At 45.5% G+C, this 57,671-nt stretch carries 57 protein-coding genes, 2 tRNA genes and 4 pseudogenes (1 of these 63 running past the window's edge); 21 read left to right on the top strand and 42 right to left on the bottom strand.

Annotation, left to right across the window (positions count from 1 at the left end; all coding sequences use genetic code 11):
- The 6 genes from B5D35_RS09080 to B5D35_RS09055 form a co-directional block, all read right to left on the bottom strand.
- Positions 1 to 419 carry the beginning of a hypothetical protein gene (locus B5D35_RS09080; protein ID WP_078752269.1) on the bottom strand. 586 nt of this gene lie to the left of the window's left edge, so the window shows 419 of its 1,005 coding nt (coding positions 1-419); its start codon is at positions 417 to 419; the stop codon falls past the left edge of the window.
- Between the two features lie 2 nt (positions 420 to 421).
- A complete protein-coding gene (locus B5D35_RS09075) occupies positions 422 to 883 on the bottom strand; it encodes a hypothetical protein (RefSeq protein ID WP_078752268.1) in 462 nt (153 codons plus the stop codon).
- The gene (locus B5D35_RS24015) at positions 876 to 1,121 is read right to left on the bottom strand and encodes a hypothetical protein (RefSeq protein ID WP_139367738.1); all 246 of its coding nucleotides are present in this window, start codon (positions 1,119 to 1,121) and stop codon (positions 876 to 878) included. Before B5D35_RS24015 ends, B5D35_RS09075 begins: the two co-directional genes overlap by 8 nt.
- Before the next feature lie 176 nt (positions 1,122 to 1,297).
- Positions 1,298 to 2,530 (bottom strand): HlyD family secretion protein, encoded by a 1,233-nt coding sequence (locus tag B5D35_RS09065; protein WP_078752266.1) that lies wholly within the window; start codon positions 2,528 to 2,530, stop codon positions 1,298 to 1,300.
- Entirely contained in the window at positions 2,517 to 3,839 is a 1,323-nt protein-coding gene (locus tag B5D35_RS09060; RefSeq protein WP_078752265.1) for a TolC family protein, read from the bottom strand. The genes B5D35_RS09065 and B5D35_RS09060 overlap by 14 nt, the downstream gene beginning before the upstream one ends.
- Positions 3,840 to 3,860: 21 nt before the next feature.
- A complete protein-coding gene (locus B5D35_RS09055; RefSeq protein ID WP_139367737.1) occupies positions 3,861 to 4,430 on the bottom strand; it encodes a hypothetical protein in 570 nt (189 codons plus the stop codon).
- 563 nt (positions 4,431 to 4,993) lie between these two features.
- Here B5D35_RS09055 and B5D35_RS25615 point away from each other — a divergent pair.
- The 3 genes and pseudogenes from B5D35_RS25615 to B5D35_RS09040 form a co-directional block, all read left to right on the top strand.
- A pseudogene (locus B5D35_RS25615) lies at positions 4,994 to 5,287 on the top strand (transposase); the annotation flags it as partial.
- A 62-nt stretch (positions 5,288 to 5,349) separates the two neighbouring features.
- The gene (locus B5D35_RS25480; RefSeq protein WP_078752263.1) at positions 5,350 to 5,676 is read left to right on the top strand and encodes an integrase core domain-containing protein; all 327 of its coding nucleotides are present in this window, start codon (positions 5,350 to 5,352) and stop codon (positions 5,674 to 5,676) included.
- Positions 5,669 to 6,207, top strand: a pseudogene (locus B5D35_RS09040) (IS3 family transposase); the annotation flags it as partial. The gene B5D35_RS25480 and the pseudogene B5D35_RS09040, both read left to right, overlap by 8 nt.
- 12 nt (positions 6,208 to 6,219) lie before the next feature.
- Here B5D35_RS09040 and B5D35_RS24285 read toward each other — a convergent pair.
- On the bottom strand, positions 6,220 to 6,390 hold the full coding sequence (locus tag B5D35_RS24285; RefSeq protein WP_157828334.1) for a hypothetical protein: 171 nt from the start codon (positions 6,388 to 6,390) through the stop codon (positions 6,220 to 6,222).
- A gap of 34 nt (positions 6,391 to 6,424) precedes the next feature.
- A tRNA-Ser gene (locus tag B5D35_RS09035) sits at positions 6,425 to 6,512 on the bottom strand.
- A gap of 239 nt (positions 6,513 to 6,751) precedes the next feature.
- On the opposite strand from B5D35_RS09035, the gene yhfZ reads away from it, so the two are divergent.
- The 5 genes from yhfZ to B5D35_RS09010 are packed head-to-tail and all read left to right on the top strand — an operon-like array spanning position 6,752 to position 10,605.
- Entirely contained in the window at positions 6,752 to 7,648 is an 897-nt protein-coding gene (gene yhfZ, locus B5D35_RS09030) for a GntR family transcriptional regulator YhfZ (RefSeq protein ID WP_078752262.1), read from the top strand.
- 29 nt (positions 7,649 to 7,677) lie between these two features.
- Entirely contained in the window at positions 7,678 to 8,040 is a 363-nt protein-coding gene (locus tag B5D35_RS09025) for a PRD domain-containing protein (protein ID WP_078752261.1), read from the top strand.
- A complete protein-coding gene (locus tag B5D35_RS09020; RefSeq protein ID WP_244556542.1) occupies positions 8,040 to 8,921 on the top strand; it encodes a phosphotriesterase family protein in 882 nt (293 codons plus the stop codon). Before B5D35_RS09025 ends, B5D35_RS09020 begins: the two co-directional genes overlap by 1 nt.
- A 14-nt stretch (positions 8,922 to 8,935) precedes the next feature.
- Entirely contained in the window at positions 8,936 to 9,295 is a 360-nt protein-coding gene (locus B5D35_RS09015; protein ID WP_078752259.1) for a DUF2620 domain-containing protein, read from the top strand.
- Positions 9,296 to 9,303: 8 nt separating this feature from the next.
- A complete protein-coding gene (locus B5D35_RS09010) occupies positions 9,304 to 10,605 on the top strand; it encodes a YhfT family protein (protein ID WP_078752258.1) in 1,302 nt (433 codons plus the stop codon).
- 112 nt (positions 10,606 to 10,717) lie between these two features.
- Here the strand turns inward: B5D35_RS09010 and B5D35_RS09005 are convergent, their stop codons facing one another.
- On the bottom strand, positions 10,718 to 11,977 hold the full coding sequence (locus tag B5D35_RS09005) for a DEAD/DEAH box helicase (protein WP_078752257.1): 1,260 nt from the start codon (positions 11,975 to 11,977) through the stop codon (positions 10,718 to 10,720).
- 572 nt (positions 11,978 to 12,549) lie between these two features.
- Here B5D35_RS09005 and B5D35_RS09000 point away from each other — a divergent pair.
- Positions 12,550 to 14,172, top strand: a complete 1,623-nt coding sequence (locus B5D35_RS09000; RefSeq protein ID WP_078752256.1) for a hypothetical protein — start codon at positions 12,550 to 12,552, stop codon at positions 14,170 to 14,172.
- Positions 14,173 to 14,270: 98 nt separating this feature from the next.
- On the opposite strand, the gene B5D35_RS08995 is transcribed toward B5D35_RS09000, so the two are convergent.
- Together B5D35_RS08995 and B5D35_RS08990 are read right to left on the bottom strand one after the other, a co-directional pair.
- On the bottom strand, positions 14,271 to 14,753 hold the full coding sequence (locus B5D35_RS08995) for a YehS family protein (protein WP_078752255.1): 483 nt from the start codon (positions 14,751 to 14,753) through the stop codon (positions 14,271 to 14,273).
- Between the two features lie 100 nt (positions 14,754 to 14,853).
- A tRNA-Ser gene (locus tag B5D35_RS08990) sits at positions 14,854 to 14,941 on the bottom strand.
- A 208-nt stretch (positions 14,942 to 15,149) separates the two neighbouring features.
- On the opposite strand from B5D35_RS08990, the gene B5D35_RS08985 reads away from it, so the two are divergent.
- Positions 15,150 to 15,725, top strand: a complete 576-nt coding sequence (locus B5D35_RS08985; RefSeq protein ID WP_078752254.1) for a UPF0149 family protein — start codon at positions 15,150 to 15,152, stop codon at positions 15,723 to 15,725.
- Between the two features lie 207 nt (positions 15,726 to 15,932).
- Positions 15,933 to 17,318, top strand: a complete 1,386-nt coding sequence (gene dbpA, locus B5D35_RS08980; RefSeq protein WP_078752253.1) for an ATP-dependent RNA helicase DbpA — start codon at positions 15,933 to 15,935, stop codon at positions 17,316 to 17,318.
- A gap of 58 nt (positions 17,319 to 17,376) precedes the next feature.
- On the opposite strand, the gene B5D35_RS08975 is transcribed toward dbpA, so the two are convergent.
- The 17 genes from B5D35_RS08975 to B5D35_RS08895 form a co-directional block, all read right to left on the bottom strand.
- A complete protein-coding gene (locus tag B5D35_RS08975; RefSeq protein ID WP_078752252.1) occupies positions 17,377 to 18,231 on the bottom strand; it encodes a bile acid:sodium symporter family protein in 855 nt (284 codons plus the stop codon).
- A gap of 142 nt (positions 18,232 to 18,373) precedes the next feature.
- Positions 18,374 to 19,435, bottom strand: coding sequence for a quinolinate synthase NadA (gene nadA, locus B5D35_RS08970; RefSeq protein ID WP_078752272.1), 1,062 nt, complete (start codon positions 19,433 to 19,435; stop codon positions 18,374 to 18,376).
- Positions 19,436 to 19,587: 152 nt separating this feature from the next.
- Complete coding sequence (gene ybgF, locus B5D35_RS08965) at positions 19,588 to 20,328, bottom strand: tol-pal system protein YbgF (protein WP_078752251.1); 741 nt, start codon at positions 20,326 to 20,328, stop codon at positions 19,588 to 19,590.
- Positions 20,329 to 20,343: 15 nt separating this feature from the next.
- Positions 20,344 to 20,868 (bottom strand): peptidoglycan-associated lipoprotein Pal, encoded by a 525-nt coding sequence (pal, locus tag B5D35_RS08960; RefSeq protein WP_078752250.1) that lies wholly within the window; start codon positions 20,866 to 20,868, stop codon positions 20,344 to 20,346.
- Positions 20,869 to 20,900: 32 nt separating this feature from the next.
- On the bottom strand, positions 20,901 to 22,253 hold the full coding sequence (gene tolB / locus B5D35_RS08955; protein WP_078752249.1) for a Tol-Pal system beta propeller repeat protein TolB: 1,353 nt from the start codon (positions 22,251 to 22,253) through the stop codon (positions 20,901 to 20,903).
- A gap of 12 nt (positions 22,254 to 22,265) precedes the next feature.
- A complete protein-coding gene (gene tolA, locus B5D35_RS08950) occupies positions 22,266 to 23,381 on the bottom strand; it encodes a cell envelope integrity protein TolA (RefSeq protein WP_078752248.1) in 1,116 nt (371 codons plus the stop codon).
- A gap of 13 nt (positions 23,382 to 23,394) precedes the next feature.
- Positions 23,395 to 23,841, bottom strand: a complete 447-nt coding sequence (tolR, locus tag B5D35_RS08945; protein WP_078752247.1) for a protein TolR — start codon at positions 23,839 to 23,841, stop codon at positions 23,395 to 23,397.
- Positions 23,842 to 23,844: 3 nt separating this feature from the next.
- Complete coding sequence (gene tolQ / locus B5D35_RS08940) at positions 23,845 to 24,531, bottom strand: protein TolQ (protein WP_078752246.1); 687 nt, start codon at positions 24,529 to 24,531, stop codon at positions 23,845 to 23,847.
- Positions 24,521 to 24,934, bottom strand: coding sequence for a tol-pal system-associated acyl-CoA thioesterase (gene ybgC, locus B5D35_RS08935; RefSeq protein WP_078752245.1), 414 nt, complete (start codon positions 24,932 to 24,934; stop codon positions 24,521 to 24,523). Before ybgC ends, tolQ begins: the two co-directional genes overlap by 11 nt.
- 161 nt (positions 24,935 to 25,095) lie before the next feature.
- The gene (locus B5D35_RS08930; protein ID WP_244556541.1) at positions 25,096 to 25,401 is read right to left on the bottom strand and encodes a cyd operon YbgE family protein; all 306 of its coding nucleotides are present in this window, start codon (positions 25,399 to 25,401) and stop codon (positions 25,096 to 25,098) included.
- Entirely contained in the window at positions 25,391 to 25,501 is a 111-nt protein-coding gene (gene cydX, locus B5D35_RS08925) for a cytochrome bd-I oxidase subunit CydX (RefSeq protein WP_078752244.1), read from the bottom strand. The genes B5D35_RS08930 and cydX overlap by 11 nt, the downstream gene beginning before the upstream one ends.
- Before the next feature lie 15 nt (positions 25,502 to 25,516).
- The gene (cydB, locus tag B5D35_RS08920) at positions 25,517 to 26,653 is read right to left on the bottom strand and encodes a cytochrome d ubiquinol oxidase subunit II (protein WP_078752243.1); all 1,137 of its coding nucleotides are present in this window, start codon (positions 26,651 to 26,653) and stop codon (positions 25,517 to 25,519) included.
- Between the two features lie 14 nt (positions 26,654 to 26,667).
- Positions 26,668 to 28,254 carry a cytochrome ubiquinol oxidase subunit I gene (gene cydA / locus B5D35_RS08915; protein WP_078752242.1) on the bottom strand — a complete coding sequence of 529 codons (1,587 nt, stop codon included), beginning with the start codon at positions 28,252 to 28,254 and terminating at the stop codon, positions 26,668 to 26,670.
- Positions 28,255 to 28,720: 466 nt separating this feature from the next.
- Positions 28,721 to 29,728 carry a Holliday junction branch migration DNA helicase RuvB gene (gene ruvB / locus B5D35_RS08910; protein WP_078752241.1) on the bottom strand — a complete coding sequence of 336 codons (1,008 nt, stop codon included), beginning with the start codon at positions 29,726 to 29,728 and terminating at the stop codon, positions 28,721 to 28,723.
- 13 nt (positions 29,729 to 29,741) lie between these two features.
- Entirely contained in the window at positions 29,742 to 30,371 is a 630-nt protein-coding gene (gene ruvA / locus B5D35_RS08905; RefSeq protein ID WP_078752240.1) for a Holliday junction branch migration protein RuvA, read from the bottom strand.
- Between the two features lie 184 nt (positions 30,372 to 30,555).
- A complete protein-coding gene (locus tag B5D35_RS08900) occupies positions 30,556 to 31,788 on the bottom strand; it encodes a NupC/NupG family nucleoside CNT transporter (RefSeq protein ID WP_078752239.1) in 1,233 nt (410 codons plus the stop codon).
- 110 nt (positions 31,789 to 31,898) lie between these two features.
- The gene (locus tag B5D35_RS08895) at positions 31,899 to 32,654 is read right to left on the bottom strand and encodes a Crp/Fnr family transcriptional regulator (protein ID WP_078752238.1); all 756 of its coding nucleotides are present in this window, start codon (positions 32,652 to 32,654) and stop codon (positions 31,899 to 31,901) included.
- A 145-nt stretch (positions 32,655 to 32,799) separates the two neighbouring features.
- Between B5D35_RS08895 and deoD the strand changes: the two genes are divergently transcribed.
- The gene (gene deoD / locus B5D35_RS08890) at positions 32,800 to 33,510 is read left to right on the top strand and encodes a purine-nucleoside phosphorylase (RefSeq protein ID WP_078752237.1); all 711 of its coding nucleotides are present in this window, start codon (positions 32,800 to 32,802) and stop codon (positions 33,508 to 33,510) included.
- A gap of 83 nt (positions 33,511 to 33,593) precedes the next feature.
- Here the strand turns inward: deoD and B5D35_RS08885 are convergent, their stop codons facing one another.
- The 7 genes from B5D35_RS08885 to aspS all read right to left on the bottom strand — a co-directional run bounded on the left by B5D35_RS08885 (position 33,594) and on the right by aspS (position 40,182).
- The gene (locus B5D35_RS08885; protein WP_078752236.1) at positions 33,594 to 33,752 is read right to left on the bottom strand and encodes a DUF3012 domain-containing protein; all 159 of its coding nucleotides are present in this window, start codon (positions 33,750 to 33,752) and stop codon (positions 33,594 to 33,596) included.
- A 108-nt stretch (positions 33,753 to 33,860) separates the two neighbouring features.
- Complete coding sequence (locus tag B5D35_RS08880; RefSeq protein WP_078752235.1) at positions 33,861 to 35,663, bottom strand: ABC transporter transmembrane domain-containing protein; 1,803 nt, start codon at positions 35,661 to 35,663, stop codon at positions 33,861 to 33,863.
- Positions 35,664 to 35,756: 93 nt separating this feature from the next.
- A complete protein-coding gene (locus B5D35_RS08875; protein ID WP_078752234.1) occupies positions 35,757 to 36,188 on the bottom strand; it encodes a hypothetical protein in 432 nt (143 codons plus the stop codon).
- Between the two features lie 156 nt (positions 36,189 to 36,344).
- Positions 36,345 to 36,770 (bottom strand): hypothetical protein, encoded by a 426-nt coding sequence (locus B5D35_RS08870; protein WP_078752233.1) that lies wholly within the window; start codon positions 36,768 to 36,770, stop codon positions 36,345 to 36,347.
- A 142-nt stretch (positions 36,771 to 36,912) separates the two neighbouring features.
- Positions 36,913 to 37,434, bottom strand: coding sequence for a crossover junction endodeoxyribonuclease RuvC (gene ruvC / locus B5D35_RS08865; protein WP_078752232.1), 522 nt, complete (start codon positions 37,432 to 37,434; stop codon positions 36,913 to 36,915).
- A gap of 6 nt (positions 37,435 to 37,440) precedes the next feature.
- Positions 37,441 to 38,187 carry a YebC/PmpR family DNA-binding transcriptional regulator gene (locus tag B5D35_RS08860; RefSeq protein ID WP_078752231.1) on the bottom strand — a complete coding sequence of 249 codons (747 nt, stop codon included), beginning with the start codon at positions 38,185 to 38,187 and terminating at the stop codon, positions 37,441 to 37,443.
- 207 nt (positions 38,188 to 38,394) lie between these two features.
- Positions 38,395 to 40,182: an aspartate--tRNA ligase gene (aspS, locus tag B5D35_RS08855; protein ID WP_078752230.1), complete on the bottom strand. Its 1,788-nt coding sequence runs from the start codon at positions 40,180 to 40,182 to the stop codon at positions 38,395 to 38,397.
- 336 nt (positions 40,183 to 40,518) lie between these two features.
- Between aspS and B5D35_RS08850 the strand changes: the two genes are divergently transcribed.
- Positions 40,519 to 41,361, top strand: a complete 843-nt coding sequence (locus B5D35_RS08850) for a DUF72 domain-containing protein (RefSeq protein WP_078752270.1) — start codon at positions 40,519 to 40,521, stop codon at positions 41,359 to 41,361.
- 34 nt (positions 41,362 to 41,395) lie between these two features.
- On the opposite strand, the gene B5D35_RS08845 is transcribed toward B5D35_RS08850, so the two are convergent.
- The 4 genes from B5D35_RS08845 to B5D35_RS08830 form a co-directional block, all read right to left on the bottom strand.
- Positions 41,396 to 42,571, bottom strand: a complete 1,176-nt coding sequence (locus B5D35_RS08845; RefSeq protein ID WP_078752229.1) for a hypothetical protein — start codon at positions 42,569 to 42,571, stop codon at positions 41,396 to 41,398.
- 10 nt (positions 42,572 to 42,581) lie between these two features.
- Positions 42,582 to 43,376 carry an outer membrane lipoprotein-sorting protein gene (locus tag B5D35_RS08840; RefSeq protein WP_078752228.1) on the bottom strand — a complete coding sequence of 265 codons (795 nt, stop codon included), beginning with the start codon at positions 43,374 to 43,376 and terminating at the stop codon, positions 42,582 to 42,584.
- Between the two features lie 17 nt (positions 43,377 to 43,393).
- A complete protein-coding gene (locus tag B5D35_RS08835; RefSeq protein ID WP_139367736.1) occupies positions 43,394 to 45,727 on the bottom strand; it encodes an efflux RND transporter permease subunit in 2,334 nt (777 codons plus the stop codon).
- A 224-nt stretch (positions 45,728 to 45,951) separates the two neighbouring features.
- Complete coding sequence (locus B5D35_RS08830; RefSeq protein ID WP_101210085.1) at positions 45,952 to 46,740, bottom strand: TetR/AcrR family transcriptional regulator; 789 nt, start codon at positions 46,738 to 46,740, stop codon at positions 45,952 to 45,954.
- A 679-nt stretch (positions 46,741 to 47,419) separates the two neighbouring features.
- Between B5D35_RS08830 and B5D35_RS08825 the strand changes: the two genes are divergently transcribed.
- The 8 genes from B5D35_RS08825 (at position 47,420) to B5D35_RS08790 (ending at position 55,736) form a co-directional block, all read left to right on the top strand.
- A complete protein-coding gene (locus B5D35_RS08825) occupies positions 47,420 to 47,983 on the top strand; it encodes a hypothetical protein (protein ID WP_078752225.1) in 564 nt (187 codons plus the stop codon).
- A 174-nt stretch (positions 47,984 to 48,157) separates the two neighbouring features.
- On the top strand, positions 48,158 to 48,634 hold the full coding sequence (locus tag B5D35_RS08820) for a YybH family protein (protein WP_078752224.1): 477 nt from the start codon (positions 48,158 to 48,160) through the stop codon (positions 48,632 to 48,634).
- Positions 48,635 to 49,281: 647 nt separating this feature from the next.
- Entirely contained in the window at positions 49,282 to 50,010 is a 729-nt protein-coding gene (cmoA, locus tag B5D35_RS08815; protein ID WP_078752223.1) for a carboxy-S-adenosyl-L-methionine synthase CmoA, read from the top strand.
- A gap of 59 nt (positions 50,011 to 50,069) precedes the next feature.
- Positions 50,070 to 51,041, top strand: coding sequence for a tRNA 5-methoxyuridine(34)/uridine 5-oxyacetic acid(34) synthase CmoB (cmoB, locus tag B5D35_RS08810; protein WP_078752222.1), 972 nt, complete (start codon positions 50,070 to 50,072; stop codon positions 51,039 to 51,041).
- 92 nt (positions 51,042 to 51,133) lie between these two features.
- Complete coding sequence (locus tag B5D35_RS08805; protein ID WP_078752221.1) at positions 51,134 to 51,907, top strand: ATP-dependent zinc protease family protein; 774 nt, start codon at positions 51,134 to 51,136, stop codon at positions 51,905 to 51,907.
- Between the two features lie 33 nt (positions 51,908 to 51,940).
- A complete protein-coding gene (locus B5D35_RS08800; RefSeq protein ID WP_078752220.1) occupies positions 51,941 to 53,446 on the top strand; it encodes an inactive transglutaminase family protein in 1,506 nt (501 codons plus the stop codon).
- 4 nt (positions 53,447 to 53,450) lie between these two features.
- Complete coding sequence (locus tag B5D35_RS08795; protein ID WP_078752219.1) at positions 53,451 to 54,440, top strand: alpha-L-glutamate ligase-like protein; 990 nt, start codon at positions 53,451 to 53,453, stop codon at positions 54,438 to 54,440.
- 129 nt (positions 54,441 to 54,569) lie between these two features.
- Positions 54,570 to 55,736, top strand: coding sequence for a MalY/PatB family protein (locus B5D35_RS08790; RefSeq protein ID WP_078752218.1), 1,167 nt, complete (start codon positions 54,570 to 54,572; stop codon positions 55,734 to 55,736).
- 81 nt (positions 55,737 to 55,817) lie between these two features.
- Here B5D35_RS08790 and B5D35_RS08785 read toward each other — a convergent pair whose 3' ends face one another.
- The 3 genes and pseudogenes from B5D35_RS08785 to B5D35_RS08775 all read right to left on the bottom strand — a co-directional run.
- On the bottom strand, positions 55,818 to 56,666 hold the full coding sequence (locus tag B5D35_RS08785; protein WP_078752217.1) for an AraC family transcriptional regulator: 849 nt from the start codon (positions 56,664 to 56,666) through the stop codon (positions 55,818 to 55,820).
- Between the two features lie 300 nt (positions 56,667 to 56,966).
- Positions 56,967 to 57,323 (bottom strand): annotated as a pseudogene (locus B5D35_RS08780) (DUF1097 domain-containing protein); the annotation flags it as partial.
- A 56-nt stretch (positions 57,324 to 57,379) separates the two neighbouring features.
- Positions 57,380 to 57,671 (bottom strand): annotated as a pseudogene (locus B5D35_RS08775) (IS5/IS1182 family transposase); the annotation flags it as partial.

Raw genomic sequence — 57,671 nt, 5'->3', positions numbered from 1 at the left:
GAAAAACCAACACCCAGTATCGATGTGACAAATGCAAACGACATAGCTGAAAGTGACCCAGAAATTGCACCCAACAATACTTGCATTTTCTTTGCAAAATCAGGCTCATCATTTGAAAGAGCGCCTGCAATACCAGCTATCATATCGATGAGACCTAAAAATGTCCCAACTAGACCTAGCGAAACCATAACTGAACATGCCATTTTCACATGTGTCATATAAAAAGATGGCCTTGCCGAATATTGTGTTCTAAATGTCAAAAATATAGTTAGTAACAACGTGTAAACATAAAAGCCCATAACTAAAGCTGTGATCTCAGGTGCTAAATTATATGAACTAACAATAAAATCCCTTGCTGGTTCAAAAAAACCAAACACTATAAATACAGCAATATACAAAGCGTATCCGATATAAATCATGTTTATTCCCACGTAATATAAGTTAGTTTGTCATCCAAAGTAGATTCTTCATACTTCAGTTCAATTTTATCTATATCTTTCCCCAACCCAACCTCAGACAAAAATAACAAAAGATTATAAGTTTTAACATTTATTCCATTGTTAGATGTTATTGTTATCTCATTCGGTTTTTCTTTTTTAAATAATGAAACAAGAGTATTTTTTTGTTCTTCTGTTAGCTTAAAAGATTTATAAAATGAGATACTGTTTGTATCTAACATTAACTTTGGTTCTTTACGCTCTAAAGCATCATCTATTAAGTACTCATGTTCTAGTAAAGATTTATTACCAAATGTTTTAAGTGACTCGCTGACACCATTAACTGTACTTAACATCAAAAAAACGCTAACTAACAACACAGCGGCCATCGCTCCGGTTAGAGCATCCACTAAAGGCGCTAAAGATTCTTCCGTTTCTTCATCCATCCGTATTATCACTCGCTTTAAAATCTAAAAAACAGTAATTCAATTTGTGATTTTCCAAAGGAAAATTATCATAAACTGATGTGCTTAATTTCGTGTCGAATGAACCCACTTTTATTGCATTGAATATCGATATATTATTTGCTGACTCATAATTAAAATCAAACCCATAGCTACATCCTAAATATAATCCTTTTACATTGAATTTTTCTTCATTTTTCAATTCTGTTATCGCAGACACTATATCCTCCTCCATATCATGGCTAACAAAATATGTTGTTATTGGATATCTAAAGGTCATCTCATCAAATCTGAAAATTGATGTTTCAGGCAGCAGAGATTGTATATATCCAATTAGTAGCGTTATAAAAACAAGAATAATTATGCAGAGCGCTGAGGACATCGCACCTATAAAACCTACCATACTGTAAAATCCAAATCTTTATTAAAGACAGAAACCAAATACTCTACAAGAGTCATTTGGTCGTTTATAACATATAATGTGGTTTTTATTCCTAGCATGCCTTTAGATTTTTCAAAGTTTTGATCGCCACTATTAAATAAAACTTTAACACTATAATATCGCTCCCCATCTTTTTGGATGTTTTCATAGTCAAATGAATCCACGCTTATCCCTGATATTTTTCCATAAAAATACTCTTTAATCCCAGGAGCGTTTATTCTTACTTTGACTTCGGAACCTATCCTGATAAATGGTCTGAATTTAGAATCTATTTTCCCTTCAATATAGACACCATCATCTGACCTCTTTAGAATCATAATTTCAGAGTTTCGTTCTATAAAAACACCTTTCGCTAAACCTTCCGTTGCCGACAAAACAGTACCATCGACTGTAGATATAATGTCTGTGGAATGAATTTTCTCGTTAACTGTTGCCAATTCTGACTTTGTTGCAGCTAACAACTCTTTGGTTTTTTTTAATTCATTATCTATCTGTTCACTTAAATCTAGCGTCAATTGAATAAAATCAAAGTATGATGCTCTGACTAAGCTATATGCTTCTTCTATCTGGAGCTCGCTATCTAGTACTTGTAATTTTATTTTTTCCAATTCAAACTTTGAATCTATGTATTTGACAGTCATACCCAGAGAATCTTTTAACATAGTACTTTTTTTAACGATTAAGTCCTTTTGCTCTTTAAGACTTATTATTCTACTTTCAGTGTTTTTACTTTTCTTTTCAAACTCTTTCGATTTTTGTACAAATGTATTATATTTATTTTTCACTTTAAAAATTAATATAGATTCTGTTTCTATTGAATCATCATAGCTTCCAGACATTATTATTTTTTTTAAAATTTTCTCATCATCTGACAAATCTACAATTTCTTTTTCATACACTGCCTCATTGTATGTTAACAAATCTCTTTTATTCATATCCTCATTGTTACTTATAACCAACAAGTGCTCACCAGCAGTAACCTTATCCCCTTTAGACACATTAATTTCTTTGATAATTCCTGATGACGAAGATAGAATTTTGACATTACTATCATTTATTGACAAAACGCCTTCTCCCTCTGACACGATGTCAAACTTCGCACCAAGAAGTATAGTTATAAAAACAAGAATGGCGGTAAGCAATAGCACTCTTGTTAATATGTTTTTTATATTTTTACTTGATAACATAATCCCTCGGAATGTCAGCATTGAGTTGTTTAACATTCATAACGATATCCAGCAACTCTATCTCAGCAAGTAACTGAGAAGACTCCAAGTCAGACAATGAAGAAATATTTCTAAACAAGTCTAAAGCATTTGACTCGTCAACACCTATTTCCTTCATAAGCTGAACGATCACTTTTTTTGTCAATTCTATTTGTACACCAATATTATCAACTCTATCTCTAACCAGGTAATACTGTTGTTCATAGGTTTTAAGATCGACATATTTTTGATGAATGAACTCATCAGTATCAATCATCTTTTTGGTTAGTAAATGCTTTTCACTTTCTTTATTTTTAAAACTACCAAAATTCAACCCCGTGAAAGTTAGTTTCAATCCTATATATGAGTTTCCATCAGAATCGTATGTATAACCGTCAATCGGAGTATTATCACTCCCTTTTTTATTACTAAGTTCATTTTCATTAATTTCATGTTTTGTCACAATTTCCACAAGGAAATTTTCATTTGTCGCTTCAACCGCGTACTTATCGCTATCAATCTGATATTTTCGCGAAGAAATATCAAAATTGTTTTTTATAACATTGTTTATTTCAAACATCTCATCAGATAAATTAAGATGTTTATCTACATAGCTATTTGGAATTTTATATCCATCATTGTACAGATTTCTAGATGTGACGTTATTTATTTCATTTTTATAACCTTCAACTTTAGATTGTGCATTGTATATGGACTCTTCAAACTTTTTCATTGTCACATCAGCAAACAATCTATCCGATTTTTTTAAAACTCCGGTATTAGCACCTTTTTCCATTTTTAGAATAAGCTGCCCCATTTGATTCTTATACTCATTAGATTTAAATAGTAATTGTCTAGACAATTCTATTTTGATCAAATTGGAGTTGATTGTTTTGTATACATCCAGTATTGCTGCATTATATCGATACTTGTCTGACTGAAGTTTATAATACGATGATTTATTATCATCATCTGTTGTGTTACTCCAAAGCTTCAAATTGGCTTCAAGAGTGAGCGAAAAATCGGTCAACGGTGTACTAGGATGTCCTGGCCTGTCGAATTTCTGCTTGACTTCCGATGATATAGTGGCTGAAGGAACATAATAATATTTTGCTGCATCATATAGCTGCTCACTTGAAAATATTTCCTGCTGAATACTATTGACTTTATACGAGTATCTTATTGACTCTGAAATAAGCTTATTTATATTGTCAATATCTTCACTCCTATCTGAAGCAACCACTCCAAATGAGGTGAATAAAAGTAAAGTAATGATAGAGTTAAAATTCATATAAAAGACACCCTTTAAAATCTAAAATGAAATTCCATAGCCTAAATATAGCGAAGCACCGTCATAACCTTTATATGGGCTCCAGTCGATAGAAATTTCTAAATTATTATCTAAGTATGGAACTTTAAAGAAACTACCTAATCCATAGTATATAGCATCGATATCATCATCGTTCGCTGTGGGGTGTCGACTATTGAAATAGCAAGTAGAATAGTTCGAAAAGCACTTACTAACGTTAACGTAAGGTACCAGATAATCTTCTACATAATAGCCAATCCCAACAGCCATTTTCCAAGACCAGAAATGACCAGTTTTATATTTATCATTAATAATCTCTCCTCGACCAAAGATACCGTAATCGCTATTGGCTATAGGTGAAATTCCCGACACATATGCTCCTAAAGCTTCGCCAGCCTTGATTCTATGTAGCCCCAAACCAAAAGCAAAAATAGCTTCATTTGATTGCCCAATAGCAGCGTCGTCCTTTAGATATTCATAATCGAAATCGTTCTTATCCAGGTCACCAGCTGCATAGACAGGTCCTGCGATTAGCACAATGATCATACCTAGTATTAAACGTATCATATTCACCTTTTATCCGTTGTTAAAATCAAACACTGTGACGGCAACTGGTCGATTTCGGTCAAGCAGATACCAAAAGGACCCGTATGGTAGCTAAATAGCCAGAACTCTTCATGTAGGATAATACCTACAACCGTAATCGGCATGTTATCCCTTCAAAAACGGTGCTTTCTACACTGCCTTAGATTCCCACACACTTAAATATAGTATCTTTTTATTAAAATTTGTTATTTCATCATCTTAAATACCGTACGTCATTTTATATATTCCCCACTCACAGAGTAAAACTTCCACTGTGATTTATATAATTTGGGTCTCGCAAGATGTATACACCAATTCAATTCAAGCCAATTACTCAGTATCATTAACCCAACCTATTACAACTAGAAAGCCAAGTATCGCTGGATGCAGAGGTAATTAACGCAGTGATCGAAAACAAACTTAATGCAGATTCTGGAAATGTTTCTGCGAAATAAAGCGAAAGCACAAATGGTGGCCTCTTCCCTAAAAATCGTATCGGCCTAAGCTAAAGGAATTTGGCAATATCAGGAAGTCATGGGAGCTGAGTTGCTATGAAGAAAACCAAATATACCGAACAACAGATTGCTTTTTCCTTAAGGCAGGCATAGACAAGAACTCGCATGGCTGAAATGTGCCGTTAAATTGGCGTTTCCGAAACGACATTTTACAACTCGAAGGAAAAGTATAGTGATCTTGGTGTCTCTGAACTCCGCCGTTTAAATCAGTTGGAAGTGGAGAACCAACGCCTTAAACGGATGGTGGCAGATTTGAGACTTGATATGCAAACATTGCAAGATGTCCTTTCAAAAAAGCTCTAAAGCCAGCGAAACGCCGAGAGTTCGTCAATAACCTTGGAGTGGCTTACCGTACTTCACTGCATTGAGCATGTAGGCTGATAGAAATCAGCATGTCGGCCTATTGCTACCGTTCGATAAAAGGCCCTGACACGGCACTAAGAGCACGTATTAAAGATATTGGAGCCACGCGAATTCGTTATGGTTATCAACGTATTCATATTTTGCTTCAACGCGAAGGCCGGCTAATCAATCACAAGAAAGTCTTCAGCAAATGGGCGTATGAGAGAGAGGTTATCTTGGACTTCTCAAGGCCCGGGAAACCAACGGATAACCCGTTTTTCGAGTCCTTCAATTGCAGCTTTAAGGATGAGTGCTTAATTAGTCGTTCGTTCTTATCATTGGAAGATGCGAGGGAAAAATTGAGAATTGCCGAATAAGCTAGCAAGAGAGTTCAATCCTACTGAGTCTAATCAATCATGGGTAATAGACATTACGTACATTAAGACGCATGAAGGCTGGCTATATCTGACCGTTGTTGTTGATTTGTTCTCAAGGCGCGTGGTTGGTTGGTCGATGAAAAGCCGAATCACAAATGAATTGGCTTTGAATGCTTTGTTGATGGCGATTTGGCATCGTTCGCCAACGGATAAGGTACTCGTTCATTCAGACCAAGGTAGTCAATATACCAGCAATGACTGGGATAACTTTTTAACGCAACATGCTTAGAGGCGAGTGTAAGTCTAAAAGGCAACTGTCACGACAATACGGTTGCAGAAAGCTTCTTTCAGTTGCTGAAAAGAGAACGTATAAAACGGAAAATATACACGACAAGAGAAGACGCTAGGTTAGATATCTTTGAGTATATTGAGATGGTCTACAACGTTAAGCGTCGACATGGTTCCAACAACCAGCTGTCGCCTGTAGATTACGAAAAGCAATTAATAGAAAGGCTCAAAGGTGTCTATTGAGTCGGTGACAATTCAACTCAACTTCAGCGTTTCTAATTTAATCTGCTTTTGAGCGTTTTCTAGATGGTCTGGAGCTTCACTTAGGACTTTGATGCGTAGCGTGGTGTTGCCATAATGCCCATTTGTACCTACCTTTTGTACCACTTGGTAGCTACGCCAGAAACAACTAAGCCCTTGTAGCATAAAAATTCCTTATGCTACAAGGGCTCACAGAATGTGGCGGTGAGTGAGAGATTCGAACTCTCGATACGTTTCCGTATACACACTTTCCAGGCGTGCTCCTTCAGCCACTCGGACAACTCACCGTATTGTTGTTGGACTTGTCGCCTCAACAGGGTCGCAACTATAAAGATTTACGGACTCACCGTCAATGCCTTGAAAGCAAACTCATAATCAAATGAATACCATTTAATCAAACGGTTATCGTCACAGCGAACTTAGAACAACAAATGTACTGATCAGCATCACATATCGCAGAAATCTCTATTTCCTCAACGTACAATGACCTATAAATTATTATTTCAATATATTGAAGATTGTAACTATGCCGCATCGCTATATCAGTAAAGAAGGGTCTGCGATTATCAATATCGCCAGATATTTGATCACCACGGAAGCCAAAGAAAGGCTCCGCACGATCGACTCACTCTCTGACGAATTTGAAGTTTCCGTGGGTTTTATCCAAAAGGCGTTGACCACGCTTGAATCGGAAGGTGCAATTACGCTGCGAAAACAAGGTCGTAACGGCACCTTCATTGATATGCTCAATTACGAAGCGCTGGTCAAAAAAGCAGGGTTTAGTCACCTCGTTTGCGCAATGCCATTGCCTTATACCAAGCACTATGAAGGCCTCGCAAGCGGCTTGAAGATGCAAATGGGTCATCTTCCGCTTTATTTTGCGCACATGCGCGGTGCAGATGCGCGATCGGAGTGCCTAAAGAAAGGGACGTATGACGTCGCGATCATGTCCAAATTAGCCGCGAAAGCAGTCGGTCCTGGTGTAAAGATTGCCTTTGATTTAGGCACACAAACCTACTCTCTTGAACACAAACTTATTTGCCGCAAAGACGAAGTCAACAACATCAAAAAGGTCGGTGTTGACCCGTCATCTCCTGACCAAAAGATTTTGACCGAGAAGGCGTTTCCGAATCACGATGTCGAAATTGTTGAAATCAACTACACCGACAGTCTTAACCTTTTAAAAACTGGAACGATTGATGCTGTTGTCTGGCTTCCTGAAGCCGTCGACGCCAGTTGCGCTAGCCTCACGGAGCTCTCACTTTCTCATATTCCAGAGTGTCAACAAGCCTCAGAGGCCGTCATTCTGGTCAACAGTGATTCCCCCTACATGTGCAGTTTAATGAGAAAGCTCTTGAACATTCACACCCTGCTTGAGCACCAAGAAGCCGTGATCAACGGGGAGATCATTCCTAGCTATTAATTCTCGAATATTGACAAGGAAGTACCGTAATGCACGAAAGGCTAACCCTGTTATCACAAGCACAAGTCATCAGTGAAGAAGCCGCTCGGAGATGCAATGATGTAAGTGTGCTTCTTTCTCAGCGACTCGGTCTCGCGTCTGACAACGAACAGTTCCAAATGGCAATCACTCACCTTGCACGTGCATTTGATCGCATCAAAGCGAACGAGCCCATAGACAAAGGCATGGACCCAGAGTTGTTTGAAGATATAACCAGCGATCCCCTTTATTGCACTATTTCTTCACTGAACAATGAAATTGCAGGCATGCTGGGTATCTCGGTTCCAACATCAGAAAACACCTTTATGCTTAGTAATTTACTGTCTTTGCACTATGCAGCGATTGAGGATTAATGATGCCCATAAATAACGAAGGCTACACATATTGCCACGAGCATTTGTATATCGACTTATCTGAACAAAAAGGCGATATCGACTGCAAACTCGACCAATACGCACTGATCTGCGATGAAATGCGCGATCTCGTAAACCTTGGCGTCTCAAATATCGTTGAAGTCACTAATCGTTATATGGGCCGAAATCCTCATTTTCTTGAATGTTTGATGCGCGATTCCGGGATGAATATTCTGCTTTCTACCGGATATTACATCGAAGGGTTTTTCCCAAAAAAGCTGTACACGCAAAGTGCCGAAGACATTCGCGATGAAATGATAAAAGAAATAAACATCGGCATCGACGGCAGTCCATTAAAAGCGTCTCTTATCGGTGAGATTGGCAGCAGTGACAATGCGTTCTCTGAAACCGAACAGAAAGTGTTTAAAGCTGCGGCGATGGCACAATACGAAACAGGCCGCCCTATCTCGACGCATCTTTCATTCAGCACCATGGGAAAAGATCAAATTGCCCTTTTGAAACAATGCGGTGCGGATCTTTCTCGGGTCACAATCGGGCATTGCGACCTGAAAAATAATCTTGACAAAATGCTATGGATCATCGACCAAGGCTGCTATGTCCAATTCGATACCATTGGAAAAAATAGCTACTTTCCCGATGAGCAACGCATCGATATGTTGGAAGAATTGGCGAAACGCGATTTGCTTACCCGCGTAATGCTCTCTATGGATATCACACGCCGTTCCCACCTGAAAAACAATGGTGGGCCAGGGTTTACTTATCTCATAGAGACATTTCTCCCCGCGTTACTGGAAAGGGGTTTTTCCCAGCAACAAGTAGACACAATGCTACGCCATAACCCTTACACCCTCTTTAATTAAACCAAGGCAATACAATGAAGAAAATCGGCATTGCTGGATTACAACGCGAGCAAATTAAGCGACACATTGAGGCGACTGCATGTGGCAAATTTGAATGTCACATGATGAATGATATAGATGCCGCCATGAAAGTAAAAACGGGCGAACTGGATTACTACATTGGTTGTTGCAACACAGGGGCAGGAGCGGCACTCTCTATGGCTATCGCGATTATCGGGTACCCAAAAAGTTGCACTATTGCGAAACCGTCTATTCAGGCAAAGAGCGATGAAATTGCACGTTTTCTCGATGAAGGAAAAGTGGCTTTTGGCTTGTCGGTTGAGCATATAGAACATGCGATCCCTATGCTCACGAAGCACCTCGCCGTATTGTAGGATTTTCTATGGACTTGCTACAACTGGTCACGGTGACTGCACTGTGTGCGATGACGGCACTCCTAGCAAACATGAGCGCATCAGTTTTTCATGACGGCCTAAGACCGATACTCCCACAAGTTCTCACTGGGAATATGCAGCGAAAACAGGCTGGCTCCATTGCGTTTGGCCTGTCTATTGGGTTTAGCGTATCGGTGGGACTCTCTTTCACGCTTTCAACAGGCCTTCTAAACCCGTGGCTACTCTTTTTGCCTACGGATGTTCTCGGCGTTCTTATTGGCAGCAGGTGGCTCGCCGCGCTCGCGGGAGGATGTTGGGGTCTGTTTGTCGTTACTGGTCTCGTAGGGATAGAAGCCCTACTCTCTGTCCTGCCTCTAGACATGACAGATCTCTTCTCAGAGATGGCCACACCTGTAATAACTGTCATCGCGCTGTTTCCATTGCTTGCCGTCTTTAAGCAGTTTGGTTGGCGAGCCGGTGTGGTTTGCGCAATGACCATTCTGGTTGCGCGTTTGGTCGTCGTACAATTTTCAGGGCTATATCCTGAAGCCGTTCAAATGCTTGTCGGCACAGTGGTTCTTTTTGTCTGCGCCATCAAGCATGATCTCAAAGAGCTGAAAAATGGCAACAATCCACCGGACATGAGCAGCATTCACGGTTTATATGATGAGCGGTTTATACAACTAAAAAAGCATCTTCCTTTTCTCTCGTTAACGGGGGCGTTAATTGCCGTTGTCGTCAATGCGGGTTACTTGGCTGGTTCGGAAGTCTCTATCTACCCCTTAGCCGAGGCATATACATTGCAAGACGCTGATAGTCGAAATAGTGCCATAGCCCAAATCGCCACGGCTGAAGCACTTCGTGGTCTTGGTTTTGCACCGCTTATCGTCTTAGCGGCTTTGACCACCGGCATCTACGGTATGGTTGGCCTTACTTTTGTGTTTGTGGTGGGCTATATTTCCCCGAATCTCCTTACTGCAGCCGTGCTGGGGGCTATAACAATCATCGTTGAAATTCATCTCCTAAGAAAAATCAGCCACGCACTAGAAGCTTATCCTTCGTTAAGAAATGCCTCCGACAACATCCGAGACGCCATGAATGTGTTGATGGAGTTCGCGCTTTTGGTTGGGGGCGTATTGGCGGTTATGAAAATGGGCTCAACAACAGGCCTCTGCCTCTTTGCGGTGTACTATTTCCTCAATGAAACATTAGGCCGACCTGTTCTGAAAATTGCCGCACCCGCTGCTGCAACCATCCTAACAGGGCTATCTTTAAACCTTCTTTATGTTTTGGGGTTATTCGCAGTGTGATATCTCCATTTATCACCTCTGAACAAAAAACACCCCAAAAGAAAAGAAACCCAAGAATTTCTTGGGTTTCTTTTCACAACATTCCGTGGATTTAATGCAGTACTAAGCGCGTTTAGGTTTTGGCGCGTTTAGGTTTTGCTTTCCCTTGAAACTGCTTAACACTCTTTTTCTGCGCCGTACGGCGATTTGCCTTTTTATCTCGCGGAGCACGCTTACTGTCACCTGACGAAGGTTTGTCCGTCACAGGAAATTTTTCAAGTTCAGCCAAAGGCAATCCACGCTGGGTCAAATCACGAATTGATTGTAAGTATTCGCTCTCGCCATGACTAACCAGTGAAATGGCTAAACCTTCCTGACCTGCCCGCGCAGTTCGACCAACCCTATGGACATACACGGCCGGGTTTGATGGCAATTCAACGTTAATGACAACAGGCAAGTCATCTATATGGATCCCGCGAGCCAACAAATCTGTGGCAACCAGAACCTGAGTTTGTTTGTTTTTAAACGCGTCCAGCGCCTGCTCACGCTCAACTTGCGATTTATCGCCATGAAGAGCACTAGTGGTAATGTCCGCTTTATTTAACTTTTTACAAAGCGCATCGGCATTATCTCTCGCACCAATAAACACCAGCACTTGAGGCCATTTGTTTTCTTTTATCTGGTCAATCAGCACGTTCGCTTTGCTGCCCTTATTAACGAGATATAACCGCTCTTCGATACGCTCAACCACACTGTTTACCGCATTCGCCTTGATCATTACAGGCTCACGTAGCGTTTCAGCCACCAGTGCGCCAAGATCATCAGGCAACGTTGCTGAAAACATCAAGGTCTGACGCTCGCATGGCAAAGACGACAATATCTGTTTGATATCTGGCCAAAAGCCCATGTCTAACAGCCTGTCCGCTTCGTCCAGCACAAGGTGACGTACATGAGCGAGATGAATTGCGTCATCATTAATCAGGTCTCGCAATCTGCCGGGAGTAGCGATAATGACATCAGGATTTAATAACAACGCCTCACGTTGTAACGCCTTATCAACACCACCACAAAGCATAACTGTCTTGATGCTGAGCGGTGTTGCCACTTCATCCATAACTTTACTAACTTGAGAAGCGAGCTCTCTTGTCGGCACCAAAATCAAGGCGCGGCTTCCCTCGTCGCTCTTTAGGAGCATCGAAAGTAATGGCAGCCCAAATGCCAATGTTTTACCACTCCCCGTCTCAGCAAGTGCTAAAACATCCTTTTTGGCAATAATCACCGGTGTAGCAAGCGCTTGTATAGACGTAGGCACCTTACACTTAAGCGGAAGTGCATCGATGATTTTGGACTCAAGGCCTAAAGAAGAAAAGGTTTGTGAAATTTGAGATGACATTGGGGTGCTTAGCATTAATGTAAAACAAGGGTCGAAGTGTAGCACGAAAACGAATGAATACAGTGTCAGAATAGGGGCAAACATCCAAGCATTAACACTCATAGAATTAATGAGGTTACGATATTGAAGAAGATAAAAATGGTCTACAGCATAAAAACACAACAAACATCGAGATTAGAATAAAAAATCAACATTCAGATTAAAACTGCGGCTTTGTTTCAATTATTACAGATAAAACAAATCATTAGTCCGACAAATTAAATTAATCGCCCACCTCAGAAACATCAAAAAATAAATATATTAAACATTAATCAATCAAAGAAAACTCAGAAGCCACAACTATACATTTAAAATAACAATAACAATAACAATAACAATAACAATAACACTTCAACAATACTAAATTCACCGTTTGCAAAAATAGCAGAAATTCAATCATAAAAAATCAATCATTCGTCGAAGTTGGATATTTTCAATATAATCACAAAAAGACTTCCTTATTAATTACCATTAAGTTAATTCCGACCTAAATCAATTAGGTTATTTTTAGCCGAAATTTATAAGGATATAATATGAAGTTTACTTTACGGAGAGCCATTTATCTTTCAATGGCATTCTCGACAACTGTATTCGCTGCTGATCAACTCGCTCCATCTTCTCAGCCTCCTGGTGGGTTACTGCCACAACAAGTTCCAATGTTTGTTTCATTTGGATTTGATGACAATATGTATTCGGGATATCCCGAACTGGGTCTTGGTGAAGGCGGGATGAAATGGGCCATTGATCTATTCAAAGTAAGAAGTAACCCTGCTGGAAACGGAAACCTCGCAACATTTGATGGTACACCGGCACGTGTCTCTTTTTATAATACGTGTACTTACGGTATGGATTGGACAGCAGAAAACCCTGTTTGGGTAAAAAAAGCATGGCGTGAAGCGTATTTAGATGGGCATGAAATCGGTAATCATACTGTGCACCATGCACCCGGTGGAGAAAAAAGAAGCGAAGCCGATTGGTATAAAGAAATTAAAGACTGCAGTGACTTCCTTACACGCCCCTATAATCCAAATGAGTCACTTCAATCACCCAATGCGTCAAACGGAATTGGTATCAATCCCGATGATTTAAAAGGATTTCGCACACCATTTTTAAAATTCAATGACAATACATTCAAAGCCATGATTAAAGCAGGTTTCTCATACGATGTCAGTATAGAAGAAGGCTTCCAAACCAACCAGGATGGAACAAATCACTATTGGCCATATACATTAGATTTTGGTAGCCCAGGTAATGAGGAAAGGGTTGCGAATGGACAATCTGAACCTATTTCCACTTACGCCGGCTTCTGGTCCTTGCCTGTATATACTTTTATCGTCCCTCCAGATAATGAGGCTGAAAAATATGGACTCGATTATTCTTTACGTGATGTGGCCGCTCAGAAAAAGCCTTATTTCAACAAATCAGACGGTAAAATAAAAGGTCTAGACTATGATTTATTCTATGAGTTTAACTTAAATAAAAAGGAGTTATTAGCAACACTAAAATATACGTTCGATCAACGTTTGAACGGTAACAGAGCACCATTGTTACTAGGTGTACATACTGATATGTACCATGACCGTAAAACCGAAGATGCACAAATGCGCCGTGAGGTTTTTGAGGAATTCTTAGACTATATGCTCAGTCATTCTGAGGTCAGAATTGTACCTTTCAGCCAAATCATCTCGTGGATGAGCGCACCAACCGCGTTAGATGGAGATGTCACACCTCATTACCAAATTACTGTGTCAGTGCAAGGCCACCAAGTTGACACTAATGTTTGCACTGAGCCAAGTTGGGATCGTCTTGTGGGATACCCCGCAAATTCAACGGTTTCACATAACGGATACCTTTGGACAAACAACTGGTGGAGTACAGGAGAAGAACCGGGAGCATCAGATTGGGGGCCATGGGTGAAAGGCCAGGCTTGTCAGAGTTCAACAATTGAGTATTTTGGTACGATTTCGCCGAATGAAAATATTTTCGTTGCCGAAAATGAAGAGCAAATTTTTGTGCTAACGCCAGAAAAAGGCTATGCCGTAGACTATGTAAAAGTGAACGGAACCACCATTGTGTTGGAGCAGACTAACCAATTTACTGTGGGTCCTGTGACAGAAAAAACAGCTATCGAGGTAGCGTTCAAGCCCATACTGTAATTGCTCTATCACTCCTAATTAAACCCAAGTAATCGCTTGAATTTTTCTATGAAAGATAGAAAAAGCGGGCTGATAACAGCCCGCTGATAGCGCTTTGATTATTCTGCGTCTTCTTGAGAAGAATCAGGGCGCAATTGCAGTTGCACACCCATCAGGAAGTTTCTCAGGATCTGGTCTTTACATTCACGGTAGTGCTTATTGTCTGGCTTACGGAAAAAAGCACTCAGTTCATGTTTACCAAATCGGAAGTTTGCCAGTTCTAGGGCGGCCAGAACATCATCAGCTTTCATGTTTAACGCGATGCGAAGCTTCATGAAGATCATGTTGTTGTTAAGGCGTTTTTCAGGAGCAGGCTGCTCACCCTCGCGTCGGCCGCGTTTGGTATTGATCAAACCGTTCAGGAAAATCGCCAGCTCAGTGTCCGTCGCTTTAACAAAGGCCGCGTCATCGTCTTTCCGCAACCAATTTACCACGTTTTCTTGCGTAACAGCGTGGTCGGCAGCAGCAAAAATCTCAACCATCTGAGAATCTTTAAAATCAAAGGTATAGCGAATACGGCGAAGAATGTCGTTGTTTGTCAAAATAATTCCTAACGTTGAGTATCATCAATACCAGCAGTAACTGGATAAAACGCATAAAAACAAAGCCCCACTCTCTCGAGCGGGGCTTTGTTTCTAAATATGGCGGTGAGGGAGGGATTCGAACCCTCGATACGTTGCCGTATACACACTTTCCAGGCGTGCTCCTTCAGCCACTCGGACACCTCACCAAAATTAGTTGTTGGACTTGCTCGTCTCAACGAGGCCGCTACTATAAGGAACGACTACGCCTGCGTCAACGCTTATTGCAAATTTCCCGCTTAAGTGTTTATGTTTGCGTCAAAAACTCGCTTTATTGACGTATCCTCAGCCAACCTCTTCTCCACAAGCCTTTCCCACTGTTAGAATATGGCCCTGAATTAATCGAGAGAGTCACACATGTCTAACGCGCTAACGCAATTCATTACCGAAAACGGTCTGGAACCTAATCTGTTGTCCGTAATGCAAACAGAAGGCTTTGTCACTGCAATGGCTGCAGCTCCAAATCTTATCGACCCGAGCGAATGGCTTGCATTCATGTGGGGTGGCGAAAAAGAGTCACCATTCTCAACGCACGAACAACTCGAAGCGTACGCAAATATCATTATCAATCTATGGAATGCGCAGCGAGAGGCGTTATTGTCTAACGGTTGGAAATGGCCAGAAGAGTGCCAATTGAGCGATGTAGATATTGTGAATGAAGCGACTCGCGAATATTGTGAAGGCATGCTTCAGGGCTGGACACTGGCGCGTGACGATTGGGAAACCATCATGCCAGAAGATTCTGAAGACAATGCGCTGCTTGGCGGTGTACTGCTCTCAATCAGTTTGATGTTTGACCCAGAAGCCGCATTTGCTGCGATGGAAGAACAAGGTGTCGCTGACTTGGCACAGTTCGAAGAAATATTCAATGCAATGCCAGTCATGCTTTGTGGCCTGACAATGCGTGCGCTTCAACGCGTTGAGGCTGAATAATCCATACTCTGCGCAGGCGGGTTTGCTCCCGCCTGAAAACCTTTCTTCTGTGCATCTAAATCAAAACGCGAACTTTTCATACAATCCTGCTATAGTCCTGCCCCTATTTCACGCTCTGGCTTTTTTTTGCGTCATCGCAAAGCCAGAAAATGACGATTCTTAACATCAACGTTGCCGAATGACGACGTGCAGCGCAGGACTATCACTGTGACCAAACAAGCATTTTCTACCCTCCCGTTGAAGCCAGAGCTTATCTCAACGCTGAATGATATTGGCTATTCAGAAATGACTCCAATACAAGCACAAAGCCTTCCATCTATTCTTGAAGGCAAAGATGTGATTGCTCAGGGTAAAACAGGTTCAGGTAAAACAGCCGCGTTTGGTCTGGGCCTGCTTAACCGCCTGAACGTTAAACGCTTCCGCGTGCAATCGCTGGTACTTTGCCCAACTCGCGAACTGGCTGATCAAGTTGCAATTGAAATTCGCAAGCTGGCGCGTGGTATTCACAACATTAAAGTGCTGACCCTTTGTGGCGGTGTACCTGTTGGCCCACAAATCGGGTCACTGGAGCACGGCGCGCACATTATCGTCGGTACGCCGGGTCGTATTCTTGACCACATGGAAAAAGGCCGCTTGTCGTTGGAAGAAGTGAACACTCTCGTCCTAGATGAAGCTGACCGTATGTTGGAGATGGGCTTCCAACCAGCGCTAGATGCTATTTTTGCTGACGTACCAACCGATCGCCAAACCTTGCTGTTCAGTGCGACATATCCTGCTCAGATCCAAAACATCAGTAAGCAGATCATGACTAGCCCTGTGACGGTAAAAGTGGAATCAAACCACGACAGCAGCAGCATCACCCAATACTTCTACGAATGTAATGGCAACAACGACCGTATGCATGCGCTGCGTTTGTTACTGCTTAAACATCAGCCAGAAAGTGCAGTCGTGTTTTGTAATACCAAGCGCGATGTAAAAGACGTCGCGGCCGCGCTGGAAGACAACGACTTTTCCGTTGTTGCACTGCACGGCGACTTGGAGCAACGCGATCGTGACCAAATGTTGCTTAAGTTCGCAAACAAAAGCGTGACAGTGATGGTTGCAACCGACGTTGCTGCACGTGGTTTAGACATTGATGCACTGGATGCAGTGATCAACTACCACATGGCATTCGATACCGAAGTGCATATTCACCGTATCGGCCGTACTGGTCGCGCGGGTAGCAAAGGCGCTGCATATACCTTCTTTGGTCACGAAGACGGCTATAAAGTGGCTCTGCTGGAAGATTATCTTGAGCATGAGATTAAAAGCGCTACGCTTCCAGACAACTCAGTACTGAACAACACGCCACCACAGCCTGCAATGATCACGCTACACATTGAAGCCGGCAAGAAAGCCAAAGTCCGCCCTGGCGATATCTTAGGCGCTTTGACAGGCGAAGATGGCATCGAAGGTAAAGATGTAGGTAAAATCAAAGTGACGGATTACCGCTCTTACGTTGCGGTTAACCGTAGTGTCGCGAAAAAGGCACTTAAGAAGCTGTCTACCGGTAAGATTAAAGGTAAAACTCACCGTGTTTGGCAACTGCGCTAATCATTTGTAAAATAGCAAAAAGCCGTCGTTATGACGGCTTTTTAGTCTCTGGCACAATTTACGCGGTTTGTGCTTGAGAACGGCGGTTTAAAGCTATCAAAATCACCACGGGAATATTCATTAATACCCCATAGAGTAGCGGTGTTAATGCTAGCTCAGGTTGTTTTAACTGAACCACCGCAACAAAAATTGCCGTCCCCGCATTTTGAACGCCTACCTCTATAGCAAACGTTTTTGAAAGCTTGGCATCACCACGAAACAATTTGGACACAGCCAATCCCAGCCCCATCCCTAACAGACACAAGGTTAGGACAGCCACAGACGCTTGTGAAAACAGCTGATTGAATACTGAGGTATTTGCAGCGAGCGTCACCGCAACCGTAAAAAACAATGCCCAGAGGGCAGATTTTCCTGCGAACTCGGTAAACGCGTCAAACCGCTTACCGCGAATGAAGTGATTCAACACCATACCGAATAACACGGGAACCAATGTCACCGCGATAAGCTGCATGATCGCCGTTTTCACCGGAATCGCAGCAGAGACTTCTGGATATAGGAGCGGCAACAGCAAAGGTAAGCTAAACGGGATGATTAAGCTGCTAATCGCCGTCATGGTAATAGATAACGCCGCGTCTCCGCCAGCAAGATGGCTAATCGCATTCGATGACGCACCGCCGGGTGCGAGGGCCAAGATCCAAAGGCCAATCGCCACGACTTCCGGCAAATTAAGCATATAGACGAGAACGAAGGCGATTGCAGGCAAACCGAGTAATTGCGCACAGAGACCCGCAAAGGCAACGCTGGGATATTGTCCAACACGTTTAAAGTCTGCCAGCGTTAGCGTTAAACCCACACAAAACATCATCCATGCAAGGGCCAAAGGTAATCCAATGGTCAACATTGCTTGACTCATACACTTTCCTTATTCACTCAGTTTGTACTGCTACACGATCAAAAAAGGCGAACATAATGCCCGCCTTTTAATATACCCAAACAACTTGAAGATGCTGGACTCAGCGAGTTTGACTGTTGTTTGGGTATTAATTTCTTTGACCTTACGCGTTCCCTTTTACCTGCATCTGCAATTCCGCTGCGAAATCCAACATACGGTTCAAAGGAATAAGTGACTTAACACGAATAGCTTCATCAACGTGAATTTCATGCTCTTCGCCACCATCGCGTAGTGCAATGTCGATTGCTTTAAGGCCATTCATCGCCATCCAAGGACAGTGTGCACAGCTACGACAAGTTGCGCCTGCGTCCGCTGTTGGGGCTTCGATAAGCTCTTTCTCAGGCACCATTTGCTGCATCTTAAAGAAAATGCCTTTGTCAGTCGCGACAACCAATTGCTTGTTAGGTAGCTCTTTCGCCGCTTTGATTAGCTGACTGGTTGAGCCGACAGCGTCAGCTAACTCCACCACACTTGCTGGTGACTCGGGGTGGACCAAAATCGCGGCGTCGGGATACACAGCTTTCATGTCTTTCAGCGCTTTAGCAGAAAACTCATCATGAACAACACACTCACCTTGCCACAACAGCATGTCTGCGCCCGTTTTATCCGCAATATATGAGCCAAGATGACGATCCGGACCCCAGATAATCTTCTTACCGTCATCATCTAGATGTTCAACAATCTCCAATGCAATTGAAGATGTTACCACCCAATCAGCGCGCGCTTTTACAGCAGCCGATGTATTGGCATAGACAACAACGGTATGATCAGGGTGCGCATCACAGAATGCAGTAAAGCGGTCTTCTGGGCAGCCCAGATCCAACGAGCACTCTGCTTCCAGAGTCGGCATTAACACCGTTTTTTCTGGCGTTAGAATTTTCGCGCTCTCGCCCATAAACCGGACGCCAGCAACAAGAAGTGTTTTTGCCGGGTGCTTGTTACCAAACTTCGCCATTTCCAGCGAGTCACCAACGAATCCACCCGTCTCTTCAGCCAATGCCTGAATTTCAGGATCGGTGTAATAATGGGCAATCATCACGGCATCATTTTCTTTTAACTGTTGTTTGATGCTTGAGATGTAGTCTGCTTTTTGTTGCTCAGACAGCACCTCCGGTTTCGGAGGGAAGGGATATACCGTCTCTGCGGTATTGATAATCTGGCTCATCGACACACTCAGATTTGCTTGCAATTCGCCCATTATAACCAGCTTACAGCTGAATGTTTACTCTTTATGACGTCGATATTAAGCACAGATGTGGAAATTTTGAAAAAGAAAAAGCCGACAGTTTTGTCGGCTTTATAGGGAGATTTTACTTATTAGTTCAGCTGCTTTTCGGCTTGATTTGCCGTTGTTGTGCCAGGATATTCTTTGATAACACTCTGGAACAAGGTATTTGCACCGGCAGTATCGCCTTGGCGTTGAGCAACAATACCCAACTTCAACAATGCATCGGCGCGTTTACTGGACTTAGCAAACTGACTTACTGCTGTGAAATGCTTCTTCGCGGCATCCAATTCGCTTTTGGAGAAGTAAAGTTGGCCCAGCCAGTAATGCGCATTCGGCGTATAAATGGATTCTGGATACTTCGCAAGGAATGCATTAAATGCTTCTGTCGCGCCAACATAGTTTTTCTCTTTCAGAATCAGATTTACTGCCGCATCATATTCTGCGTTTTCTGTTTGATCTGTCGAGTATTTCTCTGTTGGGGCAGGAGCTTCCGGTTTCGCTTCCGGAGCAGGTGCTGGTTTCGCATTTCTCAACGTGTCAATTTCTCGGTAAAGATCACGTTGGCGTTCCAACATCTGGTTTAATTCGTAACTGTTTCTTTCTACTGTGCCACGTAGATTATCAAGCTCTCCCGCCATTTGGTCGAGTTGACGCTGCATATCTAGTTGCATTTGATTTCGAGCTTCAAGCATTCGCTCCAAGCGCTCAACAGAGCTGCTGCCGCCGCTACTGCCACCCAATTCAGTCACCGGAGCAGGTGCGGCAGCCACAGGGGCTGCCGCACTCACCAGTAACGCCAGCGAAAGACAACGCAAAGTGTTACTGTTCATAGGATTTACCTTAAATTAGTAAACCAGAACCGCACGACGGTTCTTCGCATAAGCTTCGTCGCTCTGGCCTAGCACCAAAGGTTTCTCTTCGCCGTAGCTTACGATAGAAATTTGAGACGCAGAAACACCCAGTGCTTGCAGGTATTTAGCTACTGCATTTGCACGACGCTCGCCCAGCGCGATGTTGTATTCAGGCGTACCACGCTCATCCGCATGACCTTCTACAACCACTTTAACTTCAGCATTTTCACGCAGGAAGTCAGCGTGTGCATCCAGCATATTTTCGAACTGTGGCAAAACTGAGTAGTCATCAAAGTTGAAGTAAATAGTCTGAGACTGACGCAGTTCGTTGTTGCGAATTTCTTGTTCAGTCAATGCGCCTTGGCCACCGTCTACTGGCGTCACGATAGTGGTTTCAGAACCTTGATTAGTTTGAGATCCCGCTGTGCTATCAGTAGAGCTGTCGCTTGAGCTACAAGCCGCCAGAGTGAACATTGGCAGCGCAATTGCCAAACCCTTAAGTACTTTATTAACTTGCATCTTGTTTTCCTTATATCAAATAAGCGCAAATATTATTGGAACGGGGACCATGATGGAGCTCTCACTCGCCCGTTTGTTGCTGGTAAACGCGCTTTGAATCGTCCGTCAATAGAAACCAACGAAAGTACGTTATCACGCCCATAAACTGAGCTGTAAATTACCATGCTACCATTCGGTGCAAGACTCGGAGATTCATCCAACATCGTTTTCGTTAAAATCTCAACAGCGCCCGTTTGCAAATCTTGCTTTGCAATGTTGTAGCCTGAGTCCGAGCGGTGAACCATTACCAGGTACCTACCGTCGGGTGTAATTTGACCACCGAGATTCTGGCTGCCCTGCCATGTAATCCGACTCGTAGAACCATCGGCTAAATTTACTCGATAAATCTGTGGTTTACCACCCCGGTCTGACGTAAAGATTAAAGACTTCCCGTCTGGATCCCAGAATGGCTCTGTGTTATTAGCTCGGCCTTTCGTGATCTGCTCCATTTTTCGTGTTTTCAAATCCAACACGTAGACTTGTAAACTTCCGGTTTTAGAGAGAACCAACGCCAGCTTACTGCCGTCCGGCGAGAAACGTGGTGAGCCATTGTGACGCGGGAATGACGAAATCATTTCGCGATCACCGGTGTAAATGTTCATCAAGAAGATCTGGGCCTGGCCGTTTTCAAAACTTACGTATGCCAGTTGCTTGCCATCTGGCGACCAAGCTGGTGACATCAACGGTTGCTTTGAACGAAGTACTAATAATTCGTTGTAGCCATCGTAATCCGCAATACGTAGCTGGTACGGGTAGTCTGCTTTGTCATCAATAACGACATACGCAATTCGCGTCAGAAACGCCCCCTTCTCTCCCGTCAGCTTTTCATACACCAAATCTGAAATTCGATGTGCATATTGACGAAGTTGTTTACCTGAAACCACTTTGCGGTTGTTCAAGAGCAAGTGGTCTTTAGTCAGCACCAGTTCGCCACTTGCAGACAAGCCTTTGCTCTTCCCGCCTGTCAGCTGTCCACGAACCACGTCAATAAGTTGATATTCAATCAAATACTTACCATCTGGTGTTTGACTGATTTCACCCGTCACTAAGGCATCAACCCCTAATGCGGTCCAATCATTGTAATCAACACTCTCATCGCTATAAGGCGTTTGAGGCATTTTATCCGTGGGGATTGGGCTGAACTTTCCACTACGCTGCAAATCAGACGCAATAACGGAGGACACATCCGTCGGCAACTTCCCTGGGCCGTCCCATTTAAAAGGAACGATAGCGATAGGGCGAGCTGAGTTTACCCCTTCAGTGATAACGAGTTTAAGCTCTGCATAAGCTGGCTGAATGATCACCAACATCAGTGTAATGACGCCAAAGAATGCGCGTTTCAGCATGAAGTATCCCTCTTACTCTGGTTTCACAGTCAACTCAATATCTTTGAGCTGTGCTGCGACATCTTGGTCTTCCGGCATGGGAAAGGAAGACACTTTTAATACTGCTGTTTTCGTTGCGCGACATAAAGCAGCGTTTCCGCCCACTTCAGACACGTCCAACAACAAACCTGTGCCGGATAGACGCATTTTAACAATACACTCCTGACCTCGAAGATTGTCATCGACCAGCAAGTTTTGTGTAATCATTTGTCTATAAATGCTGCCAAAGCGATCCACTTCACTTGCCATTTGTCGCCCTCGAGCCGTATCCCGCGTAGCGGACTCCGACTCGAGACCGCTAAAAAGCTCGTTAAGGGCAGCCTCCTGCTCTGCCTGCTTACGTTTGGCTTCAGCAGCCTTACGCTCGGCTTCCTTACGTGCTTCTTCTGCTTTACGCGCAGCTTCTTCCGCTTTACGCGCAGCTTCTTCCGCTTTTTTCTTCTCCGCTAGCTTACGCTTGCGTTCTTCATCCGCTTTGCGAGCTTCTTCTTCCGCCTTTTTCTTCTCAGCAACCTGACGTTTGCGTTCTTCTTCTGCTTTCAAACGCTCTTGTTCAGCTCGCTGACGGTCGGCTTCCGCTTTCTTCGCAGCAGCTTCGGCTTTTTGTTGTTGCTCAACACGACGCACTCGCTCCGCTTCCGCGGCTGCAGCTTTCTCTTTCGCTACGCGTGCGGCGGCTTCTGCCTTGCGCTGTTCGTCGGCAGCTTTTTCTTTCGCTTCTGCAATGCGCTTACGCTCAGTTTCCGCTTCACGCGCTGCTTTTTCAGCGGCCAACTTTTCAGTTCTCAATTCGCGCAAGCGTTTTTCTTCATGCTCACGCTGCTTTTCGAGTTGTTCAGCCTGCTGCTCCAAGCGCTTTAAGCGGTCACTCTCTTGTCGTTTCGCCTCGTCACGTTGTTCACGAATTTTCTTTGCCTGCGCACTCACGACACTTGGGTCAATCACAACCGCTTCGATGCTTTGCCCTGAAGGCTGGTGAACGACTTTGCTGAAATCTGCGCCCCAGAGCAAACCACCTATAAGTGCACCATGAAGCACAAAAGATATGACCGTGGCACCCGTATAATTATTGTTCTCTTTATTCTTCATTCACTTTCTCATTCTATGAATCAAGCGGTTCGGTCATCAGTCCCACAGAAGAGACTCCCGCCTGGTTCAATGCATCCAGGGTAAGAATGATTTCGGAATAAGGCACACGCCCATCACCACCGACTAAAACAGGTGATTTCGGATTGATTTCCAATTCAGCGCGTACTCGAATCAGCATATCTTGTAATGTCAGTCCGCGAACCATGTCACCATTGTTCACGCTAAGACCCAAGCCGCCATTCTGGTCCACTTCGACGATAATAAACGCGCCGCTGTCTTCTTCTTTCGCTAATTCAGTGGCTGTTTTCGCTGTCGAAGTCTGAGGAAGGTCAACGTCTACTCCTTGAGTAACGAATGGTGCTGTCACCATAAAAATGATAAGCAGCACCAACATCACATCGATATAAGGAACGACGTTAATCTCGGCCGTCATTTTCCGTCGTTTAGGTTGATAAGCCATGGCTTACTCCTTCGGTGCGGCAAATGCCTGACGGTGCAAGATGCTTGAGAACTCTTCCATAAAGTTCACATAGTTGTTTTCTAACTTGCCGACTTTAGACGTCAAACGGTTGTACGCCATTACCGCAGGAATCGCAGCAAACAGCCCCATCGCTGTAGCAACCAGTGCTTCTGCAATACCAGGCGCAACCATTGCCAACGTAGCCTGCTTCACAGCACCCAGTGCGATAAAGGCGTGCATGATGCCCCATACGGTACCAAACAGACCGATATACGGGCTAATTGAACCCACGGTTGCAAGGAAAGGAAGATTCGTTTCTAACGCTTCAACTTCTTTGGACAAAGACACACGCATTGCACGCGATGTGCCATCCATCACTGCATCAGGCACTTTGCCGTTGCTGCGATGAAGACGTGCAAACTCTTTAAAGCCAGAGTAAAAAATCTGCTCGCTGCCTGTCAGGCTATCTTTGCGAGCTTGTACTTCTTGATAAAGTTGAGATAAGTCCATTCCTGACCAGAATCGGTCTTCGAAGCGTTCCGCTTTTGCTGACGCTTGTGAAAGTACTTGCGAACGTTTGATGATCATCGCCCAAGACACAACTGACATGCCAAGCAGAACCAACATCACTGCTTTTACCAGCAGACTAGCCTGCAAAAACAGATCAAGAATTGAAAGTTCAGCGCTCACTAAAAATCTCCGATTGAATCGATATAGGAATGGATTTAGGTTTCATTTTCTCAGAGTCGACACAGGCTACCTTAACCAAGGCCCGGCACAACACATCGCCCTTTGAATTAACTAAATCCTGACAGAAAGTTAGGGTCACGCGACGTAATTCTGACACCGTTGTTTGAACAGTGAGCGATTCGTCTAACGTAGCGCCTTTAAAAAAGTCGATGTCCATATGGCGGACAACGAATGCAGTGTGCTCTTCAAACAGCACGTGTTGATTGACACCTATACTACGCAATAGTTCGGTGCGCGCACGCTCGAAGTATTTGAGATAGTTCGCATGATAGACAATACCACCTGTATCCGTGTCTTCGTAATACACGCGTATTGGCCAACAAAAAGGATGGAGATGACTCATCCGAATAATTACCTGAAATCCGTAATATGGTTTAGCGGAATACTATAACTGACTTGCTCAACATATTGAAACCTCGAAGCAACGAAGCGTGTCACGAATGGCGCAAAATAAAACAGCTCGGGGGTTACCCGAGCTGTTTAAAGTACCGATATGTGTTTCTGTCAGGTATAAGCCTGAACCAACATGACTGTCATGATGACCCACGCAAAGGGTGGGAAAAAGACAAGTTGCCAAAACCATCGACGCGGTTTGAACGCCATACCGTGGATTAACCCAGTACAGGTCGCCCAAATCAACGGCAATCCATTCGCAACAGTAAATCCCCCTAACTTGGCAGCAAATGCTTGCGGATCCCACATAACGAGACCGCCACACGCTAATGCAATAGCCAGAGAGAACAACATCAGTACGCGCTTGTGTAGACGGTCATGGAGACCGTCTAACAAAGCGATGAGCTTACTCTTCACTGTCGTGATCCATGGCTTCAGTGTGTTCTAACCAAAGCGCATTGATAATACCGAACGAGCACGCCAGCAATACACCTAGAATCCAAGCGAAATACCACATGGTCTACTCCTTCTCTTAGTACAGTGAGTTCTTGTTTTCTTCGATGAACTTGTCATCCAAGCGGCCAAACATTTTGTAGTAACACCAAGTGGTGTAACCCAGAATGATTGGAACCATAACAAACGCAACGACAGTCATGATGTTCAGCGTCAATTCACTCGACGTTGCATCCCACATGGTCAGACTCTGTGATGGGAACAGGCTTGATGGCATAACGAATGGGAACAACGCAAAGCCCGCTGTCAAAATCACACCCGCAATCGCCAAGCTTGAGAACAAGAACGCAAAACCACAACGCTCAAAACGCGACGATGCAGCTGCCAACAGTGGCATGATCACAGCCAGTGCCGGTGCAATCCACAATAGTGGGTATTCGTTGTAGTTGTTGAACAACGCACCTGTCATCGTGGTGACTTCTTTCGTCAGCGGGTTCGACGTCGCATTGGTGATGATCTCACTGGTGATCACATAACCTTCAATGCTTTGTGCCCAGAAGCCTGCAATCGCAAAACACACAGCGGTTAGAACTGCTGTCAGTTGCGCCACGTTACGAGAACGTGTGTGCAGGTCGCCTGTGGTTTTCATTTGTAGCCAGGTTGCACCTTGCGTCACGATCATGAACAAGCTCACCAAACCACACAGAATCGCAAATGGATTCAGCAGACCGAAGAAGTTTCCACGGTACGTTGGGACCAGCAGTTCGCTAAGTTCAAACGGAACACCTTGCAGCAAGTTACCGAATGCCACACCGAAGATAATTGGCGGAACAAAACCACCAATGAAAATCGCAGCATCCCATGCTTTACGCCAGCGTGGGTCTTCAATCTTTGAACGGTAGTCGAAACCAATAGGACGGAACCACAGCGCAGCCAGTGTTAAAATCATCGCCAGGTAGAAACCCGAGAATGACACGGCATAAACCAAAGGCCATGCAGCAAATAACGCACCGCCTGCGGTGATCAACCATACTTGGTTGCCATCCCAGTGTGGCGCGATTGAGTTAATCATGACACGGCGCTCGTTGTCGGTTTTACCGATAACAGGCACCAACGCACCCACACCCATGTCAAAACCATCGGTCACGGCGAAGCCAATCAGTAGTACACCAATCAGCAACCACCAGATCAATCGTAGGATTTCGTAATCAAACATCGCTCAAGCTCTCCTTATGCTTCAACCTGACGCGCAAGATCCGATTCAGGAGTCTTTTGCTGTTCAAAGTGGTAACGGCCAGTCTTCAGGCTGCTTGGGCCTTTACGAGCAAACTTAACCATCAGGTAAACTTCAGCGATCAGGAACACGGTGTACAGTGCAATGATGGCAACCAATGAAGTAATGATTTCGTACGGTGGCAGATTTGACGCTGCCATATGAACTGGCAGAATTTCACCCACAGCCCAAGGCTGACGACCGTACTCGGCAACAAACCAACCTGCTTCAGATGCAATCCAAGGCAGTGGAATCGCCAACAGAGCCAGTTTTAGAACCCAAGGTTTCTCGTCGATCTTCTGACGACAAGTTTGGTAGAACGCCATGCCGAAGATGAACAGCATTGCGAAGCCACACGCAACCATGATGCGGAAGCTCCAGAACAGCGGTGCTACCTGTGGAATAGAATCTTTAGCGGCTTGTTTGATTTGCGCTTCCGTTGCATCAACAACGTTTGGCGTGTGCTCTTTCAGCAGCAGACCGTAACCCAAGTCTTTCTTCACTGCGTCAAACGCAGCCAAGTTTTCAGGGGTTTTATCACCGTCACGCAGTTTTTCAAGCAGTCCGTAAGCAATCATACCGTTACGGATGCGCACTTCGTGCTCGTCGACCAGATCACGTAGGCCCGTAACTTCTTTGTCGAATGAACGCGTCGCAATGATACCCATTACGTATGGGATCTTGATGGCGTAATCAGTTTCCATGGTTTCTTGGTTAGGGAAACCGAACAGCGTAAATGCTGCTGGTGCTGGCTCGGTGTGCCACTCTGCTTCAATAGCAGCCAGTTTTACTTTCTGAACGTCACCCAGCTCATAGCCAGACTCGTCACCCAGAACGATCGTAGACAGGATGCCTGCAATACCGAAAGACGCTGCAATCGCAAATGAACGACGCGCAAACGCCACATCACGGCCTTTCAGCAAATAGTAAGCACTGATACCCAAAACGAACATTGCGCCCGTTGTGTAGCCCGCTGCAACAGTGTGAACGAATTTCACCTGAGCAACTGGGTTAAGTACAACTTCAGCAAAGCTCACCATTTCCATTCGCATGCTTTCGAAGTTGAACTCTGCACCTACAGGGTTTTGCATCCAACCATTCGCGACCAGAATCCAAAGCGCTGAAAAGTTAGAACCGATAGCTGTTAACCAAGTAACAGTAAGGTGTTGACGCTTGGATAGGCGATCCCAGCCGAAGAAGAACATACCCACGAGGGTTGATTCTAAGAAGAATGCCATTAGCGCTTCGATAGCCAGTGGGGCCCCGAAAATATCGCCAACGTAGTGAGAGTAGTATGCCCAGTTTGTACCAAACTGGAACTCCATCGTAAGGCCTGTCGCAACGCCTAGTGCGAAGTTAATACCGAATAGCTTACCCCAGAACTTAGTCATGTCCTTGTAGATTTGCTTATCAGTCATTATATACAGCGACTCCATGATAGCCAATAAAAAGGCCATACCCAGAGTCAATGGGACAAATAGAAAGTGATACATCGCGGTGAGAGCAAATTGGAACCGCGATAGATCCACAATATCAGTTAACATGGTAACTCCTTCATCGTCAGGCTGACTGACGCACAACATTTTCATGTTGTTAAGTAAATGCTTAAACACATGCGAGGCTTGCAAGCCGCGCTTTACCGAGCTTACTTACGGGAGCTGTGTGAACAGCCCTCCATTATTATGTTGCACTTATGTACTTCACTCGTTAGGATTCTGTTAAGCACCCCCTAATATAGTGACAACTAATATTAAACATTCTGGCAATGGTCTTCAAAGCATTTGGGCCTTTGAAGCATTGATTGCTGTCAATTTAATCAGTTTGCGCTAACCCTTATTTATTGTGTTATTGAGCATCGTCATCTTTTTAGTCATTAAATACAGTCCGGCGAAGAATAGAAAACCCTAAGCAGGTTACGTATAAAATTAATGCGAATAACACAATTACAACACTGCAGGTGTAAAAAAGGCCAACGATCATGCTGGCCTCTTACTTCATGAAGTATAGTGATTACTCTGAGAGATCAAATCCAAAGTGCAGGTAGGCACGCTGGCTAGCAATACGTCCGCGAGGTGTTCGCTGAAGATAACCTTGTTGAATAAGGAAAGGTTCAATGACATCTTCAATCGTGTCCTTAGCCTCTCCAATGGCTGCCGCAAGGTTATCTAGGCCTACCGGTCCCCCATCAAACTTCTCGATAATGGCAGTAAGAAGTTTCCGGTCCATATAGTCAAAGCCTAGATTATCAACATCCAGCATATCCAAAGCCTTTGATGCTATATCCGCATTAATATGACCATCCGCTTTTACTTCCGCATAGTCACGCACACGGCGAAGAAGACGGTTGGCAATGCGTGGCGTACCACGTGCACGGCGAGCAATTTCATATGCGCCCTCCTCGACCATGTCCAAATTCAGACAGTTTGCTGAACGCTGAACAATTCCTTTGAGGTCCGCGATATTGTAATACTCAAGACGCTGAGTGATGCCAAAGCGATCTCGAAGCGGCGATGTCAAAGAACCTGCGCGCGTCGTTGCTCCAATCAATGTAAACGGAGGCAAATCGATTTTAATCGAGCGCGCCGCTGGACCTTCACCAATCATAATATCGAGCTGGTAATCTTCCATCGCTGGATACAGAATTTCTTCAACGACAGGACTCAAACGGTGAATTTCGTCAATAAAGAGGACATCATGCGGCTCCAAATTGGTCAATAGCGCCGCCAAGTCACCTGCCTTTTCTAGCACTGGTCCAGACGTAGAACGAATATTGACGTCCATCTCGTTCGCCACAATATGAGCAAGTGTCGTTTTACCCAGACCCGGTGGGCCAAATATTAACAGGTGATCCAGTGCTTCTTGGCGATTACGTGCGGCGTGAATGAAGATCTCCATTTGACTGCGAACATGATCCTGACCTTGGTAGTCAGCCAACATCTTCGGTCGAATTGCACGGTCAATGACGTCATCTTCACGGCTCGGTGGCACGGTGCCCATCAGTCGGTCGGCTTCAATCATTTATATTGCTCCATTACACCATCGAACGCAGTGCATCACGGATAATGGCTTCACTCTTCATGCCGTCCTGTGCTACTTGCTTAACTACTTTCTCAGCTTGCGCTGCTTTATAACCCAAGGCAATAAGTGCACTGATTGCTTCGTCTTTTGGTGCTGTCGACGCCGCAACCACCGTGTCAGTATTTGAAGCGCGACGCGCAGCTGCGTCGGCATGTGGGGTAAACAGATCGAAGGCATGCCAGTTTTTGAGGCGGTCACGCATTTCAATAACCAGTCGTTCCGCTGTCTTCTTACCCACGCCCGGGATTTTCACCAGCGTCGAGACATCTTCGCGCTCAACACTGTCAACGAATTGGGTTGCCGTCATGCCCGACAAAATTGCAAGGCCCAGTTTCGGACCCACACCGTTCGCCTTAATGACTTCTCGGAACAAAGCCCGCTCAACTGTCGTGTTAAAACCATAAAGTAATTGAGCATCTTCACGCACAACAAAGTGGGTATAAACAATGGCTTCTTCACCCACTTCTGGCAGTTCGTAAAAACAGCTCATTGGCATACTCACTTCGTAGCCAACGCCGTTTACTTCGAGAAGAATTTCAGGTGGTTGCTTTTCAAGCAAAATTCCGCGTAATCGGCCAATCACAATAGAGACTCGGTATTCTGGTTACAATTGCCGTTAGGATAATAAACAACTGGATAGATATCCAGTTTTAATCCAGACTCAATGGCAGAATTGAGCAAGCGGTCAGACACAAATTGCCAAAGGAATAGATACGAAAAGCGGGCATTACGCCCGCTAGTAGGATGTCATTTTAGAGTTTTGCGTTTTACAACACACTGCCCAGCGAAATCAGCAGACCCGCAATCGTACCGCTCATCAGGTTTGCCAGGATTGCCGCCAACAGCGCACGAACACCAATCTTGTTGAATTCTTTACGACGTCCCGGAGACATTGCGCTCAAGCCACCAATCACCATGGCCAATGAACCGATGTTAGCGAAGCCGCACAGTGCAAAGATGATAATTGCTTGTGATTTTTCTGACAGTTCACCAGCAACGTCCAAGAAACTTACGTAAGCCACGAATTCGTTGATTACGATTTTCTGACCAATCAAAGACGCTGCAGTGACCGCTTCATCCCATGGCACACCCAACAGAAACGCCAATGGCGAAAGCAAGTAACCCAGAATTAACTGAACAGTGATGCCTTCAAAGCCAATCAAGCCCGCCAGCGCACCGACGATGCCATTCAGTAATGCGGTTAGCGCAACAAACGAAATCAGCAGTGCGGTAACGCACGCGACTTGTTGCATACCAATCATCGAACCCTGAGTAATTGCATCCAGCAAGGTTTCAGGTTCATCGCTGTTTTCTTCCACCGTCGCTTCAAGGGTTTTCCTTGGCTCATCAACTTCTGGGCAAAGCAGTTTTGCAAACAGCAGACCAGCAGGCGCTGTCATGAAACATGCAGTCAGGATGTATTTCACATCGATACCCAGATTGATGTAACCAATCATGGTGCCGCCCGCCACAGACGCTAAACCACCCGCCATAACAGCAAACAGCTCTGAACGTGTCATGGTGTGAACAAAAGGACGAACCAAAGATGGCGCTTCAATAGGGCCAACGAAGATATTTGCCGTTGCAGACATTGATTCAGCGTGGCTTGTACCCAACACTTTTTTCAATGCACCACCAATGACCGCGATGACTTTCTGCATGATTTTCAGATAGTAAAGCACGGAGATCAGCGCAGAGATGAAGATAACAACGCAGAGAACGTTAATAACGAAAACGAAGCCTACTTTGTAGTTCGCTAAATCGCCAAAGGTAAATGCCAAGCCATCATTTGCATAGTTGATGACGCTGCCTACACCATCCGCGACGGTTTGAAGCATTGCTTGACCAAATGGAACATACATAACAAACACACCAAACGCCACTTGAATAGCAAGCGCGCCACCAACGGTGCGAACGTTAATTTTCTTACGGTTGTCGGAAAATAATACAGCAATAGCAATCAGGGATGCCATGCCGATAAGGCTCATGATAATGCTCATAAACTGGGTGATCTCTAGTGGGCAAAAAGCGTTAATCTAGCGAGTATGTCGCTGCCGAACGTTTTTTAACGTCGGCAGGATTTGAAAAGAAGGACACTTGTCCTTTTCGGTCAACTTGCGAACAGATCAGAGCAAAAAAAGTGAGAAATTGAGAAGATCATCATTAAAACGAAAACGTTTGCTAGAAACCGTTTGCGGTTAGCAGGCATCCAGTTCGTTTTTAAGGACATCCAGTTTCGCAATACGGTAGGTGCTACGCTTTTTGTCCACCACGCCTTCGTCCACCAGTCTTTAACGACGCGGCGAAACGCGCGTGTTGTAGCACCGAGTTCACTGGCATGTTGATCCGTTTTAAACTCAAACCAACCGTCGTTTGCTTCCGCAGATTTATTTAACATTACACGAATAATGTTAAACCTCAGTGTGTAGAGGATATTGCTCAATGTATGACCGATCGACTCTTCATACCTTCCGGTCACCAATTGAAGGAAGTTAATCGCCATATCTGGCTGCTGTGCAACTGCTTCTAATAATTTGGCGCGACTTATCTGGTAGCCATTTGCGTCACTAAGCGCCGTCACGCTGAACACATACCGTCCCTCTGGCCGAAACACTTCCATCTCGCCCAGCACCCCCGTAAAACCTCGCTGTGAATTGACGATATAACGCTTACCTGCTGGTGTTAAATAGGAAACGGAAAAATCGCACTTATTCACCAAAAACAATTGGTTAGCACATTCACCTTGCACCAAAAAAGTATCGCCTTTGTGGATTTTAAACGGGCGACAAAAAGGTTGTTCTAATAACGATTGAAAAAGCGAAGTTTGAGCCTGAAGAGACATACCATCACGTCTTAGTAATACCATGTATAACTCATTTCCGTGAGTCGCCTAAAAGCCAAAAGCTCCGTTTTGCAACATGGAAGAGGTTGTTAGCGGACAAGTGTCCTTTTTTCGGATTGCACAACACCCTAGAGTATGCGCGTCACAACATTATCCTTTAGGAGCCAAAATGGCAACTCCACATATCAATGCTAACCCAGGTGATTTTGCAGAAACAATTCTGATGCCGGGTGACCCGCAACGCGCTAAATACATTGCTGATAACTTTCTAGAAGACGCAGTACAAGTCACTGACGTTCGCGGTATGCTGGGCTTTACTGGTTTCTATAAAGGCAAGAAGCTGTCTGTTATGGGCCATGGCATGGGTGCGCCTTCTGCTTCTATCTATGTTCACGAGCTGATCAACCACTACGGCATCAAAAACCTAATCCGCATCGGTAGCTGTGGTGCTATCCATGACGACGTTAAGTTGATGGACCTGGTTATTGCGATGGGCGCATCAACGGATTCTAAAATGAACCGTACCCGCCTACGTGACCACGACTTTGCAGCTCTGGCAAACTACGACATGCTGCGCACCGCAGTAGATGTAGCAAAAGAAAAAGAACTGTCTGTAAAGGTAGGTAATGTGTTCTCTTCTGACATGTTCTACCGTCCAGACGAAGACTTCTACCCACTTCTGGCGAAATACGGCGTTTACGGCGTAGAAATGGAAGTGAGTGCATTCTATAGCTTGGCGGCTGAGTTCGGTGTTCGCGCGCTGGCAATCTGCACCGTGACTGATCACATTATCCGTCACGAAGGCCTAAGTGCTGAAGACCGTGTTACGACTCTGAATGACATGATTAGCTTGGCGTTGGATACAGCAGTTTCTCTATAATAAAAAATACCCAGCTATACACATAGACTGGGTAAATGAAACACAACATATCGTTTTAGGCAGGTCTCCCCTGCCTTTTTTCATCAGAAGATACAGTGTTTAGCGAAATCTCCCGCTTCACTGGCTGTCCAATCTCCCTTGGGTTTTTCTTTAAGATCATTACACCATTCTTTACTGCCTACTTCTGGCGAACAGCCCGCCACAAACAGCAACACGAATAGCGCTGCAATGCATTTTTTCATCGTACTTCCTTGTTTATTTTCATTCGATAGACCTGACAATCGCAAAAGTATCAGATAACAGACTCCGCACCATGCCCCTAAGCCACAAATTATTCCCAAAACACCAGATTAATTACCGACTGCATCATTGAGATACACGGCATCTGAAGCCACAAGCTGAAGTGATGCAAACTCACGATATAACGGGCTGGTTTCCATCAGCTCCTGATGTGTTCCGGTCGCCACTATATTGCCTTTATCTAGCACCAATATTCGATCAGCATTCACGACTGTTGCGAGCCTATGCGCAATCACCAGCGACGTTTTGTTCTTCATCAACGCATCCAATGCGTGCTTAACTTGATGCTCACTCACTGCATCCAGAGCACTTGTCGCTTCATCAAGCAACAAGACAGGACGATCGGCCAAAATGGCACGAGCGATAGAAATACGTTGCTTCTGACCACCCGACAAACGGACGCCTCGTTCCCCGAGTTCCGTATCATAGCCATCGGTAAATTCTGTAATAAAGTCATGTGCCGACGCGGCTTTACAGGCATTGATCACTTCGTTCATCGAAGCATCAGGCTTACCATAACGCACGTTTTCCAATACGCTGGTTGCAAAGATCACTGATTCTTGAGGTACCAAGGCAAATTGTTCACGCAGTCGATCAAGTGCCAAATGTTTAATCGGCTCGTTATCAATACGGATTTCGCCACTTTGCACATCAAAAAAGCGCTGAAGAAGTGCAAATACCGAACTTTTCCCCGCTCCGCTAGGGCCCACTAAAGCAACACGTTCACCAGCTTGAATGGAGAAAGAGAGAGACTGGAACACTTCCTGACTGTCATCGCCCGGATACGCAAAGTTCACCGCATTGAAAGACAAATCGCCTTTTCCATGCTCAGGAAAGGCAACCGGAGAGGATGTATCTTCGATATCAGGCTGCATATCGGACAGTTCAATTAAACGCTCGGTTGCCCCCGCTGCGCGTTGTATATCCCCAATGACTTCACTGATCGTGGCCACACCACCCGCGACCAACAAAGCGTAGAACATAAAAGCTGACAACTCACCGGCGGACAGCGACCCATCCAATACATTTAGCGCCCCTATCCATGTCACCAAAATGATGGCAACAATGCTGAGCAACACGACAGAAGCCATTAGCGTCGCACGATAACGAATACGCAGTTTGGCCGCATCCATCACCGTTTCAACCCGGGCCTGAAACACGGAGGTTTCTGTTTTTTCGTGGTTGTATGATTGGACAGTTCGGATTTCATGCAGCGTTTCATCAACATGTGCACCTAAGTCCGCCACTTTGTCCTGACTGACACGGGCCAGTTTACGAACCCGTCTGCCAAGTACACCAATTGGTACTAGCACCACGGGAACGGCAAGCAGTACCAACACCGTCAACTTCACGCTGGTGATCCCCATCATCACCAAACCACCTAACACGGATACACCCGAGCGAAGGGCCATCGACAAACTGGATCCAACAACGGTTTGAAGCAATGTCGTATCCGCAGTAAATCTGCTGATAACTTCGCCAGTCCGCGCTTTGGCGTAGAACGTGGGAGTTAACGTTAGTAATTGTTCATAAACTCGAATACGAATATCCGCGCTGACACGCTCACCGAGCCAACTCATCAGATAAAATCGACAGAAGGTCGCAAGGCCACTGACAAGCGTGATTGCAAGAATGAAGAGAACGATTTGGTTCAGTTCAGACGCATTGCCGGATAAGAAGCCTTCATCAACCACAAGCCGAACACCCTGCCCTAAAGCAAGCCAACTTAGTGATCCCAAAAAGAGAAAGAACACCGCAGCGAGAACGCGGTTTTTGTACGGCGTTAGAAACGCAGACACCCAAGCCAAAATTGATCGGGTGTTATGATGCTGAGGTTTGCTGGAATCTGACACGAATCTTCCTAGAAAAACAAACGTTAGATGACCAACGTTTTACACTATTTTGACGCTGTTTGACGAACGATTATTTACAACACTGAACAAGTGCTAGCGGTGCAATCGGTTTGCGAGCACTATTTTTTCAATGCGATTTCCATCAAACCAATACACGATTCCATGGACACGATCGATGGCATTGTCACCATTTACGTCTTTCTTAAGTGCACGCTCTACTTTTTTGCGGCTATCACCAATTTTGAGGTAATTCCGGTCTTTGTAACTGCGATCGAAAATGATGATGGACCGAACCTTTCCATCATGCTTATTGACAGCGGCGTCGAACTTTCGATACCTAAATAGCGTATATTTGTCTTTTTCAAGGGTACGTAAAGGCTTTCCGTGAAAGTGCTTGAGGGATCGTTCAGTTGATGAACCAACTTTGATGTTTTTGTAGGTTGAGTCGTAGTTCATGTAGTCAGCAGCGAACACATTTCCTGTGTTCAAAATAAGCGCGAGCATCATGCCCAAAATAAAACACATCGGTGTTCCTTCCCTATGTTGCCATTTTCGTCGTCGAGCACAACCTTGTGCCACACTACCAATTGCAACACTCTAGAAGAAGAACACCAAGCATTTGACTGTCACTCGGAAGACACCTCAACTTATTTGCGTTTCATTTTCACAAGACTTGCAGGATTAATCGACTTCCTCCCTGTCCCCACGTTTGGTTTGATACAGCAAAAATGCCGCGGAAAGCCAAACTAAACAGGCCATTACAAACAAGATGCCACCATCGTTACCAACCACGTCGCCAGCTGCGTTAAAGGCAGGTTGAGCCACACCAATCGGGGTAAACAAGTGGAAGAATATCGCGCCAGTCATTGTGCCAATTGCCAGTAAAGCACCTAGGGCATGGAATCGGGTAAACAACAGAACGGAAGCAATGAGTTCCGTGATTCCCACTATATACGCGCCGTATTGACCAAACCAAGCAAGTCCGGACCATTTACCTAGCGTTCCAAAAATAAACTCAGTTTCTGGCGAGCCTGTAAACTTAAAGAAAAGCGATTGAACAAACACAAACGCTATAAAAATACACAGTCCCCATTTTACGTATCTCATCGTTTCCCCATTCAATATGTTGATTTCCCTTTAACAACCATAGAAAAGAACGAGGATTTCACTAATCGCTTTCAAACATTTATTGATAACGCGCGATCAAAAAAAGCAGCTAGGTAGCTGCTTTTGAAAGTAAAAAGAGTGCCTAACGGTAACGGCCTCGACGGGCACTTTTGGCCTGCCCAGCCATCGCTACCAATGTGTGGTTCGTATGTGCGTGACAAATAGCAACTGCCAACGCATCTGCCGCATCCGCTTGGGGTGTTGATGGCAGTTTCAACATGTGCACGACCATTGCCTGCACCTGTTTCTTATCCGCGCTGCCTTTGCCAACAACCGCTTGCTTTATCAAACGGGCAGCATACTCACTAACTGGTAATCCCGCGTTTACAGCTGCCACAATCGCGCTACCACGCGCCTGACCGAGCTTTAATGCAGAGTCGGCATTTCGTGCCATAAACACTTGTTCAATCGCAAAGGTATCAGGCTGAAATTGGGTGATGACTTCACTTACACCAGCAAAGATCTGGCCGAGCTTTCCCGCTAAATCTTCAGAATCTGTACGAATACAACCACTACCAAGGTACTCCAAATTGCGTCCTTGATGGCGGATCACGCCGTAGCCAGTGATCCGCGAACCCGGGTCAATCCCGAGAATAATTGCCACGAGCGGTTATTCCAATGTTGCTGCGACTTCGTCAGAGATATCACCATTGTGGTAAACCTCTTGTACGTCATCCAAATCTTCCAATGCATCGATAAGGCGAAGCAATTTAGGTGCTGACGTTTCATCAAGGTCAGCCTTCGTCGATGGTACCAACGTCACTTCTGCGTTTTGTGCTTCAAACCCTGCGGCATCCAACGCATCTTTCACTGAACCAAAATCTGCTGGCGTCGTGTACACGTCGATAGAACCGTCATCATTGGTTTCAACGTCATCCGCGCCACCTTCCAGCGCCGCTTCCATAACAGCGTCTTCGTCCAGTCCTGGCGCGTAAGAAATTACCCCTTTCTTATCGAACAGGTAGTTCACGCTACCGTCAGTACCCAAGTTACCGCCTGCTTTTGAAAATGCATGGCGAACACCAGACACGGTACGATTACGGTTATCGGTCATACATTCCACCATGACCGCAGTTCCTGCTGGCCCGTAACCTTCATAGATCACGGTTTCCATGTTCTCATCGCCCTCGCCACCAGCACCACGTGTCACTGCACGGTTTACGGTGTCACGCGTCATGTTGTTCGACAATGCTTTGTCGATAGCTGCGCGCAGACGTGGATTGTTTTCTGGCTCTGCGCCGCCTTCCTTCGCCGCAACGGTGATTTCACGAATGAGTTTGGTAAAGATTTTTCCACGCTTGGCATCTTGCGCCGCTTTACGGTGTTTGATGTTGGCGAATTTACTGTGACCTGCCATTCCTGTCTCCTTTATCAGCGGCCGACACACCGCTGGTGTCATTACTTTAATCTTGGATTTATAGCAAAACATTGCGTGGTTGTTTGAGACCACACCCATATCTGATTGAATACATCCAAATTATTTCGAGGTTTTAGAAACAAATAAGGCCAGATAATCTGGCCTTATTTATTAAGGTCTGTTGACCCTAGAAGAAATCAGCGCGACTTACGCGTCGTTTTCTTCGTTTTTCTTCGCGGCTGCAGTGACAGCAATCGCGAGTTCTTCAAGCGACGCTGGGTTTGCAAGGCTTGGAGCATCTGTCAGCAAACATGCTGCTGCAGTGGTTTTCGGGAACGCGATAACATCACGGATGTTTTCAGTACCACAAAGCAGCATCACCAAACGGTCAAGACCGAATGCCAAACCTGCATGTGGTGGCGTACCGTACTTCAGTGCTTCAAGTAAGAAGCCAAACTTCTCTTTCTGCTCGCCTGACTCAATACCCAGAATGTCAAACACGACAGTCTGCATATCAGAGTTGTGAATACGTACAGAACCACCGCCAACTTCGTAACCGTTAAGTACCATGTCGTACGCGTTAGAAATCGCTGATGCAGGGTTTGCCTTCAACTCTTCTGCCGTCATGCCCAGCGGAGAAGTGAACGGGTGGTGCATCGCGTGCAGATTACCTTCGTCATCTTCTTCAAACATTGGGAAATCAACAACCCACAGTGGCGCCCACTTACTGGTGTCAGTCAGACCTAAGTCAGTACCCAGTTTCAGACGCAATGCGCCCATCGCTTCGGTAACCACTTTCTTGCTGTCAGCACCGAACAGGATAATGTCGCCCGTTTCTGCACCTGTACGCTCTAGAAGACCGTTAACGATTTCCTCGTTTAGGAACTTAGCCACTGGAGACTGAACGCCTTCAATGCCCGCAGCACGATCATTCACTTTCATCCATGCCAGACCTTTCGCGCCGTAGATGCCAACGAACTTGGTGTACTCGTCAATTTGCTTACGAGAAAGCTCAGCACCACCTGGCACACGAATCACAGCAACGCGACCTTTCGGGTCGTTCGCAGGACCTGAGAACACGTTAAACTCAACGTCTTTCAGCAGATCAGCGACGTCTACCAATTCCAATGGGTTACGCAGATCTGGTTTATCAGAACCGAAACGGCGCATTGCTTCTGCAAACGTCATGATTGGGAATTGACCCAGATCCACGTTCAGCAGTTCTTGCCACATGTCGTGAACCATATTTTCAGTCATCGCGCGAACTTGCTCAGCGCTCATGAAAGAGGTTTCGATATCGATTTGGGTAAATTCTGGCTGACGGTCAGCACGCAGGTCTTCGTCACGGAAACATTTAACGATTTGGTAGTAACGGTCAAAACCAGACATCATCAGCAATTGCTTGAACAACTGAGGCGACTGAGGCAGCGCGTAGAAGCTACCTTTGTGAACACGGCTTGGTACCAAGTAGTCACGTGCACCTTCTGGTGTCGCTTTAGTCAGTACAGGTGTTTCGATATCCAGGAAGCCATTTTCATCCAAGAAACGACGAACGAAGCTAGATGCTTTCGCACGCAGCTTGATGCGATCGCTCATTTCTGGACGACGCAGATCAAGATAACGGTGCTTCAGGCGCTGTTCTTCAGAGTTGTTTTGATTGAAGTCCAGTGGAAGTGGCGCTGCACGGTTGATGATCTCAACGCCGCTCGCCAATACTTCTACTTCACCCGTCGCCATACCTTTATTGATTTGGCTTTCAGGACGCAGACGAACTTCACCCGTAATCTTGATACAGAATTCGTTACGCAGTTGGTTAGCAACCTCGAAGATATCTTTCATATCTGGGTCTACAACTACCTGAACGATGCCTTCACGGTCACGCATATCGATAAAGATAAGACCGCCTAAATCGCGACGACGGTTAACCCAGCCGCATAGTTCTACAGTTTGCCCTGCTAGGGCTTTGTTCAGGTGACCACAATATTGGGTGCGCATATGAATTTCCCGATCTGTTACTAACTGTCCTTTCACGTCCGTAAACGCAAAATATCGAATAAAGAGGTTTGCAGAAAGCTCTGCTGACTTCCGCTGAGAGCTATCAAACAGCCAAAGTCTGAATATTTCAAAAAAGCGGGGTATTATAAAGGAAAATTTGAGCCTGCGGGAAATCAGTGCCAACTGAATCGACGAAAACCGCCCAATTGCGCAAAAAATCAACACGGATTGACCTCACCACTCCATCGAATTAACAATAGTGGCTCACAAACACGAAAGGATTCTGTCTTGCAAACGCCGCTTTCCCAGCTAACTACCCCCCCACTTCGTCTCGGCATGACCCAATGGTCGCACAATGCGTGGCAGCGTGAATTCTACCCCGCTGGCACCAAATCTGGTGAGCGTCTTGCGCGTTATGCAGAAGTATTTAACACCGTCGAAGGCAATACAACGTTTTACGCCAGCCCTTCTCATGCCACGGTCGCGAATTGGAAAGCCGCCACCAGCGACGCATTCAGCTTTACGTTTAAATTCCCTCAGCCCATTACGCACCAGATGATGTTGCGCCACTCTGATGCCATGGTGTCTGAATTCATCACTTTGATGCAGCCATTACACGAAAGAATCGGGCTTTGGAAAATTCAACTTCCTGCTGCTTTTGGCCCAGAGAACCTCGTTGATTTACAACGTTTCCTGTCGGCAATGCCAGCCGCATTCAAAGTCGGTGTGGAGGTTCGCCATCCGGCGTTTTTCGCAAAGGGTGATGAAGAGAAAGCGTTGAATGCCATGCTGATCGAAGCTGGCGCGAACCGCATTATCATGGACAGCCGTCCTGTGTTTTCCGTACCACCTGAGACCGATGCCTTGCTTGATGCACAACAGAAAAAACCGCGGGTTCCTGTGCATGCCATCGCGACAGCCGAAACACCAATGGTTCGCTTTATTGGGGATCCCACTCTGAATCGAAATGATCATTTCTTTGCAAATTGGCTAGCGAAGATCCCAGTGTGGATCCGTGAAGGGAAAACGCCGTATTTGATGATCCATACTGCGGACAATGACCAAGCTCCGCAGTTGGCTGAGCATTTTTATCAGCTGCTAGAAAAACAAATCAATCTGCCACCCCTTGTCCCCGTTAGACCCGAGCATCCAAGCGATGGGCAGATTGCACTCTTATAGCCAAATAGTGATAACCAAATAGCGTGAGTCAGTGTTAAAAATACCAGCTGACTTCTGCTTCCAGAAAGTCATCCTTTCTCAACGCGTAAATCGGGTCTGACGTATCGTTGGAATCAAATATCCAACCTGTTACCGTCCAGCTCCAATCATTGGAGAAGCGACCGCTCGATTCGAATCTCACCGTCATAGAATCGGTATCGTCCAAATCGACGGTACCGCCAATCAAAAACTCCGTGCCGTCCAAGTCATTCAATACCCAGCGCAAACCAGCAAACACATCATTTTGCCCAGCGACGGGGGCGTCTTCACCACGGCTGTCATACAGGTATTCAACCAGAAAGCCTACATCTGTGATGCCATCATTCACACCAACGTAGGTGTATTCAAACCCACCCGTAAACGCCGTGTTTGAATCCAAGCTGAATCGACGAATCGCTTCCGCTTTCCACAGCCAATCACCATAGATAGCTTGAACATCCAAGCCGATTTGCGTCATCAATGCATAATATGGCGCGATATTGTTCGACAAGTTGTTCACGAAATACGGGTCACGGTTGGTACCATGAAAACCGCTCAGTCCCACATCCCATTCGTTATACGTCACCGCGTAACGTGCAGCAATATCGGGATAAAACTCTTCGTGGCTTGACTCGTAGTGCGCGTCCACGTCACCCATTCCCGGAATGGCTAATCGGCCGTCAGACGCTGAAAAAGTGCGCTCCCTAAAATACGGCAGCAGATACACATCCAGCAGACTGTCATCAAACTCCCACCCAATACTTATCATTGGTTGGCCCAGTTTTACCTCGCCATCTATCGCTTCGACGGCATCGGTTTGGTTTACCACATCAACAAGATGCTGTGATTCCGTCACGCCCCAAAAAACAATCCCGACACCAAACCGGACCTCGTAGTTATCTTGATAGTGCAGGAGCAAGGCTTCACGCACGTCTCCATGCGTCCTGTCATCATCGAGCGAATCCCAGCGGAAGAATGGGGAAAACACAAAGCTTGTGTTTCCCTCTTCTGATTCCCAATAAATCTCAGGCTCAATCGCGATAGAGGTTTGGCTTTTGTCCTGCCCCTGCGTACCCGTATCTGCAAACAGACGTTGCTGGAAAGACAACTCGCCTTCAATATCGACGTATTCGAAGGCGGTTAAAGGCAGCGCAGTAAACGCCATCGCTGCCCCAATTACTGCTGATTTCATTCAGCCCCTCCTAGCGCGCACGTTTAAGGCTGGATTTCGAGAAATCTTTCTCTTTCAGGCCAGTATTAAACGCCAATTTGCTTGTGGTAAGCGTTGTCATTTTGCCCGTCTGGTGGTTTTGCATCACCATCTCGTGCGCGCGCCAGTACTGATTGAGATACTGCTGATAATCTTCGAAGGTCAGCGTTTTTAGTAAGGTATCGCGTCGGTCGTAAAACTCGACTTTCAGTGGACGGTAATGCTCTTTGTCCAACCACACTTTCTGGCGTGTATACCCTGAATATTTGTCCGTTGGAATTTGCTCAAGAATGTAACTATCCAATCCCTCTACCTGTGCATCACCCAAATAGTTGAAGGTATATTTCTCCAACTCAAAGGAGCTCAAGTCTTCATAAGCAAACTCACTGCCCATGAACGGACCAGACTTATTGCGTGACGCGATACGCTTCACCCGTTTCAGTGCTGGCAGGTAAAGCCACTGATCGTCTGGCCCTTCAATATGTGAATAATTGAGGAAGACGGTGCCGCGAACGTCACGCGGCTCGTCAAAGATAGTGAGCCCTTTGTCACCATCATCTGCAATTTCCAGAGTGTTGATACGAAGTTTGCGCTCGCTGGTATCCCCTGCGGCATTTTGTAGCAACATCGTCAGTTCTGACACATTGTCACCCCAACCTTCATCACGCTGTTTACGCTCTTTCGCTATTTCCAGCCCACGCGCTTCGTCCGCGGCGAGAGGAAGAGACACACTGGTTAGGCTCAGGGCCACGACCACCGCTTTCGATATTTTTTTAATCACGCTCATTGTTCACTCCTTGAAAGTTATTGCGCTGTTTGTGTCGCCAGTTCTTCTGATTCGCGAGCATAAGGTTTGCGATCTGCCACAAGCAGAACGGCAGGAAGCAAGATGAAGTCAACGACAAGGGCGATGAAAATCACCATGGCACTCAGCATGCCCATATCTGCATTCAGGCGGAATTCCGAGGTCGCCAGCACACTAAAGTCTGCCACTAGCACCATCGTGGTGATCCAAAGTGCTCGACCGACAGTGCTGAACGCATAGCGGATGCCGTCTTCCACATTACGTCCCTGCAAACGGGCATAACGGTATTTCGACAGGAAATGTACGGTGTCATCGACCACGATGCCCAGCGTCAGGGTGATAACAATAGAAAGGCCTAAGTTAATTTCACCTGAAATTACCGCCCACACCCCAAAACCGATGACGGCAGGCACCAAGTTAGGAACCAGGCTGATGGCACCGAGTCGCCATGAACGAAGTGCAAATACCAACAGACCTGAAATGAGCACCAGTGCGATAGGCAGAGTTTTTAGCATGCTCGCCATGTTGGTCTCACCAATGTGCGCGAACATAAGATTAGGACCCGAAGAGCTCATCTCGTACATCGGCGCATTCACTGCAAACCAATTGTCCATCCGCGCTTCGAGATCAATCAATTCCACGCTACCGAGGTTGTCGATGGTAAGAAGTAACTTCACCGCTGACTTATCAATATTGATTTCATTGTTGAGGTCGAGACCATACGGCAGAGACATCTCATACAGCAGCAGATATTGCGCTGCGAGTTCAGGGTCAGCCGGAAGGCGATAGTAAGCGTTATCATCACCGTGCATGTTCTTGTTCAGTCGCTTGAACGTATCGGTGATAGAAGCAACATGGTCAACCTCTGGCTGAGCACGTAGCCAGTTGGTGAAACCATCCACGCTTTTCAAAAAGTCTGGCTGCGTTATCCCTTGTGGGGCGCCAGATTTAATGGAGATGCTGATAGCGGTTGTCCCACTGATATTTTCTTCCATAAAGTCAGCCGCCTGACGGAAGGTATTTTCAGGGCCAAAGTACTCAACTGAGTTGTCGTTGACTTGGTTTTGCACCATCAAGGTAGCCGTGATCGCGACCAACACCACGCTGACTGGGAGCACCAACTTGTGTTGCTTAATGACGGTGTCAGCAATCCACGTCATGACTTTACTGCCGCTTTCTTTGGCAGGCTTCACTTTCATCGGCATCAATTTGAGCATCGCCGGAAGCAAAGTGACAGACAAGAAGAAGGCGATCATCACACCGACGGCTGCCAGATTCCCCATATCACGCAAAACAGGTGAATCAGAGGCGTTCATCATCAAGAAACCAATCGATGTCGTCACCGACGTAATAAGCAATGCAAGGAAGTTGACGCGCAATGCATAGCTAATCGCAGCGGATTTGTCTTTGCCTTCGCGAAGACCATGCACATAGGAAGTAATCAGGTGTACACAGTCCGCCACTGCAAGCGTCATGATGAGCGTCGGCACATTCACGGTACCGTTATTGAGATAATGGCCCACCCAACCAAGCAATCCCATCGTGCTGACGATAGTGAGTACTATCACCACTAACGTCGCTGCAACAAACTTCCAAGAGCGCAACATAAGGCCGAGAAACACCAAAATGACGAGGAACATCATAGGAACAAGGGTGTTACCGTCTTCCATTGCCGCAGACGCAAACGCCGTGTTCATAGCGATGATACCGCCCAGATGGAACTCAACGTTAGGGTACGACTCACTGGCGGTTGCTAATACGTTTTTGGTGAACGACGCAATTTCATTGACCTGAACGGTTTGATCACCTTCCGGTAATTGAAAGGTCACCGTGACAACAGACACACTACCGTCTTGAGAGATTGCCGAATTCACCAGACGAGGTTCATTCAGCGCAATATCACGGATGTACGCCCGCCTAGCAGCATCTAGCTCAATGTAATCAGCAGCAAGATCTTCCACGAGCAGATCGTCCAATTCCGCAGAGGTATGCTGATAATTCGTGATTGAATCAACGCGGCTTGCGAAGGGAGTTTGCCACGCTTCTTCAGTGAGGTATTGGATCAGAGAAAGGTTTTCTTGCGTAAAGACATCACCGTTTTTGGGCGCCACAACTATCGCAAGTGTATCGGTTTTGTTGAAGGTCGCTTCAAGCTCTTTAAACGCTTGGAGTTGCGGGTTACCTTCATCGAAAAAGATTTGGTAGTCTCCGCGGAAATAAAGCTTAGAGGCCCCAAATGCTGCCAATAGCGAAATAAACACACTAAGGAACAAGAACAGCCAAGGCCTTGCTGTCGGCCATTGGGTTAAATCACGTTTCATCACATTCTCCATTTGTGACGATCCGTCATATACTCTGATAAAAAAAACCAGCTTGGCTGGTCTACTACTTCCCTGACAGATTCTGTGAAATTGACGTTTCGTCAACACATGTTTTTTAAAAAGCACTCGGTGCTTTAACAATGGGTATTCACAGTAAATATGACGATTCGTCATTACTGACGTTTTGTCAATATAGGGCAACATTTAGCCAATGTGAAGGTGTTTTTGACGAATCGTCACAATTCAGAAGATTGAGTTAGTAAAGCTAGCTCTTCAGAGAATAATTCTCTTTGAGCACGGTTCCACGTGTCTTGATAATCGAATTCTGAAGAAAGTGGCTTCCAACCAAGACCATCAAGTAAAAAGTTGATGTTTTGAAGGACGATATTGGTACCTAGCTGCCTTGCCACACAACTGCTATGTTTCGCGTTATTCACCAGTGCGTTGGTGCCGAAACCCATTGCCCAGTTGGCAAACACGAGGTTGTCTTTCGTTACACCTTCACGAACCACAAGATCCCCTGCATCAATTCCAGATTGCACAAATGCATCACCAATGGCGACAGCAATTTCTTCTAAAGAATCGAGCTTTTTCAAACGACAAGGTGCACTTTTCTCAGTCACCGCAGGTGTACGGCTCACCAATGCACACATTGAAAGAATGGGATCCAATTGTGAAAACACAAAATAGCCAGCATGCATCGCAATACACTTTTCACGACTGCTGCCATCAAAGTCTAAGGCACGCTTGAACATGGGCAACTCTCTGCTGAGCGCTTCAATGGCCAAAGCAGCAATCAAATCTTCTTTGCTGTTGAAGTGGTTATAGACAGTCCCTTTGGAGTAGGTGCTCGCAGCGGCTACTTTATCCATCGTCAGTTGAGCGAAGCCCTCCCGAGCGACCACCGCTTTCGCAATCTCAAGCAGTTCTTTCTCTCGCTCAAGAATAGCGCGCTGCTTTCGACTCAAGGTGGCATCTTCATTAGGATCTTGCGTGGTTAACGCTGCTAAATTGATTTCTTGCATCAACGACTCCATTGGATTGTTCCACTTGTTTTATAGCATGGATTACGTTTGACCTGCGACTGCTCTCCTATTCAGTACACTTGAAAAATGTGACTCAACGCGAAAAACGTCCGAGAAAACATTGTTTCAATCTCCTTTTTAATAGCATTCAACGACATGACCTCAGAGCAATACCAAAACGGGTTAAAGACTAAGGCTCTCGTCATTTTGGCGTAGAGACTACGTGCTTGTCATCGAGAACATAAACTATCGTTGGCCGTCTATTGAAATGAATGGGGTGGAAAAACGCGAAACTTTAGAAGAAATGATATCCCCGCTCGCCACGTTTCGTTGTAGATCATGTTTCTTTGTGGATAATATTTTTGACACATCCAAAGAAAGGCATCCAGATTTTCACCCCTTTACACTATTAATATTTAAATCATGCCAAACCATCCAATAATAAAAATTAATGCTTTCGTATTATTTAAGTATACAAACAAAAAATAAATACATAAATTGTAACTATTGAGAAAAACATCAACTCATCTTCTCTTTATTCTATTAATCACACCTGGCGGTAGTTTTCGGCGTTAGCGTGAGCTTTAAATTCAGGAAAATGAAAACATTTCGTGCTTTCTCTTTCTGATTAATCGTAATGAGCATCAATGCTCTCATTGAAGAGAAAGCATAATTATGCATGAAAAATCAAGTGAAGGGACAAATGATGTTAAAAAAAATATTTCTATTTTCAGTAATGATTGGAGCGCTTTCTGGAACCACGTATGCTGGTGATGTCAACAACCTCCAAACTTGCGAGAAACACGGAAAAAAATCAAAGACAATGAGTAAAGATGAAGCCATGTTGGTTAAAAACTTCATTAATGACTTTGAAGACAAAGTTGATGAGAATGGCTATTACAACTTTGATTACTCAAATAACCATTTCCAAAAGGTCTGTGAAGGCGCACCTGGCTTTGAAATGTTTGGGTCTTGTGTGAAGCAGCAAAAAGAAAAGCCTAATAAAAAGGTTCTTTTTATCTATAAGAAAAAACCAGATCTTTACGTCGCTATTCATATCCCTTATAGCTATAAACAATTACGCTCAGAAGGCATAGTGGGAAATAAGGCCGTTTGTAGAGAACCAGAAAAACGCAGACTGGACTTTGTGAAATGCGTACAAACTTTCATAAAGGAAAACCCTGCGATGATCACTTATAAGAAAAGAAAAATTGAGCGTGCTGAGTATCCTTACGCTCAATAACGATACGATATAAAATTTCGGTAACATCAGAATAAATGGTGTTACCGAGTATCACTTTGTTCTCAGTGCAAGATTGCGGTTTTTTTGAGCAAAACAGATCGAGCACGCCTAAATTAACCTACACATCAAACGGCTAGGTTTGAGCCTAACTCAACCCAAGGAGAGGAAGACACGATGAAAGTTGTAAAGTCGATAATATTGTTATTAACATTAGGATTTGGTATGGCTAGTAATGCATTCTCACACGATAAAAGCATCACTATTCATTCTAAAATAGCCGAACAAGTAGATCTTTACGTAGAAGGCTGGGAAATGCAAAATGGCGAAATGTTTGCACGACCTTTCAGCAAAAACTCTGTATTTATTAATATTTTCTCAACAAGATTTGATGGTAAAGAAGCCATTGCAGAAAGACATCAGCAAATATTTGACACATTTCTCAATGGAACATTGTTTAAAGTAATTAATTTAGACATAAAGCGAATTGATAAAAACACAGCGATAGCTTATGTCAACTGGGAGTTGCAAAATTTAAACTGCGTTGAAGGCAGACCTTGCCCAAGGAACGGAATTTTCACCCATATTTTCAAGAGAAACAAAAAGGGAAAGTGGCGAATCATCAGCACCCAAAACACTTATAAAAGTCAATAATAGTTAAACGTAGCTGACGTGATTTTGACTTTGAGCTTTCACTCTCACAAACATTGAAACTATCGTTGAAATTCACGGGCGTATGGTTTGGCTTGAAATTGGTGTCATATCTAAAGTCAAGCCAAACAACGACTCAAGGAAAGAGTATATATCTATCACATTTTTGTTTTAGTTCAGGCAGAAAAAACGTGGGAAACTGAATTGTTTTTCCTCAATTGAATTGAAAAGTGTGACCCGAATTACTTCGTGATCTTGCCCTGACGCTGTTCTCTTAACCATAAATATTCGTCAAATACTTATCGTACGCCTCTGTATACACGAGTCTCTCTACTTAACAGTCGTTGTAGTAGGCTTTTTAGAGTCCAGTGCACGCTGACAGCCCTTATACGGTTTTCGCTTTCATCGCGAGTCCTTTCGAAAAATCATTGCACTAGAAACAAATGTGAAGACGAGAAACCAATTCCCTCCATAAACAACATGCTCTAATTCATTTCGATTCTACAGCGGACATAGAGACAAGGACGGCAAAATTCTCTACAATACGCGCCTTTTTGGTGTTGGACGGACCCCAACGCCACAGCATTAACAGAGCACGGTACGTTAGGATGTTGAAACGGACTCATGTGCGCAAATTAAGGCAGGTTCAGATGGCCAATCGCGATAACATTTTTGCTGCGCCGATTGAAAAACTGGGTGACTTTACATTCGATGCAAATGTTGCCGAAGTTTTTCCGGACATGATTCAACGCTCGGTACCGGGCTACAGCAATATTATCTCGGCGATAGGTATGCTGGCAGAGCGCTACGCAACGGACGGTTCGAACATCTACGATTTAGGTTGTTCTCTGGGCGCTGCCACGTTGTCTATGCGTCGCCATATCAAAGCAGCAAACTGCACCATTATTGGCGTTGATAATTCTCCTGCCATGGTTGAACGTTGCAACCTGCACGTGAACGCATACCGGTCTGAGACGGATGTACACATCATTGAAGACGATATCCGTCACGTTGACATCCAAAACGCGTCAGTTGTGGTACTGAACTTCACGCTACAATTTTTAGTCCCGGACGATCGCCAAGCCCTGCTAGAAAAAATTTACGCGGGCCTAAAACCGGGCGGCATTTTGATCCTGTCAGAGAAATACAGCTTTGCAGATGAAACCGCGAATGAGTTGTTGATCGACCTACACCACGATTTTAAGCGTGCTAACGGTTACAGCGAGCTGGAAATCAGCCAAAAACGCAGCGCGTTAGAAAATGTCATGAAGCCCGATACCATCGATTGCCACAAACAGCGACTGAGCAATATTGGCTTCAGCAGCACCGCAGTTTGGTTCCAGTGCTTTAACTTCGGTTCCATGTTCGCCATTAAATAATGAAAACGTTGGTGTTTGAGAGAAACACTTGAACGCCAACCTAAACAGAAAGAATACCCATGTTCAATTTTTCAGATTTTTACCAACTGATCGCCAAGAACCGCCTCCAGAACTGGTTAAACGTTTTGCCAGCACAACTGTCAGAATGGCAAAACCAGCCGCACGGTGATTTACCGAAGTGGATGCGTGTATTGAAGAAGATCCCTATAGATGCGCCTTCGCATGTCGACATCAAAGACAGCGTCACCATAGGCTCGGACAGCGAATTATCAGAAGGTCTGCGTGCTAAATATGAGAACCTGCTGCGTTCTTTCCACCCTTGGCGCAAAGGCCCATACCATGTTCATGGTATTCACATTGATACGGAATGGCGCTCTGACTGGAAATGGGACCGCGTTCTGCCTCATATCTCTCCCCTAAAAGGCCGCTACGTACTAGACGTGGGTTGTGGTAATGGTTATCACATGTGGCGCATGCTGGGTGAAGGCGCAGAATTGACAGTAGGTATCGACCCGTCAGAGCTCTTCCTTGTGCAGTTTGAAGCCATTCGCCGCTTAATGGGCAACGACCAACGGGCTCACTTGCTTCCTCTGGGTATAGAGAAACTGCCAGAACTGCGAGCATTTGACACCGTATTCAGTATGGGTGTGTTGTACCATCGTCGATCACCACTTGACCATTTGATCCAATTGAAAAACCAGTTGGTAAAAAACGGTGAACTTGTGTTGGAAACACTGGTCATTGATGGCGATGAAAATGCCGTGCTTGTGCCGTTCAATCGCTACGCGCAAATGCACAATGTCTACTTCTTCCCATCGGCGAAAGCACTCAAGGTATGGTTAGAGAAAGTGGGCTTTGTTGATGTCCGTATCGTGGACGAATGTGTCACCACAGCAGATGAACAACGCACCACAGGTTGGATGACGCATAACTCATTGCCTGACTATCTGGATCCAAACGATCCGTCCAAAACCATTGAAGGTTATCCTGCACCGAAGCGCGCTATTCTGGTCGCACGAAATCCTGACTAATCTATGACATTGGGTGCTTCTCGCACCCTTTTTTTCAAGATAAACTAAACTCCATAAATTCAACTCCTTAATCTCTCAGCTCGGAGCTCCATATGCTAACTCGCAGCGGATTGCTGATTCTTTTTTCTGCCGTTCTTTCTGGCTGCAGCCTGACATCCCAAGAACAACATCAGCAAACATTGGACGCTATCAATAACATAGAGACCAATCTTAAGACCGATTACGTCGCGCTAAACGACAACCTCGACTCTCAACAATCGCGAATAGCAACTCTGGAACAGCAAGTTGCAGATATGTCAGACACACTGAAAGTAGTGAGTAACACGCAAGCGCGACAAGTGGCTAACGAGCCGGAGCCGAAAGTGGTTTACGTGGACAGAGAGATCCCTGTACCACAAGCGCAAAACAAAACCATTCTAGGTGAGACCGAGTGGGTTTGGATTGACGCAGCAAATTCAAATTACCACGCACGCGTCGATACAGGCGCAACCACATCGTCACTGAACGCCACTGACATTCAAGAGTTCGAACGTGATGGAAAGACCTGGGTAAGCTTTAAGCTTGCTCACACTGAACCCAAGAAAGAAAACAAAGAAGAAGCAGCGCTGCCTGTCGCAACCATTGAAGCCCCTGTTAAACGTTGGGTGAAAATTCGTCAGGCATCTGCAGAAGAATTAGAGCGACGCCCAGTTATCGAGCTTCGTGTTCGTCTTGGTGATCTTCATGAGAAAACTCAGTTCACACTGGCTGACCGCTCTCAAATGGAATTTCCTGTGCTGCTGGGACGCGAGTTCTTCAAAGACATCGCCGTGGTTGACGTTAGTCAGTCATACATTCATCCAAAGTTTGCCGCCGAACAGAAATAACGCACGGTTAACTGTGCGAGCAATGAGGAAAAAATGACTTCACGCATCCCCTTTTATCTACTCATCAGTCTGCTGATCATCGTGGGAATGGGCATGAGCATTTACCGTCACGACGTGTACGGTGTGCCATGGACAGCAGGACAGAAACATCAAGTATGGGAAGTGGAAGCCCGTGTTGAATTTGACGCCAAAGGTGAACCGGTAACCGTCTCACTTGCGACACCGGACACCCAAAAAGGCTTTACCCTCATCAATGAAAACACCAGCTCTCCTGGGTACGGTTTTGCATTGGTGAATACCGAAAACGGCCGTCGCGCAGAATGGACAAAACGCGAAGCCTATGGCCAGCAAATCTTGTATTTCAAAAACCAGATGTTGGTTGATGAAAATGCAAAAGTGCCAACGGAACCACCACTGGGTGAGGTGACTCCTATAGCTCTTGATGGCCCGATAAAAACCGCCGCCGAAGCCATGCTGGATCAAGCGAGAGCTCGCTCCGCGGATAATGCCACGCTGACGCGAGAACTGATCAAACAGTTCAATGACAAAGACAGTCAGAACGCTGCGCTCATAACCAAAGAGATGAGTAAAGCAAACGCGATTGTTGCCATTCTCTCGCTGGAAGGTATCCATGGCCGCGTTGTGGGAGCCCTTCAGTTAGAAGATGGTCGCCGCCGCCAAAATATCATTCCAATGGTCGAGATTTGGAACAACACCAATTGGCAGTTGTTTAACATCGAAACGGGCTCAGAAGGCTCACCGGACAATCTGCTGCTTTGGAACGAAAAAGGCATGCCATTGCTGGAAGTGATGGGCGGCACAAACAGCCAAGTCAGCTTCTCGATTATTTCTCAGGACATCAGCCCTCAACAGGCAACCAACGAGAAAATCCAGGCAGAAAGCCTGCTGAACTTCTCGATTCACAGCCTACCAATCGAAGAACAAGCGATGTTTAAAACCATCATGCTTGTGCCTATCGGTGCGCTGATTGTGGTACTTCTGCGTGTGTTGGTCGGCCTGAAAACCTCGGGGACCTTTATGCCCGTACTGATTGCGGTGGCCTTCGTACAAACCCAGTTGGTACCAGGCATCGTCGGCTTCTTGCTGATTGTCGGTACAGGTCTGATTATCCGAAGTTACCTGTCGCGGCTTAACTTGCTCCTTGTGGCGCGAATATCGGCCGTTATCATCACAGTTATCATGATCATCTCGGTATTTACCGTGGTGGCCTTTAAGATTGGCTTGGTAGAAGGCTTATCCATTACCTTCTTCCCGATGATCATTTTGTCTTGGACCATCGAACGTATGTCGATTCTTTGGGAAGAAGAAGGCGCGAAGGAAGTACTCGTGCAAGGTGGTGGCTCACTGCTGACCGCAGTACTGGTTTACCTTGCGATGACCAACGAACTGGTTCGTCACATCACGTTCAACTTCATCGGTATTCAGTTGGTGATTCTCGCTGTGATCCTGATGTTGGGTAACTACACAGGTTACCGCCTGAGCGAGCTTAAGCGCTTTAAACCGCTGGTGAAGGACTAAACCTATGTTTAGTTTTCTAGAAAAGTACACTTCACCCTTTAAGCTCAACCGCGCAGGTATTATGGGCATGAACCGCCGTAATATCAGCTATATCGGCCGCTACAACAGTCGCAAACTGTTCCCGCTGGTCGATAATAAGCTAAAAACAAAACGCCTCGCGCAGCAAGCCGGAGCAACCGTTCCCGAACTGATTGGCGTGATCAGTGAACAGCATAGCGTCCCTTCCATTCATGAGATGGTAAAGGACTGGCCGGGCTTTGTTATAAAGCCCGCTCAGGGTTCGGGCGGTAAAGGTATTCTGGTGGTGACCTCAAACAAAGATGGCGTTTACAAAAAGCCATCGGGTTCAGAGGTCAGCAAACAGGAAGTCGAACGTCACATCACCAACACACTGGCGGGTTTGTTCTCTCTGGGCGGTAAGAACGACGTGGCCGTGGTGGAAAACCTCATTCAATTCGATGATGTGTTTGACGGCTTCAGCTACGAAGGTGTGCCAGATATTCGCGTTATCGTGTTTAAAGGTTACCCTGTCATGGCAATGATGCGACTTTCTACCACCGCCTCAGACGGTAAAGCCAATCTTCACCAAGGCGCTGTTGGTGTCGGCATCGACATCGCGACAGGTAAAGCATTGCGCGCCGTGCAGTTTAATCGCCCCATCGAACATCATCCTGATACAGGTCGATTGCTCAATGAGTTAGTCGTTCCCCATTGGGAGTTACTGCTGACGTTGGCAGCAAGCGCATGGGAAATGACAGGCTTAGGTTATCTAGGCACCGACATGGTGCTCGATAAAGTACAAGGCCCGATGGTGTTGGAACTGAATGCTCGTCCTGGTTTGGCTATTCAAATCGCAAACGGTTGTGGCTTGCTGCCAAGGCTTCGCCATATTGAAGCCTTAGGCGAGACTGCCACACCAACGACACCTGCCGATCGTGTGGCCTATGTGTCGAAACACTTCCACGGCACCCACACGCCGGGACACAAAAATTAGAACATCGGGCTTCGGCCCGATTTTTTGTTTGTGCGTCAGCTAAATTATCACACTCCCCCATTTGTCTGCTTTACGCTCCCCCTTATCTTTCAGTAAGCTTTGATGAAATCAATGTGCAAGGAAAGCAACATGGCAGACTCTTCCCCGTTTGATTTCGATAAAGATGTCGACAGAACACCAAGCTGTAGCGTCAAGTGGGACAAGTGGGACAAGTACAAAGGCACCGACATTCTGCCAATGTGGGTGGCAGACAGTGATTTTCAGTCACCACCAGCCGTTATCGAAGCACTACAAGAACGCGTCGCACATGGCGTGTTTGGATACTCCCACGCATCTGACACCCTGACTGAGATCTTTGTGAAGCGCATGGCCGACCGCTATAACTGGCACATTGAACCTGAATGTGTGGTTTACCTCTCAGGATTGGTTTGTGGACTGAATATCGCGGCGCGCGCCCTGAGTGATGAAGGCCAAACCATCATTAGCCCCAGTCCAATCTATCCGCCGTTTATTTCTTCTGCCAAGTTTGCTGAAAGGCCGCTGGTTAAAGCCCCTGTGGTGCTGAAAAACGGCCGTTGGCTCCCTGACCTTGAACAAGCCGAAAAGCAACTGACAGGCAAAGGCGGATTACTGCAAATGTGTAACCCGCTCAACCCCGGCGGCACCGTTTACCGAAAAGAAGAATTGGAAGAAACGCTCGCCTTTGCGGAGAAGCATGACCTATTGGTATGTTCAGATGAAATCCACTGTGACCTAATTTTAGACGACCACCTGAAACACATTCCGTTTGCCAGTATCAATGAACGCGCAGCACAGCGCAGCGTGACCTTGATGGCCCCCAGCAAGACCTTCAACATTGCTGGCCTTGGCGCATCGATTGCTATTATTCCGAACGCTAAAATTCGCCAGCGTTTTAAGAAGGTGAAGCGCGGCATTGTCCCCGGCGTTAATGTACTTGCATTCACTGCCGCAGAAGCCGCGTACGAACATGGCGAAGCGTGGCTACAAGAACAACTTTGCTACCTCGCGGGACACCGCGATCTGCTGATGCGTGAAATCAACGCACTTCCCTACTTAAAGCTTGAGCACATTGAAGCCACCTATCTTGCGTGGATTGACTGCAGCGAGCTCCCCGTCGACAACCCACACCGCTTATTTGAAGAAGCAGGCGTTGGTCTATCTCCCGGCTTAGATTTCGGTAACCGTAAGTTTGTCAGATTGAACTTCGGCTGTACCCGAAAGACGCTGGATGAGGCGTTAAGAAGGATGAAAGTGACGGTTCAGGGGTTGAGTTGACGCGCTGTGAGGAAGTAAAAATAGCACCTGCCTCGGTGCTATTTTTGTCTGTCAGATTTGAGCGCTGAATCTTAGCGAAAGCTAAGCGATGGGAATGTATATTTCGGTTCTGAGGTTTTCAGGCTTGGTTCTTCGTGGGTCGCGATTGAGATAGATATCAAAGCACGGAACATCCCTGAGTTGATAACCACTGGTTGGCAGCCATTCTTTGAAAATGTGGGTGTAGGTAGCAGCAAAGTTTTCGTGTGCGCCTTTATGGATAAACTTGGCGTATTTACCACCTGAAATGACTTGCTTTCGTACCTCTACATCGCTTGATACATCAGCGTCGATATCCAAACAGGCATCGTAGCGAATGCGCTCAGGGTCTGTCATGTCTGGGTCGTCGTAGGATACACCAAACAGTCTGACCTCTTTATTCATCAGCCTGTTTTTGTAAGCAAATCCCATGAGTTTCCCCCACGCTTCGGAGGCGGCACTCGAATACTCGCCGCTTCCTCGGGCACTGATCACGGGTACATCGTTTAATTCAACAATTTCTGGCGTCATGATTTCTATCCTTTTGGGTAATGGGCAATCCATCGGTCGATTGATTGAAATCATTTGTTTTCGGACGTCGCTCGGACTCATCAAAAACTGTTTACGGAACGCTTTGTTAAACGAGGTTTGGTTTTCGTATCCGCACTTATACGCAATGTCTGAAATACTATCGCGGGTAAACTGAAGGTGCTTCACTGCTCGCTCAAGCAGTAGGCGTTTACGAAATGCGTAAACACTTTCTCCCGCATAAGCCTGAAAAAGTCGATGAAAATGGAACCTCGAATAAAAGGCAATTTCCGCCAACTGATTGCAGTCGATGTCCTCATCCAAGTTACGCTCGATAAAATGCAGCACGTGCTTCATTCTCTCGGCATTCAGATCATTACTCATTGATTGTCCTTCACAAATGATTCAGTAACGATCCTATCGAGGTCGCGTCATCATTACTTTTCCAAAATTGCTGATCATCGCGCGTTCAAAACATTTTGGGGTTAACACGATCAAGGAGTAACACTCTACCCGCATTCTTTGTTAAGAAAAGCGTCAGAAGAAAATCTGGCGGTATTTTGGAACGTGCTGAATAGAAAGGTGTGACGCTTGAATGGGTAGCGCACCACCCTCCTAGCCCGCGTGGGAGGGTGTGTCATTTGAGCAGGGTTGATAAGCTTTGTGCGTTTGCGTGACGCCCTTTTAGGCTTTCACTTGCTTTGAATGCGAAGCGTCTACTTCGGAAGATGGGTTGGATTTATTGTGAAGCCAGAGTCCTGTCGCTTTCATCAAGTATCCAAACACGCCACCCAGAAGCAAAGACGGCACAACAATCTGCCAATCACCACCCGCCGCGAATGTCGCACAGCAACCGATAAAGGTGCCTGGAATGTATCCCAGCCAGGCTTGTTTCGCTTGAATACACAGAAGGAAAGCAACAATAGCCGTGATCACGTAACCTAAAATCTCTAACCCCGCAAAGGTCGAGCTTTCGATTATCACCATCGCCCAGAATACGCCTGTCATGTTAGTCAACAAGCTGCCAGCCAGACCTTTTACGCGGCTTTGTTGCTTAATTCGGTTGGAAGACATGGCAGCCTAAAGTTGTTCGGTTCTTAAGCAATATACTGAGTTTCAGGCATACCCAGTCCTGTAAGCTTGTTCAGCGCTTTGATCATAGCGTAAGTCTCGCCAACCTGAGCATTGTAATTTTTTAGGCTTAATTTCCTACCTAGCAGCTGTTTTACTCGGTACATTGCTGTCTCTGATAGTGAGCGCTTGTGATAGCCATACCGCTTTTTCCACTTCTTGTTGGAGCCGTAGAGCTTTTGACAACCTACTGCTAAATTGCGAGGGTGTCCTTGTTCCCAGAATGCAGCCCCTTCTCGTGGTGGGATAAGCGCAACC

The organism is Enterovibrio nigricans DSM 22720, assembly GCF_900167155.1.
Lineage (GTDB): Bacteria > Pseudomonadota > Gammaproteobacteria > Enterobacterales > Vibrionaceae > Enterovibrio > Enterovibrio nigricans.
The sequence above is the reverse complement of the archived record's forward strand: the minus strand, read 5'-3'. Positions and strand labels throughout refer to the sequence as shown.

What these genes read in the sequence shown, in the direction of transcription:
- deoD (WP_078752237.1), top strand. Translation starts at nt 32,800, where the DNA reads ATGGCAACTCCACATATCAATGCTAACCCAGGTGATTTTGCAGAAACA.
- B5D35_RS24285 (WP_157828334.1), bottom strand. Translation starts at nt 6,390, where the DNA reads ATGCTACAAGGGCTTAGTTGTTTCTGGCGTAGCTACCAAGTGGTACAA.
- nadA (WP_078752272.1), bottom strand. Translation starts at nt 19,435, where the DNA reads ATGAGCCAGATTATCAATACCGCAGAGACGGTATATCCCTTCCCTCCG.
- B5D35_RS08785 (WP_078752217.1), bottom strand. Translation starts at nt 56,666, where the DNA reads ATGAGTAATGATCTGAATGCCGAGAGAATGAAGCACGTGCTGCATTTT.
- B5D35_RS08790 (WP_078752218.1), top strand. Translation starts at nt 54,570, where the DNA reads ATGGCAGACTCTTCCCCGTTTGATTTCGATAAAGATGTCGACAGAACA.
- B5D35_RS08805 (WP_078752221.1), top strand. Translation starts at nt 51,134, where the DNA reads ATGCTAACTCGCAGCGGATTGCTGATTCTTTTTTCTGCCGTTCTTTCT.
- B5D35_RS25480 (WP_078752263.1), top strand. Translation starts at nt 5,350, where the DNA reads ATGTCGGCCTATTGCTACCGTTCGATAAAAGGCCCTGACACGGCACTA.
- tolA (WP_078752248.1), bottom strand. Translation starts at nt 23,381, where the DNA reads ATGAAGAATAAAGAGAACAATAATTATACGGGTGCCACGGTCATATCT.
- B5D35_RS08840 (WP_078752228.1), bottom strand. Translation starts at nt 43,376, where the DNA reads ATGAGCGTGATTAAAAAAATATCGAAAGCGGTGGTCGTGGCCCTGAGC.
- B5D35_RS09065 (WP_078752266.1), bottom strand. Translation starts at nt 2,530, where the DNA reads ATGTTATCAAGTAAAAATATAAAAAACATATTAACAAGAGTGCTATTG.
- aspS (WP_078752230.1), bottom strand. Translation starts at nt 40,182, where the DNA reads ATGCGCACCCAATATTGTGGTCACCTGAACAAAGCCCTAGCAGGGCAA.
- B5D35_RS08860 (WP_078752231.1), bottom strand. Translation starts at nt 38,187, where the DNA reads ATGGCAGGTCACAGTAAATTCGCCAACATCAAACACCGTAAAGCGGCG.
- B5D35_RS08850 (WP_078752270.1), top strand. Translation starts at nt 40,519, where the DNA reads ATGACCCAATGGTCGCACAATGCGTGGCAGCGTGAATTCTACCCCGCT.
- B5D35_RS08895 (WP_078752238.1), bottom strand. Translation starts at nt 32,654, where the DNA reads ATGGTATTACTAAGACGTGATGGTATGTCTCTTCAGGCTCAAACTTCG.
- B5D35_RS08845 (WP_078752229.1), bottom strand. Translation starts at nt 42,571, where the DNA reads ATGAAATCAGCAGTAATTGGGGCAGCGATGGCGTTTACTGCGCTGCCT.
- yhfZ (WP_078752262.1), top strand. Translation starts at nt 6,752, where the DNA reads ATGCCGCATCGCTATATCAGTAAAGAAGGGTCTGCGATTATCAATATC.
- ybgC (WP_078752245.1), bottom strand. Translation starts at nt 24,934, where the DNA reads ATGAGTCATCTCCATCCTTTTTGTTGGCCAATACGCGTGTATTACGAA.
- B5D35_RS08885 (WP_078752236.1), bottom strand. Translation starts at nt 33,752, where the DNA reads ATGAAAAAATGCATTGCAGCGCTATTCGTGTTGCTGTTTGTGGCGGGC.
- ruvB (WP_078752241.1), bottom strand. Translation starts at nt 29,728, where the DNA reads ATGATTGAAGCCGACCGACTGATGGGCACCGTGCCACCGAGCCGTGAA.
- B5D35_RS08820 (WP_078752224.1), top strand. Translation starts at nt 48,158, where the DNA reads ATGAAAGTTGTAAAGTCGATAATATTGTTATTAACATTAGGATTTGGT.
- B5D35_RS08795 (WP_078752219.1), top strand. Translation starts at nt 53,451, where the DNA reads ATGTTTAGTTTTCTAGAAAAGTACACTTCACCCTTTAAGCTCAACCGC.
- B5D35_RS08835 (WP_139367736.1), bottom strand. Translation starts at nt 45,727, where the DNA reads ATGGAGAATGTGATGAAACGTGATTTAACCCAATGGCCGACAGCAAGG.
- B5D35_RS08900 (WP_078752239.1), bottom strand. Translation starts at nt 31,788, where the DNA reads ATGAGCATTATCATGAGCCTTATCGGCATGGCATCCCTGATTGCTATT.
- cydX (WP_078752244.1), bottom strand. Translation starts at nt 25,501, where the DNA reads ATGTGGTATTTCGCTTGGATTCTAGGTGTATTGCTGGCGTGCTCGTTC.
- tolB (WP_078752249.1), bottom strand. Translation starts at nt 22,253, where the DNA reads ATGCTGAAACGCGCATTCTTTGGCGTCATTACACTGATGTTGGTGATC.
- tolR (WP_078752247.1), bottom strand. Translation starts at nt 23,841, where the DNA reads ATGGCTTATCAACCTAAACGACGGAAAATGACGGCCGAGATTAACGTC.
- cydB (WP_078752243.1), bottom strand. Translation starts at nt 26,653, where the DNA reads ATGTTTGATTACGAAATCCTACGATTGATCTGGTGGTTGCTGATTGGT.
- B5D35_RS09075 (WP_078752268.1), bottom strand. Translation starts at nt 883, where the DNA reads ATGGATGAAGAAACGGAAGAATCTTTAGCGCCTTTAGTGGATGCTCTA.
- B5D35_RS09015 (WP_078752259.1), top strand. Translation starts at nt 8,936, where the DNA reads ATGAAGAAAATCGGCATTGCTGGATTACAACGCGAGCAAATTAAGCGA.
- B5D35_RS08975 (WP_078752252.1), bottom strand. Translation starts at nt 18,231, where the DNA reads ATGAGTCAAGCAATGTTGACCATTGGATTACCTTTGGCCCTTGCATGG.
- pal (WP_078752250.1), bottom strand. Translation starts at nt 20,868, where the DNA reads ATGCAAGTTAATAAAGTACTTAAGGGTTTGGCAATTGCGCTGCCAATG.
- B5D35_RS09005 (WP_078752257.1), bottom strand. Translation starts at nt 11,977, where the DNA reads ATGTCATCTCAAATTTCACAAACCTTTTCTTCTTTAGGCCTTGAGTCC.
- B5D35_RS09025 (WP_078752261.1), top strand. Translation starts at nt 7,678, where the DNA reads ATGCACGAAAGGCTAACCCTGTTATCACAAGCACAAGTCATCAGTGAA.
- B5D35_RS09010 (WP_078752258.1), top strand. Translation starts at nt 9,304, where the DNA reads ATGGACTTGCTACAACTGGTCACGGTGACTGCACTGTGTGCGATGACG.
- B5D35_RS09000 (WP_078752256.1), top strand. Translation starts at nt 12,550, where the DNA reads ATGAAGTTTACTTTACGGAGAGCCATTTATCTTTCAATGGCATTCTCG.
- B5D35_RS08825 (WP_078752225.1), top strand. Translation starts at nt 47,420, where the DNA reads ATGAAAAATCAAGTGAAGGGACAAATGATGTTAAAAAAAATATTTCTA.
- B5D35_RS08870 (WP_078752233.1), bottom strand. Translation starts at nt 36,770, where the DNA reads ATGAGATACGTAAAATGGGGACTGTGTATTTTTATAGCGTTTGTGTTT.
- B5D35_RS08985 (WP_078752254.1), top strand. Translation starts at nt 15,150, where the DNA reads ATGTCTAACGCGCTAACGCAATTCATTACCGAAAACGGTCTGGAACCT.
- ybgF (WP_078752251.1), bottom strand. Translation starts at nt 20,328, where the DNA reads ATGAACAGTAACACTTTGCGTTGTCTTTCGCTGGCGTTACTGGTGAGT.
- cydA (WP_078752242.1), bottom strand. Translation starts at nt 28,254, where the DNA reads ATGTTAACTGATATTGTGGATCTATCGCGGTTCCAATTTGCTCTCACC.
- cmoB (WP_078752222.1), top strand. Translation starts at nt 50,070, where the DNA reads ATGTTCAATTTTTCAGATTTTTACCAACTGATCGCCAAGAACCGCCTC.
- B5D35_RS08830 (WP_101210085.1), bottom strand. Translation starts at nt 46,740, where the DNA reads ATGCAAGAAATCAATTTAGCAGCGTTAACCACGCAAGATCCTAATGAA.
- B5D35_RS08875 (WP_078752234.1), bottom strand. Translation starts at nt 36,188, where the DNA reads ATGTGTTTTATTTTGGGCATGATGCTCGCGCTTATTTTGAACACAGGA.
- cmoA (WP_078752223.1), top strand. Translation starts at nt 49,282, where the DNA reads ATGGCCAATCGCGATAACATTTTTGCTGCGCCGATTGAAAAACTGGGT.
- B5D35_RS09060 (WP_078752265.1), bottom strand. Translation starts at nt 3,839, where the DNA reads ATGAATTTTAACTCTATCATTACTTTACTTTTATTCACCTCATTTGGA.
- B5D35_RS08800 (WP_078752220.1), top strand. Translation starts at nt 51,941, where the DNA reads ATGACTTCACGCATCCCCTTTTATCTACTCATCAGTCTGCTGATCATC.
- B5D35_RS09020 (WP_244556542.1), top strand. Translation starts at nt 8,040, where the DNA reads ATGATGCCCATAAATAACGAAGGCTACACATATTGCCACGAGCATTTG.